We start from the raw sequence: 57,332 nt of genomic DNA, 5'->3' as shown, positions 1-57,332 counted from the left end.
GTTCCCGGCCGGAGACGCTGCCCCGGACCGCTGCCGGAACGTCGGGCAGGCTGTTCAACGCGGCCAGCGCCAGCGCCGCCTCGACGGAGAGCCCACCGGACACTGTGGAGAGGGCGTCGAGTACGGCCGCCGCGCCGAGCTGGTCCTCGACGCCGGGCCGGAGACTCTCGTCCGGCCAACGCTCCCCGGCCGCCACCACTCCGATCGGTGCGGTGGTCGAGCCGTACCCCTGGGCGAGGAGCCAGCGCCCGACGGCGCTGGCGTTGCGCAGGCAGGCCGCCACCACCGGCAGCCCGGTCGCGCTGGCGGCGGCACTGATCGCCGAACCGTTCGGGGACGGCAGTACCAGGTCCGGCACGACCGGTGCGGTGTACAGGGCCGCCGGGGAGAGCGACCAGGGATGGTCCGGGGTGACCGCGCGGCGACCGACGGCGGCCACCGCGCCGACCCGGGTGGCGTACTCCGCGGCCTGGGCGCCCCACGGGAACGGGTGCACCCGCATCCCCCGGGCGACGGCCACCTCCACCGAGGTGGTGAAGGAGAGCACGTCCACGATCACCAGTACCGCGCAGACCCGGCTCAGCTCGGCCGCACCGGCCAGTCCCCAGTCCAGCCTGGCGCCGCTACCGGGCTGGGCGTAGACAGACTCCGCCGAGCCGTCCGACGGTCCGGTCAGCTCCGTCACGACGCGGTTCCTCCGCCGCCGGATCGACCCGACCGCCGCGCAGCCGGGTCAATCCGTCCGGCGATCTCCGTCATCGGTCTGGTCCGCCGGCTGCTGCTCCGCCGACTCCTGGTCCGCCGACTCCTGGTCCGCCGACTCCTGGTCCCCGCCCGGGGTGGCCGGAGCGGTGGTGGTGGTCGGAGCGACGTCACCCGAAACCACCGCTTCGGGAGCGATGCCCTCGGCCGCGACGCCGTCGGCAGGGGCGCCCTCGGCCGCGACGCCGTCGGCTGCGACGCCTTCGGCAGGGGCGGCGTCGGCTGCCGCGTCCTCGGCAGGGGCGGTGTCCGGGCCGCCAGCGGTGGGATCGGCGGCGGACTCCGGCTGCGGCGCCGAGCCGGCAGCGGAGGCCACCGGCTCTGGCCGGTCGGCATCGTCCGACTCGGCCCGGTCGGTGCCGGTGATCGGCTGGGCGGTGCCGGTGACCGGCTGCTCAGTGCCGGTGACCGGCTGGGTCTCGGCCCGGTCATGACCGGTCGGCCCGGCCTCCGGCGTGCTCGTCCCGGTCGCGACCGACTCGGCCAGCGCCGCCGCACTCTCGCCGAACAGGCTCGGCAGGGTGGCGCTGAACGCCGCGCGCAGCTCGGGCAGGCCGACGGTGAACTGGCCCCGGATCTCCAGCTCGTCCGCGCTGGTGTCGGTGACCCCGATCAGGGTCCACGGCACCCCGCGCTCGACGCAGAGCGCGGTGAACGCCTTCTCGTGCCCGCGCGGCACCGCCACCATCGCCCGGCCGGCCGACTCGCTGAACAGGAAGACGAACGGCATCGAGCCGGCGGTGAAGCCCTCCGGGAGGGCGACCCGGGCCCCGACGCCGTGCCGGAGGGTCGACTCGACCAGCGCCTGGGCCAGCCCGCCGTCGGAGAGGTCGTGGGCGGAGCGCAGGTGCCCGACCCGGGCCGCCTCGGCGATCAACTCGGCGAGGCTACGCTCGGCCGCGAGGTCGACCTTGGGCGGTACCCCGCCGAGGTGCTCGTGGGTGACCCAGGCCCACTCGGAGCCGGAAAGCTCCACCCGGGTCTCACCGAGCAGGAAGATCAGGTCGTGGTCGGCCCCGGTGGTCCGGGCGAAGCCCATCGGCACCCGCTGGGCGACGTCGTCGAGCACGCCCAGCACCCCGACGACCGGGGTGGGATGGATCGCCGCCGCACCCGTCTGGTTGTAGAAGCTGACGTTGCCACCGGTGACCGGGATGCCCAGCTCGGCGCAGCCGTCGGCGAGCCCGCGTACGGCCTCGGCGAACTGCCACATCACGCCCGGGTCCTCCGGCGAGCCGAAGTTCAGGCAGTCGGTCACCGCGATCGGCTTCGCGCCGGTCACCGCCACGTTCCGGTACGCCTCGGCGAGCGCCAGCTTCGCCCCGTGGTACGGGTCGAGCCGGGCGTACCGGCCGTTGCCGTCGACGGAGAGGGCGACGCCCAGCCCGGACCGCTCGTCGATCCGGATCACCCCGGCGTCCTCCGGCTGCGCCAGCACGGTGTTGCCGAGCACGTACCGGTCGTACTGCTCGGTGATCCAGGTCTTGTCGCAGAGGTTCGGCGAGGCGATCATCCGGAGCAGGGTCTCCCGGAGCGCCTCGGCGGTGGCCGGCCGGGGCAGCGTCTCGGCCCGGTCCGCCTGGAGCAGGATCAGGTCGGCCGGCTCCCGCATCGGGCGGGCGTAGACCGGACCGTCGTCCACCAGCGACCCCGGCGGCACGTCGACCACGGTGTGCCCCTGCCAGGTGACCAGCAGCCGGCCCGGCCCGGAGCCCTCGGGGGCACCGGTCACCTCACCGATCGCGCTGGCCGGGATGCCCCACTTCTGGGCGATCCCGAGCACCGCGTCGAGCTTCTCCGGGGCGACGATCAGCAGCATCCGCTCCTGCGACTCGCTGGCCAGGATCTCGTGCGGCTGCATGGACGCCTCGCGCAGCGGTACCCGCTCCAGCCAGACCCGCATGCCGGTGCCGGCCGCGGCGGCGGTCTCGGTGAGCGCGCAGGTCAGCCCGGCGCCGCCGAGGTCCTGGATGCCGACGACGAGTCCGGCGTCGTACAGCTCCAGGCACGCCTCGATCAGCAGCTTCTCCATGAACGGGTCGCCGACCTGCACCGACGGGCGGCGCTGCTCGCTGCCGTCGTCGAAGGTGGCGCTGGCCAGCACGGAGACCCCGCCGATGCCGTCCCGCCCGGTCTTGGCGCCGAGCAGCACCACGACGTTGCCGGGGCCGGCGGCGGCCTTGTTCTGCAGGCGCTGCACCGGAAGCACACCGAGGCAGAGCGCGTTGACCAGCGGGTTGCCCTGGTAGCAGGCGTCGAAGACGACCTCGCCGCCGATGTTGGGCAGCCCGAGCGAGTTGCCGTAGGTGCCGATCCCGGCGACGACGCCGGGGAGTACCCGGGCGGTGTCGGGGTGGTCGGCGGCGCCGAACCGCAGCGGGTCCATCACCGCGACCGGCCGGGCACCCATCGCCAGGATGTCCCGGACGATGCCGCCGACACCGGTCGCCGCGCCCTGGTGCGGCTCGACGAAGCTCGGGTGGTTGTGCGACTCGACCTTGAAGGTCACCGCGAGCTGGTCGGAGATCTGGATCACGCCGGCGTTCTCGCCGATGCCGGCGAGCAGCCGGTCGCTCGGCGGGGCCTTCTCGCCGAACTGCCGCAGGTGCACCTTGCTCGACTTGTAGGAGCAGTGCTCGCTCCACATGATCGAGTACATCGCCAGCTCGGACTGGGTGGGACGGCGGCCGAGGATCTGCCGGATCCGGTCGTACTCGTCGTCGCGCAGGCCCAGCTCGGCGTAGGGCTGGAGGTCGCCGGGGGTGGCCGACGCGTTCGGCACGGTGTCCACGCCGCCCGGGTAGCCGTTCACCGGCAGTTCCGCGGCGCCGCCGACCGGCACCGGCTGGCCGGGTACGGGCGACTCGGCCGGAATCATCCTGGCCACCGCGTCGACGGCCGAGATGGGTACCGGGGCGGGATCGGGGGCCGAGGGGTGGCCGGCGAGGGCGGGCTCTGGCTGGCCCATGACCTCACTCCGTTCGATCATGCGGGTACTCCCGCGAGGTGCTTGAGGACCGACGTGAAGAAGCCGAGTCCGTCGAGGGACGGCCCGGTCAGCGCTTCCACGGCGTGCTCCGGGTGCGGCATCAGCCCGACCACGTTGCCGGCCTCGTTGCTGATCCCGGCGATGTCCCGCAGCGAGCCGTTCGGGTTGCCGCCCAGGTAGCGGGCCACCACCCGGCCGGTCGCCTCCAGCTCGTCGAGGGTGCGCTCGTCGGCGACGTAGCAGCCCTCGCCGTTCTTCACCGGGATCAGGATCTCCTGGCCGGGCTGGAACGCGTTGGTCCAGGCGGTGCCCGCCGACTCGACCCGCAGCACCTGGTCGCGGTTGCGGAAGTGCAGGTGCTGGTTGCGGGTCAGCGCGCCGGGCAGCAGGTGCGCCTCGCAGAGGATCTGGAACCCGTTGCAGATGCCGAGCACCGGCAGGCCGTCCCGGGCTCCGGCGGCGACGGACTCCATCACCGGGGCGAACCGGGCGATGGCGCCGCAGCGCAGGTAGTCACCGTAGGAGAAGCCGCCGGGCAGCACCACGGCGTCGACGCCGTGCAGGTCGGGGTCGTCGTGCCAGAGGGACACCACCTCGGCACCGGCGATCCGGGCGGCCCGGGCGGCGTCCCGGTCGTCCAGCGAGCCGGGGAACGTCACCACGCCGATCCGGGCGGTCATGGATTGCGCTCCTCGACGTCGCCGGCCTCGGCGACCCGGACCGAGAAGTCCTCGATCACCGGGTTGGCCAGCAGCTTGTCCGCGATCTCCCGGGCCCGGTCCAGGTCCGGCTGGCCGGTGAACTCGATCTCGATCCGCCGGCCGATGCGCACGGAGGACACGTCCGTGACTCCGAGCCTCGGCAGCGCATTCGCGACGGCCTGGCCCTGGGGATCGAGAATCTCCGGCTTGAGCATGACGTCGACGACGACGCGAGGCACTGGGCACTCCTGACTGTGTACGCAGTTGGGTGCCGGCCCACGAAAGGGGCGAGCGGAGCCAGCGTACCCGGCCGACCAGCCAGTTGATGCACGGGCCGGCGCGTCGATGCCCCGACCGACCCCGGGCGCCTCCGGTGGACCCGGTCACCCGCCGGAGAGGGTCGGAAACCGACCGCAGAGGTTCACCCTTGTGAATAGGTGACGAACGGCTTAGCGTGTGGCGTCAAACGTCCGGTTGGCTACACCGAACGTTGACTGTCCAGGTCCGTACGGCGGACATCCTCCCGCCTACGGCGGCTCAACCGACCCGGTGACCCCGGGTAAACCCCCCGGAAGGAGCCCCCTGTGCGTCTTCGCCGAACCCTGGTGATGCTCGCCACCGCCATGGCCGGCGCGCTCGTCGCGCCGTCCGTCGCCACCGCCGCCCCCGCCACCCCGTTCATCATCGGCGGCGGCACCGTCTCCTCGGCCCCGTGGGCCGCGGCCGTGCTCAGCAACGGCTCGTTCACCTGCTCCGGCACCATCATCGCGGCCCGCTGGGTGCTCACCGCCCGGCACTGCGTCAGCGGCACGATGTCGGTGCGGGTCGGCAGCGTCAACCGGTCCTCCGGCGGCGTCACCAGTGGCGTGACCGCCAGCTACTCCCGGTACGACCTCGCGCTGCTCAACCTGTCCACCTCGATCAACACCAGCTACATGCCCCTGTCCAGCGCCTACCCGCCGGTCAACTCCACCAACTCCATCTACGGGTGGGGGATGACCTGCTACAGCGGCTGCTCGGCGTCGACCACGCTGAAGACCGCGACGGTACGGGTGACCAGCACGAACGTCACCGACGCGTACGGCGGGCGGGCGATCCGCAGCACCCGGGTCAACGGCAACGCCTGGCGTGGTGACTCCGGTGGCCCGCAGGTCTACAACGGCGCCCAGGTGGGCGTCGCCTCCACCGCCGACGGGCAGAGCATCCAGAACTACGGCAGCGTCGCCTACAACCGTTCCTGGATCACCTCCGTCTCCGGCGTCTAGGCACCACCCACACCCTCCTCAGGGGTATGGCGCGGACGTTCCAGCTGCGATGGGACGTCCGCGCCGCGCCGTTTGGGCCGGCTGCGCGCCGTTTGGCGACGAGGCGGCCGGGAACGGGCTCCGGCGGCCGGTTCGCGGCAGCCGCGTCGTTTCGCAAACTGGAGCGATGTGAACAGCCCTCGCAAAACGCACGGGCCCGGCTCTGCCAGCATCAAGCTGTGCTGGTCGTGACGACGGATCACCTACCGGGGTACGAGATCCGCGCGGTACTCGGCGAGGTCGTATCTTCCCAGGCCCGAACCCGGAACCCGTACCGGGAAGGCGTGAAGAACCTCCGTGGTGGCGCCTATGACCCCAAGGCGCCCGAGAACCTCACCCGCTGGCGTACCGACGCCGTGCAGAAGCTGGGTGAGGAGGCGACCCGGCTCGGCGCGAACGCCGTGATCGGGATGCGCTTCGACCATCGCGAGGTCGGCGAGATGTGGATGGAACTCTGCGCGTACGGCACGGCGGTGGTCGCCGTCCGGCAGCCGCCGGAGAATCCGCCCAGCGACCAGCCGAAGGTGGCGGCCGAGACGGCGCACCTGGCGGAGCCGCTGGACTCCGGGGCGATCGCCGAGGCGCCGAGCGCACCGGACCTGGGCAGCGCGGCCGGCACCCCGACACCCCGGAGCTGACGCCGAACCCACCGGCGGTCGGGCTCTTCCCCGGCCCCGGCGGGTCGGCCGCTCAGAGGATCGGCGCCGGGTCGTACCCGGCGGCCTCGGGGTGCGCCGCGACCACCGCGGCGATCCGGTCGGCGACGGCCCGGACCTGCGCGGACGCCGCCCCGGTGAAGCCGGCGCGGTCGGCGACCAGCTCGTCGATCTCGGGCCGGGTCAGCCCGAGCCGGCCGTCGGCGGCGAGCCGGTCGAAGAGGTCGTTCTCGGTGGCGCCCTTCTCCCGCATCGCCAGTGCCACCGCGACCGCGTGCTCCTTGATCACCTCGTGCGCGGTCTCCCGACCGACCCCGCGCCGCACCGCCGCGACAAGGATCTTGGTGGTGGCCAGGAACGGCAGGTAGCGGTCGAGTTCCCGGGCGATCACCGCCGGGTACGCGCCGAACTCGTCCAGTACGGTCAGGAAGGTCTGGAAGAGCCCGTCGGCGGCGAAGAACGCGTCCGGCAGCGCGACCCGGCGCACCACCGAGCAGGAGACGTCGCCCTCGTTCCACTGGTCGCCGGCCAGCTCGCCGACCATCGACAGGTAACCCCGGATGATCACCGCGAAGCCGTTCACCCGCTCGCTGGACCGGGTGTTCATCTTGTGCGGCATCGCGCTGGAGCCGACCTGGCCGGGGCGGAAGCCCTCGGTCGCGAGTTCCTGGCCGACCATCAGCCGGATCGTGGTGGCCAGGCTGCTCGGCGCGGCGGCGGTCTGGGCCAACGCGGAGATCACGTCGAAGTCCAGCGAGCGCGGATAGACCTGACCGACGCTGTCCAGTACGCGGCGGAACCCGAGGTGCTCGGCGACCCGGCGCTCCAGCTCGGCCACCCTGGCCGGGTCCCCGTCGAAGAGATCGAGCTGGTCGGCGGCGGTACCGACCGGACCCTTGATCCCACGCAGCGGATAGCGCTCGATCAGGTCGGTCAGCCGCTCGTAGGAGATCAGCAGCTCCTCGGCGGCGCTGGCGAACCGCTTGCCCAGCGTGGTCGCCTGGGCGGCGACGTTGTGCGAGCGGCCGGTCATCACCAGGTCGGCGTGCTCGACGGCGAGCCGGGCCAGCCGGGCCAGGGCGGCGACCACCCGGTCCCGGACCAGTTCCAGCGAGGCGCGGACCTGGAGCTGCTCGACGTTCTCGGTCAGGTCCCGGGAGGTCATCCCCTTGTGCACCTGCTCGTGCCCGGCCAGCGCGCTGAACTCCTCGATCCGGGCCTTCACGTCGTGCCGGGTCACCCGCTCCCGGGCCGCGATCGAGGCGAGGTCGACCTGGTCCAGCACCCGCTCGTACGCCTCGACCGCGCCGTCCGGCACCGGCACGCCGAGGTCGCGCTGCGCCCGGAGTACGGCCAGCCAGAGGCGGCGCTCCATCCGGATCTTCTCCTCCGGGGACCAGAGGGCGGCCAGCTCGGCCGAGGCGTACCGGTTGGCGAGGACGTTGGGGATGCTGGTCACCCCGCCATTGTCTGCCATCCCGACGGTTCCGCTTCGGACGGGTGCCCGGGATCGGACGGGTGCCCGGGAAATGGCGTTGACCCTCCAGTCGCTGGAATCCATAGCTTCGCCGGCATGGCACCGCAGAAGAAGATCAACCGCCAGCTCACGCTGGAACTCGACGCCGGCAACGCGGCGATGGTCGACATCGGCAAGATGCTCGGCCCGACCGGCGTCAACACCCGGCAGCTCAAGCTCGACTACGACGCCGCCACCGCCGCCCAGCGCGGCGAGATCGTTCCGGTGGTCGTCACCGTCTTCGACGACCGGTCGTACGCGCTGCGGCTCAAGACGCCGCCGACGGCGTACCTGATCCGGAAGGCGCTCGGGCTGGCCGGCGGCTCCGGACGGCCCGGCTCGCAGACGGTGGCCAAGATCTCCCGTCAGCAGCTCCGGGAGATCGCCGAGCGGAAGTTGCCCGACCTGAACACCGAGGACGTGGCGGCGGCGATGCGGCAGGTCGCCGGCACGGCCCGCTCGATGGGGGTACTCGTCGCCGACGACTGAACAGCGTCGGCCGGGTCCGGCACCGGCGCGGTGGGGTACGGCGGCGCTAGCCGACCTTTCCCGCCGGAGCCGGCCCCGGTGCCGTCGACGGAGCAGCCGGCAGCACTGGTCCGGTGGGGTCGGCGTCCTCGGCACGGGCCGGAAGCTCGGTCGAGAGCCGGCGTACGCCCGGATCGGCCAGCATGCCGAGTACCGCCACGAAGACGACCCCGGCGGCGACCAACAGCGTCGACTCGTTGCCGATGGTCTCGGCCACCGGGCCGATCGTCATCTGGCCGAGCGGGATCGCCAGGAAGGAGCCGAGCGCGTCGTACGAGTAGACCCGGGCGAGCTTGTCGGCGGGGATGTTCCGCTGCATCGAGGTCTCCCAGGCGACCGAGAACTGCTCGACGGCCACCCCGGCCACGAACGCGGCGGCGATCAGCACGGCGACGGACGGTGTCCAGGCCAGCCCGAGCAGCAGCAGTACGTCGGCGAACATGCAGAGCACGCCGAGCCGGAGCAGCCGGCGTACCCGGATCCGGAGCGCGACCAGCGCCCCGGCCACCATGCCGGCGGTCTGGGCGGCGAGCACCACGCCCCAGGCGGGTCGGCCGATCGTCTCGTCCGCCACGGCGGGGCCGAGGACGTTGACCGAGCTGGCGTAGGCGAAGTTGATCAGCAGGAAGCCGAGTACCACCACCCAGACCCAGGAGCGCGCGACGAACTCGGTCCAGCCCTCGCGCAGTTCGCGGACCGGGTTGGCCCGCTCGGTGCGCGGGGCGGCGACGGCCTGGACGCGTACCCGGGAGAATGCCAGCCCGGCGAGCGCGAAGGTCGCGGCGTCCACCAGCAGCCCCCAGCCCGGTCCGACGCCGGCCACCAGCACACCGCCGAGCGACGCGCCGCCGATCATGGCGGCGTTGGTGCCGAGCCGGTTGAGCGCGTTGGCCGACTGGAGCAGCTCGGCCGGCACGGTCTGCGGGACCAGTGCGGCGGCGGCCGGCCAGGCGAAGGCGGCCACCACACCGTTCACGGCGGCGAGCGCGACCAGCGCCGGGATCGTCGCGGTACCGGTCAGCACCAGCGCCGCGACCGCGCCCTGGGTGAGCGCGGCGAGGGCGCAGGAGACCACCATCACCGTCTGCCGGGGCAGCCGGTCGGCGAGCACGCCGCCGAAGAGCAGGAACACCACGTGGGTCAGCGACCGCGCGCCGACGACCAGGCCGAGGTCGCGCACGCTGCCGGTGAGATCGAGTACGGCGAACGCCAGCGCGACCGGTGCGACCGCGTTGCCGAGCATCGTGGCGGACCGGCCGATCGCCAGGTAGCGGAAGGGCCGGTGCCGCAGCGGCGCGAGCGCGCCGTCCCGGGTACCCATGGTCAGTCCTCCATCCGGAAGAGCGCGACGGTGGCGCTCACCCGGTGAGTGCCGGGGGTGTGCGCGGGCCGGGCGGCGTGGTGCAGCCGGGCCGACGCCTCGGCGATGGTGTTCCGGATCTCGTCCCAGGTCTCGGGGTCGATCCAGAACTCGGCGTCGGTGAGGAAGTTGCCCGGGCCGGGCCGCAGGTGATGCGCTCGGCGGCGCAACTCGGCGGCGAGCGCGTCGTAGAGCAGCCGGTGCTCGGGGGTGGCCGGGCCGGCGGCCAGCCCCGACCCGGGCCGGTCGCGCTGGCTCGCCGGGTCGTAGCGGTAGCGCTTGGCGTCGCCGCCCCGGATGCGTTCCTCGCCGGCCACCTCGATCAGGCCGGCGGCCAGCAGGTGCCGCAGGTGGTAGCTGGCGTTGGCGTGCGTGAGGTCCAGTTCGCGGGCGATCTCGGCGGCGGTGAGCGCCGACGCGGTGAGCAGGGAGAGGATCCGCATCCGTACCGGATGGGCCAGCGCCCGCAGCCGGACGGTCGGATCCGGCGCGTCGGCGTCTGGATCGTCGTCAACCCCCAAAGACATGTTTGGGAGTGTAGGGGACGTCGGCGCGAGGCGGGGTGGCCATCCTCGCCGCAGAGACTGTCGAGCTGCCCCGCTTGTGCTCCCGCCGCCAGCACCCCCCGCCAGCACCCCGCTGACGACCGCCACCTGCCCATGCCGACGCCTCGACCTGGACACCGGAGGCGTTACGACGCAGGGTTAGCGCATCTGGTGTCCAGGTCACCGATTCGGCGGTCGGCTCTCCGGCGGGCTGTCGCCCGGCCGGCTGTCGCCCGGCCAGCTCAGCGTTCCAGGATCGCCACCACGCCCTGGCCGCCGGCCGCGCAGATCGAGATCAGCCCACGCCCGGAGCCGCGCTCGGCGAGCAGCTTGGCCAGGGTGGCCACGATCCGGCCGCCGGTCGCGGCGAACGGGTGGCCGGCGGCCAGCGACGAGCCGTTGACGTTCAGTTTGTCCGGGTCGATCGACCCCAGCGGGGCGTCCAGGCCGAGCCTCTCCTTGCAGAACTCCGGCGACTCCCAGGCCGCCAGGGTGGCCAGCACCTGCGAGGCGAACGCCTCGTGGATCTCGAAGTAGTCGAAGTCGGCCAGGGTCAGCCCGGTCCGGGCGAGCAGCCGGGGTACGGCGTACGCGGGAGCCATCAGCAGCCCCTCGTCGCCGTGTACGAAGTCCACGGCGGCGGTCGTCGACGCACCGAACCAGGCGAGTACCGGCAGGTTGTGTGCCCTGGCCCACTCCTCGGAGGCGAGCAGCACCGTCGACGCCCCGTCGGTGAGCGGTGACGAGTTGCCGGCGGTCATGCTGGCGTGCTCCGCGTCCGGCCCCCGGGTGCCGAAGACCGGCTTGAGCCGGCCGAGCTTCTCCACGCTGGTGTCGGGGCGGAGGTTCGCGTCCCGGGTCAGCCCGAGGTACGGGGTGACCAGGTCGTCGAAGAACCCCCGGTCGTACGCGGCGGCGAGCCGCTGGTGCGACCGGACCGCGAGTTCGTCCTGGGCCTGCCGGTCGACGTGCCACCGCCGGGCGGTGACCGCAGCGTGCTCGCCCATCGACAGTCCGGTACGCGGCTCCGCGTTGCGCGGGATCTCCGGCCGGAACGGCTGGGCCGGCCGGAGCCGGCTGGCGGCCCTCAGGCGCCCGCCGAGGGTACGGGCGGCGTTGATCTCCAGCAGGGTGCGCCGCAGTTCCTCGTTGACGGCCAGCGGCGCGTCCGAGGTGGTGTCCACGCCACCGGCCACCCCGACGTCGATCTGACCGAGCGCGATCTTGTTGGCGACCAGGATCGCCGCCTCCAGGCCGGTGCCGCAGGCCTGCTGGAGGTCGTACGCCGGGGTGCGCGGGTCGAGCCGGGAGCCGAGTACCACCTCCCGGGTGAGGTTGAAGTCCTTCGAGTGCTTGAGCACCGCCCCGGCGGCCACCTCGCCGAGCCGCTCGCCGGCCAGGCCGAACCGGGCGATCAGCCCGTCCAGGGCGGCGGTCAGCATGTCCTGGTTGGACGCCTTGGCGTACCGACCGTTGGAGCGGGCGAACGGGATCCGGTTGCCTCCGAGGATCGCGACGCGACGTACGGCTTCCATGGTGACGCCTCCAGAACGCAGGGTTGTTCCTACCTTACCCGCGAGTAGGCTTCTCTCATGAGTGACAGGTACGCCAGCTTCGCCCACACCGGTCCCGGCCGGGCGCTGGTCAAGCGCCTCGGCCTGCCCGACCCGCCCAAACTGCGCCGGTACCGCCCCGGTGACCCGCTGACGCACGGCCCGGTACGCCTCGACGCCGCCTCCGGCGGCCGCCTGGTCGAGCCGCTCGGCAAGCTGCTCACCGCCGCCGGGGTGGAGATCTCCGACCCGGCCACCACCCGGCCCGCCGAGGACGACGGTCGGGTACCCCCGCAGGCCGCCCTCCTCTACGACGCCACCGGCATCACCGACTCGGCCGGGCTGCGCGCGCTCTACGACTTCTTCCACCCGCTGGCCCGGGCGCTGCACCCGTCCGGCCGGGTGGTCGTCTTCGGCACCCCACCGGAGTCCTGCGCCACCCCACGGGAGGCGACCGCCCAGCGCGCCCTGGAGGGGCTGACCCGGAGCATCGGCAAGGAGTTCGGCCGGGGTACGACGGCGCAGCTCGTCTACGTCGCGCCGGGTGCCGAGCGGGCGGTCGAGTCGACCCTGCGCTTCCTGCTCTCCGGCCGTTCGGCGTACGTCTCCGGACAGGTGATCCGGATCGGCCCGGCCGAGGTGCCGGAGGTCGACTGGGACCGCCCGCTGGACGGCCGGATCGCCCTGGTCACCGGCGCCGCCCGGGGGATCGGGGCGAAGGTCGCCGAGGTGCTGGCGGCGGACGGCGCCCAGGTGGTGGCCCTGGACGTACCGGCCGCCGGTGACGCGCTCGCCGAGGTCGCCAACGCCGTCGGTGGTACGGCGGTACAGCTCGACCTGACCACGCCGGACGCGCCGCTGCGGCTCGCCGACCACCTCGCCGACCGGCACGGCCGGGTCGACGTGCTGGTGCACAACGCCGGGATCACCCGGGACAAGACGCTCGGCCGGATGCGGCCGGACTGGTGGGACTCGGTGCTGGAGGTCAACCTCACCAGCCAGGAACGGATCAACGACGTACTGCTGGACCGGGGGCTGATCCCGGCCGGCGGGCGACTCATCGGGGTCTCCTCGATCGCCGGGATCGCCGGCAACCGGGGCCAGACCAACTACGCCACCTCCAAGGCCGGGGTGATCGGCCTGGTGCACTCGATGGCCCCGGTCCTCGCCGAGCGCGGGATCACCGTGAACGCGGTCGCGCCGGGCTTCATCGAGACCCGGTTGACCGCCCGGATCCCGCTGGTGCTCCGCGAGGCCGGCCGGCGGATGAACAGCATGGCGCAGGGCGGCCTGCCCGTCGACGTCGCCCAGACGATCGCCTGGTTCGCCTCGCCCGGCTCGGCCGGGGTCACCGGCAACGTGGTCCGGGTCTGCGGTCAGAGTCTGCTGGGGGCGTGATGTCCGAGATGCCGAACGAGACCGGGGGCGGCACCCCGGACGGGCCCGGGAGCGCGCCGGAGGGGTCCGGGGTCGAGTTGGCGGCGCTGCCGGCCGCCGGGCCGCTCTACCGGCAGGCGGCGATCGGGCTGGCCCCGAGGTTCGGGGCGGCCCGGCGTGCCGACCGGCTCCCCGGGACCGAACTGCTGGTCCGGGCGGTCACGGTCGACCGGGACCACCTGGCGGCGTACGACCGGGTGTGCGGGTTCCGGCTCGCCGACGCGCTGCCGCCGACCTATCCGCACGTACTCGCCTTTCCGCTGGCGCTGCGCCTGATGAGCGCGCCGGAGTTTCCGCTGCCGCTGGTCGGCCTGGTGCACGTGTCGAACCGGATCACCGCGTACCGCCGGATGGACGCGGCGGAGCCGCTGGACCTGGCGGTACGCGCCGTCGACCTGCGCCCGCACGACCGGGGGCGGCAGTTCGACGTGGTCTGCACCGCCTCGGCCGACGGGGAGGTGGTGTGGCGCGGGGTCTCGACGTACCTGCGGCGGGAGCATACGGCGACCGGCGGCCGGCGCGACTCGACGGAGCAGCCGGCGCCCCCGGCCCCGACCGCGCTGTGGCGGCTGGACTCCCGGGTGGGCCGGGACTACGCCCGGGTCTCCGGTGACCACAACCCGATCCACACCTCGCGGGTCGCCGCCCGGCTGTTCGGCTTCGCCGGGCCGATCGCGCACGGCATGTGGAGCAAGGCCCGGTGCCTGGCGGCGCTGGAGGGGCGGCTGCCCGACGCGTACACCGTGGAGGTGGCGTTCAAGCGGCCGGTGCCGCTGCCCGGTACGGTCGCGTTCTCCGCCGCCCCGGGCTGGAGTTTCGGGCTGCACGACCCGTCGCGCGGCCGTGCCCACCTGCTCGGCGAGGTGACCGCGACGGGGGCCTGATCCGGTGTGATCCGGACTGATCACGCTCTCGGGCGAAGCCCGACAGGACGGAACAAACATCGAGATTTGTCGTTGACACGACTGATGTGCATCGATAGTCTTCGCTTGATGCTGGAAAGCGCTTTCCAGCATCCCCGTCCCCCAACAAGTGCGCCCGGAACGGCCGGCCGCACCGTCCATCCTCGCTGGCGGCGCCCGCGTCCCACCCGCGACCCGGCCGCCGAGGTGGATCACTTCCGCTCGGAGGTATCTGTGTCCAGCACCGAAACCACCACGTCCCAGCGCGTACGACGGCTCACCCGGACGCCACTGCTCGCCGCAGCCACCGCCGCCGTACTCGTCACCACCTCGATGGTCGCGATGCCCACCGCGTCGGCCGCCTCGTTCAACATGCAGGGCTGGGCGACCCAGTGCGGCGGCACCACCGGCGGCGGCAACGCCTCCCCGGTGACGGTCACCAGCGGCAGCCAGCTGGTCAGCGAGATGCAGGCCAGCGGCGCGCGGGTGATCCGGGTCTCCGGCAGCCTGTCGATCAGCGGCATGCAGAAGGTCGCCGCCAACAAGACCATCATCGGGGTGGGCAGCAACGCCGCCATCACCGGTGGCGGGCTCAACGTCGCCAGCGTCAGCAACGTCATCATCCGGAACATCAACTTCCGGAACTGGAGCGACGACGCGATCAACGTGCAGTACTCGACCCGGGTCTGGATCGACCACAACAGCTTCAGCAACGGCTCCGACGGCGCGGTCGACATCAAGCGGGCCTCGGACTGCGCCACCGTCTCCTGGAACCGGGTCTTCGACCACGACAAGTCCTTCCTGCTCGGTCACTCCGACGACAACGCGAGCGAGGACAGCGGCAAGCTGCGGGTGACGTACCACCACAACTGGTTCGACGGCTCCGAGCAGCGGCACCCCCGGGTCCGGTTCGGCAACCCGGTGCACGTCTTCAACAACTACTACAACAACGTCGGCGGCTACGGCGTCGCCTCCACCGAGGGCGCCGGTGTGCTCGTCGAGGGCAACTACTTCGAGAACACCGACGACCCGTACCACCTCGGCGAGGCCAGCTCCGGCCCCGGCACCCTGGTCGCCCGGAACAACCACTTCGTGAACTCCGGCAGTGGCCAGGCCGGCGGCAGCGTACGGAGCCTCCCGTACAGCGTCAGCGTCGACCCGGCCGCCAACGTCAAGTCCATCGTCACCGGCGGCGCCGGCACCGGCCGGATCTGACCGTCGGCACGGCGTCGCCCGATCCGACCCGCGCCACCGGCGACGTGACGGGTGCTCCGGTCCCACCGGACCGGAGCACCCGTACCCCCGTTTCCGCCGACCGGCGGCCACACCCTCGCCCGGCGCGGCACCCGGACGGTCAGCCGACCACCTCGTAGCGCGGTCGGGCCCGCGGCACCGGCCGGCGACCGGCCAGGGCGACGGCGGCGACGCCGACCCGGGCCAGCGCCAGCAGTCCGGCCAGCACCGCCACCGCCACCATCGCGTCACCGACGTCCGGGGCGAAGAGCCGCACCTGCGCCAGGCCGGCACCGTCCCAGGCCGCCGGGATCGCCCGGGTCACCCCCACCGCCAGGCCGGCGCAGCCGACGACCCAGCCGGCCGCTCCGGCGAGGATCCGGCGGCGCGACCCGGCCCGCCCGGCCGGACGGCGGACGATCCGGAGGAGCGACCAGACCAGCAGGCCGAGCAGGAGCAGCGCGACCGCACCCAGCCCGGCGAGCAACCGGGTGAAGGTCGGATCCTTCGCCGCGCCGGCCTCCGCCTCGGCACCGCCCAGGATCCGGGCCACGTTGAAGGCCGCCGAGACGAGCGGACCGTCCATCATCAGGCCGTAGATGTTGGCCAGCACCACCACGGCCAGATCCGACCCGGGTACCAGCACGATGTGGCCGAACGAGTTCGCCGTCGCCCCGGCGTGCCAGACGATCCGCTCGGCCGGGTCGCCGAGCGTGCTGTCCCGCCACCCCATCGCGTACCGGCCGGCGCCGCCGGTCGGGACCTGGCCGGCGTGCAGCTGCGCGACGCCCTGCGGCGACAGGACCGGACGACCGGCGTACCGGCCGCCGCCGAGCTGTGCCATCGCGTAGTGGGTCACGTCGGTCAGGCTCGCCGCCAGGAAGCCGTACGTCACGCCGGAGCCGTCGAAGCCCGGGTCGAAGCGCTGCGGGCGGCCGAGGTAGTAACGGTGTCCGGGCGGCACCCCGACCGCCTCCGCCTCGGCGCCGGTGGCGGCGGAGCCGACCATCCCCAGTGGATCGAGTACCTGCCGGCGCAGGTAACCGCCGTAGCTCTCCCCGGTCACCTCCTCGACCAGTACGCCCAGGATCAGGTAGTTGGCGTCGCTGTACTGGTGGACCCCGCCCGGCTCGGTCGTCGGCCGGACCGCCGCGAGGTCCCGTACCGTCCGGGCCAGCGCGCCGGGCGTGCTGTCGTACCGGTCGGTGAGCCCCATCGACGCCACCTGTGGCAGCCCGCTGTTCTGGACGAGCAGCTGCCGTACGGTGATCCGGGCCGCGATCGACTCGTCGGCCAGCCGCAGCCAGCGGACGTACCGGCGGACCGGTGCGTCCAGCTCGACCCGGCCGGCCTCGACGAGCTGCATCACCGCCAGTGCGGTGAACGACTTCGTCACCGAGCCGAGCACGAACGGCGTACGCGGGGTGATCGGGTTGCCGTCGCCGTCGACCCCCCAGGCGCCCTGCCCGACGACCCGGTCGGCCCGGACCACCGCGTACGCCAGCCCGGGCGCGCGGACCTCGGCCATGTGCTGCCGCAGGTAGCTCTCCACCCGGGCCAGGTCGTCCGGGGGTGGCGCCCCGGCCGCCGGGCCGGCCCCGGCGGCGACCGCCGCCGGCAGCGCGAGCACCGCCGCCAGCACCGTCCGGACGGTGTGTCGCAGGCTGGATCCCATTCGCGTTTCCTCCCCGTGAAGTGCCGCCGGCCGACAGCTCAGCCGATCTGGCTGAGCAGCCGCTCCAACTCGGCCAGCCGCCGCTTGACCTCGGTCGTCTCGTCCCGGGTGCCGCGCAGCTCGGCACGGAGCCCGGCCAGTTGCTCGGCGGTCGCGGCGGTGGCCTCCGCCGTCCGGGTCTCCGCCTCGACGACCCGTTCGACCAGTGCGCGGTACGCCGCCTCGCCGGCCGTGCTCCGCCGGGCCCGGTAGAAGCCCAGGCCGACGAAGCCGACGACGGCGACCAGCGCCACCCCCAGTACGGCCGTGGCGATCGTGGCGGTCTGCGCGATGTCCAGCGCGGCCGACGCGACCGTGGCGGTCCGCGCGATCTCCGGCTCGGCTGCCAACAGTGTGGTCACCTGCTCGTGTCCTCTCCCGATCCGCCCGCTGCCGGGCCGTTCCCTCCGGTCGCGCCGGCTCCGGGCTCCGCCTCGGCCAGCGTCGGGACGGCTTCGGCGATCACCTGCGGGGTGAGTGCCAGCGCGAAGGGCACCACCTCGAAGTACTTCACCGAGCTGCCGTCCCGGGCCGTCTCCAGCTCGCCGACGACCAGGCCGGCCGCCTCCAGTCGCTGGAGGTGCATGTAGAGCAGTGGCCGGTTCATCCCCAGCCGGCGGGCCAGTTGGCTGACGTAGCTGCGGCCCTCGACGAGCGCCGCGACGATCCGCAGCCGGTGCGGGCTGGCCAGCGCGGTGAGCATCCGCAGCAACTGCTCCCCCGAGGGCGGGGCCTGGTCCATGCGTCCGGTTCCCTTCCCGGGTGTCAGTTTCGTCTGACACCCCCTGTCAGATGAGACTGACACCCCGGGCGGCCGGCGTCAAGGGCGAATCGGCGCCGGGCGAGGGCGCGAGCGACGGCGTGGGCGAGGGCGCGAGCGACGGCGTGCGCGACAGCGACAGGCGGTCGAGGCGGCAGGGGCGTCAGTCCGTCGGAGCGGCCGGGGGGCGCCACGAGCGGCCGGCGAGCAGATCGCCGGCGCCGGTCCAGACGAAGTCCATCATCCGGCCGGCCATCGCGTCCGGGTCGGCGTCGGGATGGTCGGCCAGCCAGTCGGCGACCGACTCCGAGGCGCCGACCAGGGCGTACGCCATGACCTCCAGCTCGGGGCCGCGGACCTCGCGGCCGTCGGCGGCCAGGCCCCGGGCGAGCATCCCGGCGACCACCTCGATGATCCGGCTCCGCATCACCGCCACCTCGCTGGCGAACGGCCGCTCGCCCCGGGCCTGCCGGTAGAGGACCGCCCAGCCGTCCCGGTGCGCCCCGACGAACCGGAAGAACGCCCGCAGGCCGCGCCAGAGCCGCTCCTCGAACGGCAGGTCCGGCACCACCGCGCCGACGATCGCCTCCACCAGCCGGGTCCCCTCCCGGTGCAGGCAGGCGGTGAAAAGCTCCTCCTTGGAGCCGAGATAGGCGTAGACCATGGGTTTGGAGATGCCGGCTCCGTCGGCGATCTCGTCCATGCTCGCCGCGTGGAAGCCGCGTCGGGAGAAGATCCTGACGGCGGCGTCGAGGATCTGCTGCTCCCGTACGGCCCGGGGCAACCGCCGGAAGGCGGGCGGAGTCGACACCCTTGCGAGCTTACCTACTCGTGCGTAAGGTTACGCGTGAGTAACCAATAAAGTTGACCGGAACAGCGACAACCACCAGCAGCCCGGAGGACTCTCGAATGACCGACTTCGACCCGGCGAACTTCGCCTCGCTCGAGCCCAAGCAGTTCGCCCAGATCGTCAAGTCCACCCCGGACGACAAGCTGGCCGAGGTGATGAGCGGCGACCTGCGCGGCAAGGTCCTCGACGCGGTGTTCGGCCGGATGCCGACGCTGTTCCGGGCCGACCGGGCCGGCAACACCAACACGGTCATCCACTGGACCATCACCGGCCGGGCCGACGGCGGCTCCGACACCTACGAGATCGTCATCGAGAACGGGACCTGCCAGGTCTCGGAGACCCCGCAGCGGGAGCCGAAGCTCACCCTCACGATGGGTCCGGTGGAGTTCCTCAAGATCGTTTCCGGTGGCGCCAACCCGGTGATGATGTTCATGACCGGCAAGCTGAAGGCAAAGGGCGACCTCGGGCTGGCGGCCAACATCGCCAACCTGTTCGACATCCCGAAGGCCTGACCACCCCGGCACCCGGGCCCGGCCGCCGAGCCGGCGCCCGGACCCGACGACCCACGAGGGGACGGCGTGACCGAGTTCTCGCTCGACCTGAACGAAGAGCAACGGGACCTGCGCGACTGGGTGCACGGCTTCGCCGCCGAGGTCGTGCGCCCGGCCGCCGCCGAGTGGGACGCCCGCGAGGAGACCCCCTGGCCGGTGATCCAGGAGGCGGCGAAGATCGGGCTGTACGGCTTCGAGTTCATCGCGAACTGCTGGGCCGACCCGACCGGCCTCTCCCTGCCGCTCGCCAACGAGGAACTCTTCTGGGGCGACGCCGGCATCGGGATGGCCCTCTTCGGCACCACCCTGGCGGTCGCCGCCATCTACGGCTCCGGCACCCCCGACCAACTGGTCGAATGGGTGCCGCAGTGCTACGGCGACACCGACCAGCCGGCCGTGGCGGCGTTCTGCACCACCGAGCCGGAGGCCGGATCCGACGTCTCCGCGATGCGCACCCGGGCCCGCTACGACGAGGCCACCGACGAGTGGGTGCTGACCGGGCAGAAGGCGTACGCCACCAACGGCGGGATCGCCGCCGTGCACGTGGTGACCGCCTCGGTGGAGCCCGAACTCGGCTCCCGTGGCCAGGCCGCCTTCGTGGTGCCGCCCGGCACCGAGGGGCTGACCGCGACGAAGAAGCTCAAGAAGCTCGGGCTGCGCGCCTCGCACACCGCCGACGTCTTCCTCGACGAGGTACGGGTGCCGGGCCGCTGCCTGCTCGGTGGGCCCGAGGCACTGCGCGAACGGCTCGACCGGGCCCGCTCCGGCCAGCGCGGCAAGAGCCAGGCGGCGATGCGTACCTTCGAACTCTCCCGGCCGACGGTCGGGGCCCAGGCGATCGGGGTGGCCCGGGCGGCGTACGAGTACGCCCTGGCGTACGCCCAGGAGCGGGTCCAGTTCGGACGGCCGATCATCGAGAACCAGGCGATCGCGTTCCAGCTCGCGGACATGCGGATGGAGATCGACGCCGCCCGGCTGCTGGTCTGGCGGGCCGCCTGGATGGGGCGGAACAACCGGCCGTTCAGCGCGGGCGAGGGCTCGATGTCCAAGCTCAAGGCCGGTGAGGTGGCCGTCTCGGTGACCGACCGGGCGGTGCAGATCCTCGGCGGCGCCGGCTTCCTGCGCGAGCACCCGGTCGAGCGCTGGTACCGGGACGCCAAGATCTACACCATCTTCGAGGGGACCTCGGAGATCCAGCGACTGGTCATCTCCCGGGCCATCTCCGGTCGCCAGATCCGCTGATCGGAGCACCCTTGCCGTCGGACCTCGCCTTCCTCGTCACCACGCTGACCCGGCGTGGACTGCTCAGGCCCGGCTCGCCCCGGCGGGTCGCGGCGCAACTCGGCGCGCTGCGGAACTGGGGTTTCAGCCTGGTCGGCGAGCTGCGCCAGGCGGCGGCCCGGGACCCGGACCGGATCGCGCTGATCGACGAGGAGCAGGGCGAGATCAGCTACCGGGAGCTGCTGGACCGGGCCGAACGACTGGCCCGGTCGCTGCGGGCCCGCTACGGCATCGCGGAGGGCGACCGGATCGGGGCGCTCTGCCGCAACCACTCCGCCCTGGTGGAGACGGCCCTCGCCGGCGGGCTGCTCGGCGCCGACATCGTGCTGGTGAACACCGGACTCTCCGGGGCACAGCTCGGCACCGTCGCCGAGGAGCAGCGGATCCGACTGCTGGTGCACGACACCGAGTTCCTCGACCGGGTGGTCGGGCTGCCGGCGGAGGTGGAGCGGGTCGACGAGCGCGAGTACCCGGAACTGGTCGCCGGGGCGCCCCTCGGCGAGCTGCACCCGCCGGGCCGGGACGGCCGGACCATCGTGCTCACCTCCGGCACCACCGGTACCCCGAAGGGCGCCCGCCGGCCCACCCCGAACGGACTCGGCCCGCTCGTCGCGATCATCGGCCGGATCCCGCTGCACAGCGGGGTCCGGATGATGATCGCCGCCCCGCTCTTCCACACCTGGGGGTACGCCGCGCTCCAGATGGCCTTCGCGCTGCGCGGCACCGTCGTCCTGCACCGCAGGTTCGAACCGTCGGCCGCGCTGGAGGCGGTGGAACGGCACGGCTGCACCGCGCTCTTCGCCGTACCGGTGATGGTGCAGCGGCTGCTGGAGGTGCCGCCACCGGCGACCCGGCCGCCGCTGGAGGTGGTGGCGGTGAGCGGATCCGCGCTGCCCGGCGGGCTGGCCACCCGGTTCATGGACCGCTACGGCGACGTGCTCTACAACCTGTACGGCTCCACCGAGGTCTCCTGGGCGGCCATCGCCACCCCGGCCGAGCTGCGCCGGGCGCCGGCCACCGCCGGCCGGCCCCCGCACGGCACCCGACTGGTGATCGTCGACCCGCGCGGCGAGCCGGTCCCACCCGGCCAGGTGGGCCGGATCCTGGTCGGCAACGAACTGCTCTTCGAGGGGTACACGACAGGCGGCCGGGAGACCGACGGCCGGGGCGACCCGGCCGGCGGGCGGCTGCTGGACACCGGCGACCTCGGCCACCTGGACGCCGACGGGCTGCTCTTCGTCGACGGCCGCGCCGACGACATGATCGTCTCCGGCGGCGAGAACGTCTACCCGGCCGAGGTGGAGAACCTCCTCGCCGAACTGCCGCAGGTACGCGAGGTGGCGGTGATCGGCGTACCGGACCGGACGTACGGGCAGCGGCTGGCGGCGTACCTGGTGCTGCACCCGGGCGAGACGCTCGACCCGGACGCGGTACGCGAGTACGTCCGCCGCTACCGCGCCCGGTTCTCGGTGCCCCGGGACGTGCTCTTCGTACCCGCCCTGCCGCGCAACGCGACCGGCAAGGTGCTGACCCGGGAACTACGCCGCTACCACCGGGCCTGACCGCCGGCCGCCGCTCGGCGGTCCACGGCCGGGCCCGGGGCAGGCCGACGGCTCAGCTGCCGACGGCTCAGGTGGTGACCCGGACGGTGACCGTGCCGATCAGGATCCGGTGGTCGGAGCAGGCGCCGCCGCAGGCGGTGGAGATGGAGAGCGAGTCGCCGGTGTACGCGCCGACGATCCGGTCCTCGCGTACGAAGATCATGTCGATCTTCTTGCCCTGGCCGTCCGGTCCGCTGGTGTCGCCGTCGGCGACGGTCGTCTCGCCGTAGCCGGGGCTGTCGGCGTGGGTGTCGTCCAGCTCCCGGTAGTCGCCCCGGTTGCCGCCGTTGAGCGGCACGTCCAGGTTGCGGGAGTACCAGGGGTTCATCCGGCCGTAGTCGGGCTGGGCATTGAAGTCACCGGCGATGATCACGGTGTCCCCGGCGGCGTGGTAGTTCTCCACCACGGTCAGCACCTCGCCGAGCTGCCGTTCGTTGATCTTGACGCCGCCGATCACGTCGTTCGACGGGGTTATGTGGGTGGTGCAGAACCGCAGGTGCGGACGGGCCTCCAGCGGCGCACAGAGCAGTTGGCGCCGCTCCGAGCTGCCGTCCGGCGCCAGCGGGAAACGGTCGGCCGGACCCATCGGCTGCCTGCTGAAGATGGCCAGCCCGAACGGCTCACCGTTGCAGTGCGTCGAGTTGTGCTCCTGGAACCGGGAGAAGTTCTCCACGGCCGCCGGCCAGCCCGAGGCCCGCAGGTTGGACTGCACCGCCTTGTACTGGCTCCAGCACAGCTCGTTGAGGGCGGCGAAGTCGGCCTTGCGGTTGCGGATCGAGTTCGCCAGTACGGTGATCAGCCCGTTGCCGGTGGCACCCCGGTGCATCTTCCAACCGGCCACGTTCCAGGTCCAGACGTTGTAGCTGGCGTTGACCTCGTCAGCCGTGGCCGGCGTGGCAGCCGACAGCACCACCGCCGGCACCATGGCCAGTACCGCCGCCGCGAACGTCGCGAGCCCCCGTCGAAACCGCATCGCCCCTCCTGATGATCATCGAATCGATGTCGGCGAGGATAACGGATCACGGGGGTTCGCGTCACCGGCCGTACACAGGGGACGTCCGAAGAGGACGGTGCGGGCCGGACGGCCGGCTCAGACCTGGGGAATCTCGTGCACCAGGGCCGAGGCGGTCACCGTCTTGGAGCGCACCTCGCCGCCGCCGACGGTACGCAGCTGGTAGGTGTGCTGCACGTACCCGCCCGGCTGCCCGTCGCCGCAGGGGAAGTTGATCGTCGCGGTGCCGACGGCCGGGTAGCTGTCGTAGACCCCGGGCCCGTCGACGGAGATGGTCACCCGGTCGGCGCCGGTCACCTTCCACTCCAGGATCACCGGAAGGCCGGGCACCCGGTTCACGTTGGTGCCCTGGTCGCACTGCGGCTTCTGCTTGATCCGGTAGTAGACGATGGTCGGGCCCGCCGGCTTCTTCTCCTTCGTACCGCCGGGGTTGCCGCCGCCGCTGCTCCCGCCGCCGGGATTGCCGGCACCGGGGTTGCCGCCGCCGGGCTGCCCGGCCTGGCCGGCCGGGCTGCCGGTCGGGCCCGGCTGCGCGGTGGAGCCGGCCGGCGGCGCGCTGCCCAGGCCCGCGCTCCCGTCGGCGGCCGGGGCCGAGGTGGCCGGGGTGGGACCACGGTTCCCGGGCGTCCCGCAGCCGGTCGTCGCGACGGCGATCGCGCCGCCGAGGGCGACCACGGCCGCCCGAGTCAGGTACCTGTGCATGGTCGCTCCTCCGTCGCTGGTCCCCGGGACGACCGCCGGGGTCGGTCCCACGGTAGGGAACCACGGGCGACCGGTGAATCACGGTTTCGTGCCAGCCGAGCCGGAACGGACGCCCGTCGCCCAATTCCCCGACCGGCCCGGGCGGGCGGGCGGGCGGCGCGCGGGCGGGACCCGGTCGACCCGGTCAGCCGGTCGGCGACCCGACCCGGTCCGGTGCGGCGAGCCGGCCCGTCGCGGCCAGCGCCGCGATGTCGGTCCGGTGGTGCCCGCCCGGCAGGTCGATCCCGGCGACCAGCTCGTAGGCGGCGGCCCGGGCCGTGTCGAGGTCGGCGCCGAGGCCGGTAGCGGCGAGGACCCGACCCCCGGCGGAGACCAGCGCGCCGTCGGAGTCCCGGCGTGCGGTGCCGGCGTGCACGATCCCGGCCCGCTCGGCGCCGGTGATCACGTCACCGGTCCTCGGCGTACCCGGATAGCCCGCCGAGGCGACCACGACGGTGACCGCCGCACCGGACCGCCAGCGCAGCGGCGGATGCGCGGCCAGCGTGCCGGTGGCCGCCGCGTGCAGCAGGCCGGCGAGCGGCGTCTCCAGCAGCGGGAGTACGACCTGCGTCTCCGGGTCGCCGAACCGCGCGTTGAACTCGATCACCCGTGGCCCGTGCCGGGTGATGGCCAGCCCGACGTAGAGCAGCCCGTTGAACGGCGTGCCCCGACGCCGCATCTCGGCCAGGGTCGGCCCGACCACCGTGGCCATCACCTCGTCGACGGTGCCCGGCGGCAGCCACGGCAGCGGCGCGTACGCCCCCATGCCGCCGGTGTTCGGGCCGGTGTCGCCGTCGCCGACCCGCTTGAAGTCCTGGGCCGGCAGCAGCGGCAGCGCGGTCTCGCCGTCGGTGACCACGAAGAGCGACACCTCGGGCCCGGCAAGGTACTCCTCGACCACGACCCGGCCACACCCGGCGGCGTGGTCGAGTGCCGCCGACCGGTCCTCGGTGACCAGTACGCCCTTGCCGGCGGCGAGCCCGTCGTCCTTGACCACGTACGGCGGGCCGAACTCGTCGAGCGCCTGCCCCACCAGGGCCGACCCGATCCCGGTGCCGGGGTTGTCGACCGTCCGGGCCCGGGCCGTCGGCACCCCGGCCGCCGCCATCACGTCCTTGGCGAACGTCTTGGAGCCCTCGATCCGGGCCGCCGCGCCGGACGGGCCGAAGCAGGCGATGCCCTTGGCGCGTACCGCGTCGGCGACCCCGGCGACCAGCGGCGCCTCCGGACCGACGACGACCAGGTCGGCCTGGACCTCGACGGCGAGCGCCGCGACCGACGCCGGATCGGTGCCCTGCACCGGACGCAGCTCCGCCAGCGCCGCGATGCCCGGATTGCCCGGTGCGGCGATCAACTGGTCGACGGCCGGGTCTGCGGCGAGGCCGAGCGCCAGAGCATGCTCCCGCCCGCCGCCACCGAGAAGTAGTACGCGCACGGCCACCGATCCTACGGCCCCCGGCCGGACCCGCTAGCTCCTGGCCGAGATCAACTCGTGCCGGACGACGTTCTCGTCCCGGCCGGGGCCGACGCCGACCACGCTGACCCGGGCCCGGCACAGCTCCTCGATCCGGGCCACGTAGCGGCGGGCGTTCTCCGGCAGCTCCGCCTCCGACCGCGCCTTGGAGATGTCCTCCCACCAGCCGTCCAGCTCTTCGTAGATCGGCTTGGCGTGGTGGATCGCGGTCTGCGTCATCGGCATGTCGTCGTACCGCTCGCCGTCGATCTCGTAGCCGACGCAGATCGGCACCTTCTCCAGCCCGGAGAGGACGTCGAGCTTGGTGACGACCAGGTCGGTGATGCCGTTGAGCCGGACGGCGTACCGGGCGATCACCGCGTCGAACCAGCCGCACCGGCGCTCCCGGCCGGTGGTGGTGCCGTACTCGGCGCCGACCTTGCGCAGGTGTGCGCCGTTGTCGTCGAAGAGTTCGGTCGGGAACGGCCCCGACCCGACCCGGGTGGTGTACGCCTTCGTCACCCCGATCACCTGGTTGATCGCCATCGGCGGGATGCCGGAGCCGACACAGGCGCCGCCGACCGTCGGGTTGGACGAGGTGACGAAGGGGTACGTGCCGTGGTCCATGTCGAGCATGGTGGCCTGGGCACCCTCCAGCAGCACCGTCTCGCCCCGGTCCAGCGCGTCCCAGAGGATCACCCGGGTCTCCGCGATGTACGGCCGCAGCCGCTCCGCGTAGCCGAGGTATTCCTCGGTCACCGCGTCGACGTCCAGCGCCTTGCGGTTGTAGACCTTGAAGAGGATCTGGTTCTTCTCCCGCAGCGCGAGTTCGAGCTTCTTGCGCAGGATGCCCGGGTCGAGCAGGTCCTGCACCCGGATGCCCATCCGGGCCACCTTGTCGCCGTACGCCGGGCCGATGCCCCGGCCGGTGGTGCCGATCCGGGAGGAGCCGAGGTAGCGCTCGACGACCCGGTCCAGCGCCCGGTGGTGCGGCATGATCAGGTGCGCGTCGCCGGAGATCCGCAGCCGGGAGACGTCGACGCCCCGCTCGGCCAGGCCGTCGATCTCGGAGATCAGCACCTTCGGGTCGACCACCACACCGTTGCCGATCACGATCACCGCGCTCGGCGAGAGCGCGCCCGACGGCATCAGGTGCAGCGCGTACTTCTGCCCGTCCGGGGTCACCACAGTGTGCCCGGCGTTGTTGCCGCCGGAGTAACGGACGACGTAGTCGACCCGGTCACCCAGCAGGTCGGTAACCTTGCCCTTGCCCTCGTCGCCCCACTGCGCCCCGATGAGCACGATCGCCGGCATCTCTAAACCCGCCTCCAGGGGGCTCGGGTGCCAGGTGGCGACCGCGTGGCGAGCCCGAGGTGTCAGGCTAACAAAAAGTGACGACCCGGCCGGCAGAGGCCGGCTGGCGGCAGGAGGCGACTCCCGGTGTACGACGTGGTACTGCTCACCCTCGCCCGGGGTGAGGACACCTCGACGGGCTGCGGCGCGGGCGGCGACTGCTGTTCGTCCGCCGCGGCCCCCGACCGGGCGAGCTGCGCGGAGACCCCACGGGTACCGGTACTGGCCTGCGCCGACGCGCTCACCGAGCGGGGCGCCCGGGTGGAGACGGTGACCGCCCGGTCGGATCGGGAGATCGACGCGGTACTGGCCCGGTTGGACGGTCCGCCCCGGCCGGACGGGCTCGACTGGCCCGACCCGGACGACAAGACCCGGCTCGTCGTCGCTACAGCGAGTGACGCACAGTTACGCGCCGTCATGCGTCGGCTGGTCCGCCGGTACGCCCCGCCGCCCAGCCGCCGCCCGGCCGACCTCGCCGGCAACCGGACCGTGCCCGACCTGCCGGCGATCGGCGTACTGCCACTGGAGCCGAGCCGGTCGGCGGCGTCCGGTCCGCCCCGGGACCTCGCCGGGCAGCTCGGCCTGCCCCGGGAACCGGCGGCGGTCGCCGCGGCCGTGCTCGACGGTCGGGTACGCCGCCTCGACCTGCTCCGCAACGACGGCGGTTCGGTGACCCTGGACGGCGTGCTGCTCGGTGCCGCCAACGACGCGGGTACCCCGTTGGCCTGGCACGGCCGGGTGGAGGTGGACGACATTGTGCTGTCGGCCGGCGACGACCCGCTCTTCGCCTGCGCGATCGGCAACGCGGGCGGCTACGCCGAACTGGGCGGGGTGCGCCTGCTGTCCACGGCGGACCCGGCCGACGGCACGGTCGAGGTGGCGGTGGCCGTACCGGTGACCGAACGGTCCCGCTGGGGCCGCCGGAAGGTACGCCTCGAGGTACGGCGGGCCCGTGGTCGTGCGGTCGCGGTCGCGCCTAGGGATCCGGAGGTTCCGTTCCTGGACGACGGGGTAACGGGGACCCTCGACCGGAAGCGATCGTGGTGGATCGAGCCGGGGGCATGGGCGGTGTACGACCACTGATCTGTTGTGGAAGGCTGTAGGTGGGACCTTCGTGCCCGGCCCGAGGCCGATCGGCGGGCATATCCTCGGGTGTGGGAGGGAGGTAGGTAGGTCGTGGTGAACAATCATGGAGACCGGGTGTACGTGCCGGGCCAGGTGCCGCCAGCGCCGCAGGAGGCCGAGCCGCTGTGGCCGCCGGACGAGATCGTCGCCGAGCCGCGCGACGAGTCCAATCCGATCAGTTGGGCGCCGACTCCACCGCCGCCACCGGACGCGACCCCGCCGGGCCCGATGGCCGGGGTTCCGCAGCCCGTCGCGCACCAGCCCTACCAGTCCACCCCACCACCCGCTCCGCCGCCCGCGGTCCCGGTGCCGCCGGTCCCGCCCTCGTTCGGCCCCGTGCCGATCCCGCCCGCGCCACCCGTTCCACCGCCCGTTCCGCCGATGACGGCCGTTCCGCCGCCGGTCCCGCCGGTGACCGCCGTACCGATGCACCCGCCGGTTCCGCCGGTGCCGGCGCCGCCACCGGGTCCGGCGCCGCACGGCGGCGCGGCCGAGACGCCGGTGCACTCGCCGACCCGGGTCTGGCCGACGGTCGCCCCGAGCAACCAGGGGCGGGCCTCGGTCGGTACCGGTGACATCCGTCGCCCGGACGCGGCCGGCCGGCCGGAGCAGGCCGGTGGCCCGGACGCGGTCGGCCGGGCCCGGCCGGAGTCCCCGGACCGGCCGGCGACGACCGGCGAGGAGCGCACCGGCGGCACCGGTACGGCCGAGCCGCGAGCCGCCGGCAAGGCCAGCGTCAGCCCCACCGCCGGCAAGGCGAGCGTGAACCCCGCCGCCGGCAAGGCAGCGGTCAACCCGGTGAGCCCGTCCGCCGGGAAGGCGTCCGTCGCTCCGGCCGCCGGCAAGGCGACGGTGAACCCGGTGAGCGGAGCGGCCCCGGTGAGCGGAGCGGCCCCGGTGAGCGGAGCGGCCCCGGTGAGCGGAGCGGCCCCGGTCGTCCCGGCCGGCGGCACCGAGCCGGTCAGCGGGACGAACCCGACCGGCGGGACCCACCCGGCCAGCGGCGCTACTCCGACGAACGGCTCCGCCCCGACCAGCGGACCGATCCCGACCAGCGGCCCGACCCCGACCAGCGGGCCGACCTCCACCGGCGGGGCGATTCCGGTCGGCGGCGCGGCGAGCGGCGGCGGGCAGGGTGCCGGGGGCGCCGAGTCCGGCGCGCCGCAGAGCGGCCCGGCGGCGCCGTCGGGAGCGGTCGAGGCGGGCGGGGGCCAGCCGGAGGCCGAGCCGACCGAGCAGCGGGAAGGTGCCCGGGCCGGCGAAGCGGCCGAGCAGGCAGAAGGCGTCCGTGCCGCCGAACCGGCCCGTGGCCGGGCGACGCTGCCGGCCACCAGCCGGAGCCAGCCGGACGGCGGGCCGGCCCGGCCGCCGGCCGAGTCACCGTGGGCACAGCCGCCGCAGCGACCGGTCGGCCCGCAGCACGGCGTCCCGACACCGCTGGCAGCACCGGTGCCACCACCGCCGGTACCGGCAGCACAGCCGGTACCGCCGCAGCCCGTCTCCGGTCCCGGCCCCGGTCCGGTCAGCGGCGCCGCGCCGCCGGTCGGCCCGTACCCGCCCACGATGGCGCCCGGCCCGTACTCGGCGGCGGTGCGTCCGGTGTCGGCCTACCCGCCGCCGCCGTCGCCCCAGCAGCCGGTACCGCCGCAGCCGCCGCTACCGCCTCCGGTGCCGGCGCACCCGGCCTACCCGCCGCAGCCACCGGACCAGCACGGTCCGCCGGGTTATCCGAGCCAACCCGGCTACCCGAGCTATCCGCCACCACCACCGGTACCCGGCCCGCAGTCCGGCTGGGCACCACCGCCGGTGCCGCCGGTACCGCCGCACCCCGGGGTGACCGAGGTGCCGCAGCAGCCGTACGCCGAGTCGGCCGGGGTGCAGGGGATGCCACCGCAACCCGTCAACGCCTACCCCGACCCGCTCTGGACACCGGACTCCGGTACCCCCACCGCCGAGGACTTCGCCCGGCGCCGGGCCGTACGCCCCGCCGACCCCGTGGCGCAGACCGGGCTGCGCGCCGCCGTCAACAAGACCACCCTGGGGCTGGTGAAGCTCGCACCGGGGCGGCACGAGCAGGAGATCAAGCAGGACATCGAGATGATCCGCCGGAACTTCGGCGGGCTGCGGCAGGTGACCGTCGTCAACCCCAAGGGCGGCGCCGGGAAGACCGTGGCGATCCTGCTGCTGGCGATGACCTTCGGGCAGAAGCGCGGCGGGTACGTGCTGGCCTGGGACAACAACGAGACCCAGGGCACCCTGGGCATGCGGGCCCAGCAGGACTTCCACTCCCGGACCGTGCGGGACATGCTGCGCGACCTCTACCAGTTCAAGGGCGCGCACGGCCGGGTCGGCGACCTGTCGCAGTACGTCCGGTCGCAGAGCGAGGGCATGTTCGACGTCCTCGCCTCCGACGAGTCGGCGACCGGCGGCGAGATGCTCACCGCCGCCGCCTTCGCGGAGATCCGCGAGGTGGTCAGCCGGTTCTACAAGCTGATCTTCGTGGACACCGGCAACAACGTCCGGGCGCAGAACTGGCAGGCGGCGATCGACGCCACCGACCAGCTCGTGGTGACCATGTCGGCCCGTAACGACTCCGCCGAGACGGCCGCCCGGATGCTCGACCACCTGGAGCAGAGCGGCCGGCAGCGGCTCGTCCGGCAGGCGGTGACGGTGGTCTCCATGCCGCCGTCCCGCAAGGAGATCGACCTGCCGGCGATCGAGCGGCACTTCGCCGCCCGCACCAGGGCGGTGCTGCTGGCACCGTACGAGCGGTTGATCGACACCGGCGAGCCGATCCGGTACGCCGGACTCTCGTCCGCGACCCGGGACGCCTGGCTCAAGATCGCCGCCTCGGTGGCCGAAGGGCTCTGACCCCGGTCACGACGACCGGTCGACGACGACTCTGGTCACGGCGGCTCGCCGACGGCCGGGAGCGGTCAGGTGGCCGCCCGGCCGCCGACGCCGGACCGCTGCCGGTCAGCTGCCGGAGAGGGCGTCACCGGCCGCCGGGTCGCAGTCGCGGAGGAACTGCGCGCAGCGGGCCGCCTCGTCGGACTCGCCGATCTCGCCGGCCGCCCGGGAGAGCACGTGCAGGCAGCGCAGGAAGCCCCGGTTCGGCGCGTGGCTCCACGGCACCGGCCCGTGCCCCTTCCAGCCGCTGCGGCGGAGCTGGTCCAGGCCCCGGTGGTAACCGGTGCGGGCGTACGCGTAGGCGGCGACGACCTGGCCGGAGTCGAGGGCCCGCGCGGCCAGGGCCGCCCACGCGGCGCTGAACGTCGGGTGCTGCGCGGCGGCCGAGGCGTACGCCTCGTCGGTGTCCGCCGCCCGCGCGGCGGCGAGCGCCGCCTCGGCCTCGTCGTCTCCGGGCAGGAGGGTGGCCGGCGGTTCGGGCAAGAGGTTCTGCATCGGACCATTCAACCCGGCCGCCAGCTGCGTCGGCGAGCGGGGTATGTCACGTTGGCTGGCTGAAAGGCTGAGTGATCTGTCACGCGTGCGGCCGGTGCGGTACGGGCGGGACTGGACTACAAATAGAGATCCGGAGCCTCCCCAGGACCCGGTAACAGAGAGCCCGGCGACCTGTGTCGTCGGGCTCTCGCCGGTCTGGGGCCGTCGGGCTCTCGCCGGTCCCGGGCCGCCCCGTCGTGCACGCCGCGCCCCGGCTCACCGGTCGACCCCGGCTGGGTCTCCGTGCCCTGCGACACCGGCCGCGACGGGTCCGAGGCGGGCCGGCTTGCCCGGCCGGGGCAAGATGGCAGGGTGCCCACCCCACCCCCCGCCGACGTGCTCGAACCGCACGACGACACCGCCGACGAGATCGAGTCACGCGAGGAACTGGATCTCCATCTCCGGGGCGGCAGCCTCGCCGGCCTGACCGTGCAGGGGCTCCGGCTGGATCTCGATCCGGTGCCGGACCTGACCGGGGTCGACCTGACCGGCACCCTCTTCGCCGGGTGCCGGTTCGCGTCCCGGGAGGTGGAGGCGGAGCTGGTCCGGCGCGGCGCGACCGTGGTACCGGCGTTCACGGAACTGCCGTACCCGACGCATCCGTCCCGGCTCTACACCGCCGACGAGCTGGCCGCCGGCTTCGACACCGGCGGCTTCGCCGGAATGTACGACACCGTGGTCTACGAGCACTTCCGGGCGCACGGCGGCGCGCTGCCGGAACTGCGGGAGGCGCTGGCCCAGCGGCTGCACGACCACGCCGTCGACAACGCGCTGACCGACGCCACCCGCTCCTGGCTGGCCCGGCACGGTCCGGGTTCGGTGGTCGGGGTGATGGGCGGGCACGCGGTACCGCGCGGCACCTCGGCGTACCGGCTGGCCGCGACGCTCGGCTGGGAGCTGGCCCGGGCCGGCCGGCTGGTGGTGACCGGCGGCGGTCCCGGGGTGATGGAGGCGGCCAACCTCGGCGCCTACCTCTCCGAGCGGTCGGCGGCCGACCTCGGCTCGGCGATCGACCTGCTGGCCACCGCGCCGGACTTCACCGACCACGATCCCTACACCGCGGTCGCGCTGCGGGTACGGGCCCGGTTCGGGCCGGCGATACCGCAGCCCCGCACCAGCAACGGCAACGGAACCGGGAACGGCAGCGGAAGCGGCGACGGGAACGGCAGCGGGAGCGGCAACGGGAAGCGGGACGTCGACCCGGACGGCTGGGCCCGACGCGGCGGGCTCGCCATCCCCACCTGGCTGTACGGGCACGAACCGGCGAACCTCTTCGCCGGCCGGATCGCCAAGTATTTCTCCAACGCGATCCGGGAGGACACCATCCTCCGGCTGGCCCGGGGCGGGATCGTCTTCGCCGCCGGTCGGGCCGGCACCGTGCAGGAGGTGTTCCAGGCGGCCACCAAGACGTTCTACGGCACCGACGGCGACAGCGGGCCGTACGTCTTCCTGGACAGCGCGTTCTGGACCCAGACCCTGCCGATCGAGGCGCTGCTGCGACCGCTGCTGGCGCTGGCCCCCGCCGGTGACCTGGCCCGCTCGGTCTACGTCACCGACGACGTGCACGAGGCCGTCCGGCTGCTCACCGCCGCCGGATAGCGGCGCAGGGCCGCAGCCCGGGGCGGGTGGGCTGGCCGGTTCACGGATCGCCGACCGTGGCCCACCCGTCGCCGGGATGGAGTGCCGGAAACTACTTGGCCAGCGTCGTACCGGTCGAGCGCAGGTGCTCGCACGCCTCGACGACCCGCTGCGCCATGCCCGCCTCGGCCGCCTTGCCCCAGACCCGCGGGTCGTACTGCTTCTTGTTGCCGACCTCGCCGTCGACCTTCAGTACGCCGTCGTAGTTGCGGAACATGTGGTCCGCCACCGGCCGGGTGAAGGTGTACTGCGTGTCGGTGTCGATGTTCATCTTCACCACGCCGTAGTCGAGCGCCTCGCGGATCTCCTCCAGCAGCGAGCCGGAGCCGCCGTGGAAGACCAGGCTGAGCGGCTTGTCGCCCTTGTTGTACTTGGCGCCGACCGCCTGCTGGATCTCGTTGAGGATTTCCGGGCGGAGCTTGACGTTGCCGGGCTTGTAGACGCCGTGCACGTTGCCGAAGGTCAGCGCCGCCATGTAGCGGCCCTTCTCGCCGAGGCCGAGCGCGTCGACCATGGCGATGCCGTCCTCGACGGTGGTGTAGAGCTTCTCGTTGATCGCGTTCTCGACGCCGTCCTCCTCGCCGCCGACCACGCCGACCTCGATCTCCAGCACGATGTGCCCGGCCGCCGCCTCGTCGAGCAGCTGCGACGCGATCTCCAGGTTCTCCGCGACCGGCACGGCGGAGCCGTCCCACATGTGCGACTGGAAGAGCGGCTCCTCGCCCCGGGCCACCCGCTCCTTGGAGATCGCCATCAGCGGCCGGACGAACTTGTCGAGCTTGTCCTTCGGGCAGTGGTCGGTGTGCAGCGCGATGTTGACCGGGTAGTTCTTCGCCACCTCCCGGGCGTACGCGGCGAACGCCACCGCCCCGGTCACCATGTTCTTGACGGTCGGGCCGGAGAGGTACTCCGCGCCGCCGGTGGAGACCTGGATGATGCCGTCGCTCTCCGCGTCGGCGAAGCCGCGCAGCGCCGCGTTCAGGGTCTGCGAGGACGTCACGTTGATCGCCGGGTACGCGTACCGGCCCGCCTTGGCGCGGTCCAGCATCTCGGCGTAGACCTCGGGGGAAGCGATGGGCATGTGAAACGCTCCTTACTAACCACTCTCGGCCTGCTCGGCCGCTGTCTGGATGAACCTCTTTCCCACCTCCCCTCGCGGCCCGTGGTTTGGTCCCCGGGTGAGGGTCGATGCGCGGGCGCCGCGCGGCTCAGGTGGGAAAAGACTCGCTGGGTGCGCCCGGACCGCGCTGTCCTCCGCCCCGAAGTATCCCGTAGTCCGCTCGCGCCAATTCAACCCACCCGGCCCCGGCTCAGCGTTCGGGCCGGCCCGGCCAGACCACGCCGAGCAACCAGCTCACCACCGCCATCACGATCGCCCCGTAGAAGGCCGGCCAGAAGCCGTCGATCTGGAACGGCAGGTCGAACACCTGCGCGATCCAGTCCGTGAGCAGGAAGAGCAGCGCGTTGACGACCAGCGCGAACAACCCCAGCGTGAGCACGTAGAAGACGCAGCCGACGACCCGGATGATCGGCTTGAGTACCGCGTTGACCACCCCGAAGATGAACGCGACGACGAGTACGGTCAGCGCGTCGTCCGCGGTGGTCCGCCCGGTCAGCTCGATACCGGGCACCACCAGGCTGGTGATCCAGAGCGCCAACGCGCTGATCACCAGCCGGATCAGGAAGCCCACCGCATCATCGTGGCACGCGACCCGGGGACGGACGGGCGGTTTAGCCCGCTTCGGGACCGGGCACGGTGCTCCGGGTACGGGTCGCCCGATCAACCCGTACGGTGAAAAACAGCGGCACCGACCGGCAGGAGTAGGACATGGGCCAGCCCGACGAGGACTTCGCTCCCGGCGACCACCTCACCCCGGACGAGCGCGATCCGGAGGCGCCGGCCGAGGACGCGCTGGAGCAGGCGACCGTCGCGGACCCGAACGTCGAGGACCAGCCGGCCGTCCAGCGCGGGCTGGAGGTCAACGAGTGGGACGCCGTGGAGCAGGCCCAGGTCGTCGGCTCCGACGACGACGACTACCGCTGAGCCGCCGGCACCGGTAACTCCGCCGCGCTCCCGGGCACCGTCGGCGACGGGCCGGAGGGCTCGGCCGGCTCCCGCGCCCCGGAGACCGGCTCCTGTGCCTCGGCGAGCAGCCGGCGGTAGATCCCGGTGAGGATCTCGGCCTGGGCCGCCCAGGTCCAGCCCGCCAGCAGCCCCGGCCGGTCGTACGCAGCCCGGTAGCGCCCCGGGTCCGCCAGCACCGCCCGGACCGCGCGGGCGTAGTCGGCGATGTCCCGGGCCCGGAACACCTCGCCCTGCCCGGTCGACCGGACGGTACCGGCCATCGTCCGTACGTCGCTGACCACCAGCGGCAGCCGGGCGTGCGCGTACTCGAAGAACTTGGTGATCAGCGCGATCTCGTGGTTGGGCCAGTGGTGGATCGGGATCGCCCCGACGTCCGCGCCGGAGAGGAACGGCACCACCTGCCAGTGCGCGACGTACGGCAGCACGTGCACCCGGTCGGCGACACCGAGCCGGTGGGCGTGCGCGACGAGCTTGCGCACGTACTGGAGGTCGGGGTTGACCACCAGCGCGGTGTGCACCCCGGGCAGCTCCGGCAGCGCGTCGACCATGGTCCGCAGGCCGCGCTGCTCGGCGGCGCTGCCGCTGTAGACCACCAGCGGCACGTCGGGTCCGATCCCGCAGCGCTGCCGCAGGTCCGGAACGGCTCCGTCCGCCCCGGTCGGGGCGTGCTCGGCGGCGGGCGCGTTCAGCACCACCGCCGGCTGCTCGGCGAGCCGGTGCTCGGCGCGGAGCAGGTCGGCGAGCGCGTCGGAGACGGTGACCACGGCGTCGGCGTACCGGGCGTACTCGCGCTCGTGCGCCCGCATCGCGGGCAGCCAGCGGATGTTCGGCTGCCACGGCCGGATGCCCGGCAGGAACTCGTGGGCGTCCCAGACCAGCCTGACCGGCCGGCCGGCGGCCTGTGCCCTGATCTTGGCCCGGGCGCCCACCCCGAGCATCCGGAAGTCGTTGGCGTGGATCAGGTCCGGCGCCAGCTCGTCGACGACCGGCCCGTACGCCAGCTCGTAGTCCCAGAGTCCCGGTTCGAGCCGCCGCCAGGCACCGTCGCCCATCGTCAACTGCCAGCAGAGCGTGTACGCCCGGTCCCACGGGTTGCGGTAGCGGCGGGCGTGGAGGCCGCGGTTGTGCATCTTCGTCCGGACCCAGACCCAGCGGCCGGCCAGGGCGACCAGCAGCAGCCGGAGCCGGAGCCAGAGTTCCGCCGCCCGGTCCCGCCGACCGGCCCGGGCGGCGAGTGCGAGCTGCGCCCCCCGGAACCGCAGGTCCGCCCGCCAGGCGTCGACCTGCCGGGCCCGGTATTCGGCGATCCCGTTCGGCGGATAGCCGAGCGGCCAGCGCAGCCAGGCACGCCGGTACTGGTGCCGCTTGCGGAACAGCGGCTCGGGCATCGGCAGCAGCCGGACCTCGGCCCCGCCGAGCTGCCAGCCCTGCGGTGCCCCGGTCGGCGACCGGCCGAGCAGGATCACCTCCCAGCCGGCGTCCGCCGCCGAGCGGGCCTGCTTCTGCACCCGGGAGTCCCCGTTGACGCCGTTGTCGACCAGCATGACGATCCGGCCCCGCACCTGGCGGTCCGCCCCGGCATCGTCCGGCGTCATCGTTCGGCTCCGTCCCACGCACCGCCCCACGGACCCGGCGAGTGTACGGGCCGACCCCGGTGACCAGGGCGGGAACGAGATGACGCGGAGGTGAACAGCGCGCGACGGAACCGGTCGGGCCGGTCAGCGGGTGACCCGATCCGGGTGCCTGCCGACCCACTCGGCCAGGGTGTCCCGGGCGAACGCGTCGAAGAGGCTGCGGCTCTGGGCCGGGTCCAGGCTCTCGACCTCGCCGACCGGCCCCCGGTCCGGGTGGTACGTCCAGCCGATCCCGACCGCGTCCGCCGCGGCGACCGTACGCAGCGCGCCGAACAGCTCCTGCGGGGTCGTCCCGGCCAGGTCGAGGGTCAGGTGCCGGCCGAGCACCCGGACGATCTCGGCGATCCGGACCGGATTGAGCCCGTTGGCCGGATCGGTGACCTCGTGCAGCAGCGCCTCGGCGAACCGCTGCCCGTTGCGGTCCCGGTCGTGCGCCCCCTGCGCCAGGCCGTACCGCTGGCGGAGCAGGTCCTGCGCGGCGGCGCCGTCGAGCCGCTGGCAGCCGGCCGGGAAGACCCGGGTGGTGTGGTGGGACCGCACCTGCTGCGGCAGGCAGATTCGGACCCCGCCGACGGCGTCGGTGAGCTGCCGCAGCCCGGCGTAGGTCAGCGTCGCGGTCGCGTCGAACCGGATCCCGGTCAGCGCGGTGACGGTCCCTTCGGTCAGCGCGGCGCCGGCGGCCAGGTCCGGCCGGCTCCCCGGCCGGTGGCTGCCGAGGTAGAAGGCGCCGCTCAGCTTCCCGAAGCCGTGCCCGGGCACCTCGACGCCGAGGTCCCGGGGGACCGAGACGAGATAGAGCCGGCTCCGGTCCGCCGGTACGTGCACCAGCAGCACGGTGTCCGCGCGGTGGCCGTTGCTCCGGCCGTCCCCGCCGTCGACGCCGAGGACGAGGAAGTTCAGCGGCTCGGCCGGGTCGGTCGACCGGGCCGTGAGCGGGGGCGCGGCGACCTCGGAGACCGGCGGCACCCCGACGGTACGGCCGAACGTCGGCACCGCGAGCACGCCGAGCATGGCGAGGGCGGCCCCGGCGACCCGGGCGGCCCGCCGCCGGCGACGTCGGCGGGAGGCCCGGCGGTCGATCGCCGCCCGCACCGGCCCGGCGTCCGGGGTCAGCGACTCGTACCGGGCGAACGCCGCCCGCAACTCCTGCTCGACCGGCCGTGGGTCCGGGCCGGCACCCGACCCGTCCGACCCGGCCGAGTCGTCGAACACCCGGATGTCGTCGCTCATTGACAGGCCTCCACGAATTCGGCACGAAGGGTGGCGAGGGCGCGCGAGATGGCGGACCGGACGGTGCCGACGGCGCAGCCGAGCACCTCGGCGATCTCGGCGTCCGGCAGGTCCTCGTAGTAGCGGAGCACCAGCGCGGCCCGCTGCCGGCGCGGCAGCCGGGCCAGCCAGCTCCACACCTGGTCCCGCTCCACGGTGGACTCCGCGTGGTCGACGCGTACCGCCACCGCCTCGTCGGGCTCCGCGCGCAGCAGTACCCGGCGTACCCAGGAGCCGCGCTGCCAGTCGAGGTACTGGTTGGTCAGCATCCGGCGTACGTACCGTTCGGGCGCGTCGGCCCGGGTCACCCGGCGCCAGTTGAGCTGGACCCGCACCATCGTCTCCTGCACGAGATCCTGGGCGAGATGGGGATCGCCGGTCAGCATCACCGCGTAGCGCAGCAGCGCGGTGAGCCTGGAGTCGGCGAACTCCTCGTACGTCACTGGCACCTCCGGGCCTCTCCTCCCTATAGACGGAAGTGTGGGACAGGAAGATTGCGGTTAATCGAGGCGACGGGTCGGCGGTGAGCTGTCAGCATTGTCGACGTGTTGATCACCGTGACCACCACCCACCAGCCGGCCACCGACCTGGGCTACCTGCTCGTGAAGCATCCCGACCGGGTGCACACGTTCGGGATGCCCACCGGTACGGCGTACGTGGTGTATCCGGAGGCCGGCACCGAACGCTGCACCGCCGCCCTGCTGCTCGACGTCGACCCGCTGGCGCTCTCCGGCGCTGGCCGGGGACGCCGGGGCCGGTCCGGCCGGGGCGGGAACCCGACGCCGGACGGCTTCACCCTCGGCCAGTACGTCAACGACCGCGGGTACGCCGCCTCCAGCCTGCTCTCGTCCGCACTCTCCAGCGTGTTCCGCTCGGCGCTGCGCGGCAACTCGAAGGACCGGCCCGAGCTGGCGGCCACCCCGATCCCGCTGGAGCTGCGGGTGCCGGCGCTGCGCTGCCGGGGCGGGGCCGAGCTGGCCGGGAAGCTCTTCGCCCCGCTGGGCTGGACGGTCACCGCCGAGCCGATCCCGCTGGACCCGGACCGCCCCGACTGGGGCGACAGCCGGTACGTCGACCTCACCCTGACCGGCACGGTCCGGCTGGCAGACGCCCTCAACCACCTCTACGTGCTGCTGCCGGTGCTGGACGACGCCAAGCACTACTGGGTCGCGCCGGACGAGATCGACAAGCTGCTCCGGGCCGGTGCCGGCTGGCTGGCCGAACACCCGGAACGGGGTCTGATCACCCGTCGCTACCTGGCCCACCGGCGGGCGCTGGCCGGCGTCGCCCTGGCCCGCCTCGCGGAGCAGCGGCTGGTCGACGAGCCGGCCGACCCGGACTCCATCGTGGAGAGTTTGGACTGCGGTGCGGACGAGGAGGCCGGGCTGCCGGCGGCGGTGGACCGGCAGCCGCTCGCGGCGCTGCGCCGGGCCGCCGTACTCGACGCGCTCGACTCCTGCGGCGCCACCCGGGTCCTCGACCTGGGCTGCGGCGGCGGCGCGCTGCTGACCGAGCTGGTCAAGAATCGCCGGTACACCGAGATCGTCGGCACCGACGTCTCGTCCCGGACCCTGGCGGTCGCGGAGCGCCGGCTGCGGCTGGACCGGCTGCCGCCCCGGCAGCGCGAGCGGATCAAGCTGTGGCAGTCCGCGCTGACCTACCGGGACGACCGGCTGCGCGGGTACGACGCCGCCGTGCTGATGGAGGTGGTCGAGCATCTCGACCCGCCGCGCCTGCCGGCGCTGGAGGCGGCCGTCTTCGGGCACGCCCGGCCGGGGACGGTGGTCGTGACCACCCCGAACGTCGAATACAACGTGCGGTATCCGGGGCTGGCGGCCGGGGGTTTCCGGCACGCCGACCACCGGTTCGAGTGGAGCCGGGCCGAGTTCGCCGACTGGGCCGGCTCGGTCGGCGCCGGTTACGGCTACGCGGTCACGATCAGCGGGGTCGGCGCCGACGACCCCGAGGTCGGCGCCCCGACCCAGCTCGCGGTATTCACCCGCACCGCACCCGGCGGCACCGGGAACGGAACCGAGAACGGAGGAGGCGCCCGATGAGCAGCCTGGACATTCCCGAACTGGCCCTGGTGGCCCTGGTCGGCGTCTCCGGCTCGGGCAAGTCGACCTTCGCCCGCCGGCACTTCGCCCCGACCCAGGTGCTCTCCTCGGACACCTTCCGGGCGATGGTGGCCGACGACGAGAACGACCAGTCCGCCTCGGCCGACGCCTTCGAGGTGCTGCACCACGTCGCGGGGAAGCGGCTGCGCGCCGGCCGGCTGACCGTGGTGGACGCCACCAACCTCCAGCAGCACGCCCGGGCCGGGCTGGTCACCGTCGCCCGGGAACACGACGTACTCCCGGTGGCGATCGTGCTGGACGTGCCCGAGCCGCTCTGCTGGGAGCGGACCCAGGCCCGGCCGGACCGGACCTTCGGCCGGCAGGTCCTCGGCCGGATGCAGCGGGACCTGCGGCGCAGCGTCGGGCGGCTGGAGCGGGAGGGCTTCCGCAAGGTGCACGTGCTGCGCGGCGTCGAGGAGATCGAGGCCGCCGAGATCCGCTACGAGAAGCTCTTCAACGACCGCAAGGAGCTGACCGGGCCGTTCGACATCGTCGGCGACGTGCACGGCTGCCGGGCCGAGTTGGAGGCGCTGCTGCTCCGGCTCGGCTGGACGCTGCACCGCGACGAGCAGGGTCGGCCGGTGAACGCCACGAACCCGGAGGGGCGTACCGCGATCTTCGTCGGTGACCTGGTCGACCGGGGGCCGGACTCGCCCGGCGTACTCCGGCTGGTGATGGGGATGGTCGGCGCCGGCACCGCGCTCTGCGTGCCCGGCAACCACGAGCAGAAGCTGCTGCGCAAGCTGCGCGGCCGCAACGTCACGGTGTCGCACGGCCTGGCCGAGACGCTGGCCCAGCTCGACGCCGAGGAACCGGGCTTCGTCGCCGAGATCTCCGCGTTCGTCGACGGCCTGGTCAGTCACTACGTGCTGGACGGCGGCCGGCTGGTGGTCGCGCACGCCGGGCTCAAGGCCGAATACCAGGGTCGGGCGTCCGGCCGGGTCCGGGCGTTCGCGCTCTTCGGCGAGACGACCGGGGAAACCGACGAGTACGGCCTGCCGGTGCGCTACCCGTGGGCCCGGGACTACCGGGGCTCGGCCATGGTCGTCTACGGTCACACCCCCACCCCGACCCCCGAGTGGGTCAACAACACCATCTGCATCGACACCGGCTGTGTCTTCGGCGGCACGCTGACCGCGCTGCGCTACCCGAGCCGGGAACTCGTCTCGGTTCCCGCGGCGAAGGAGTACTACCCGCCGGCCCGGCCGCTGACCGCCGCACCGGCCGCGTCGCCGTCCGGGTCAGCCGGCCGGCCGGCCACCGGTGAGCGGGACGATCTCGGGCTGGACCTGCGGGACGTCACCGGGCGGCGGCACCTCGACTACGGCTACGGCACGGTGACCGTACCGGCCGAGAACGCCGCCGCCGCGCTGGAGGTGATGAGCCGGTTCGCCGTCGACCCGCGCTGGCTGCCCTGGCTGCCGCCGACCATGGCACCCTGCTCCACCTCGACCGTCGACGGTTTCCTGGAGCATCCCGCGCAGGCGTTCGAGGACTACCGGCGGGCCGGGGTCGACCGGGTGGTCTGCGAGGAGAAGCACATGGGCTCCCGGGCGGTGGTGCTGGTCTGCCGGGACGAGACCGACCCGACGGGTGCCGGCCGGTTCGGTCCGGGCGACGGGGTGGTCTACACCCGGACCGGCCGGCCGTTCTTCGGCGGTGCGCTCGACCGGGCACTGCTTTCCCGAGTACGTGCCGCCGTCGGCAGCGCCGGGCTCTGGGCCGAACTCGACACCGCCTGGCTGCTGCTCGACTGCGAACTGCTGCCCTGGTCGGCCAAGGCCGGCGCGCTGATCCGGGAGCAGTACGCCCCGGTCGGTGCGGCGGGCCGGGCCGCGCTGCCGGCCGTACTCGACGCGCTGGACCGGGCGGCCGGGCGGGAGCTGCCGGTCGCCGACCTGCGGGCCCGGATGGCCCGCCGGGCGACCGACCTGGACCGCTACACCGAGGCGTACCGGAGCTACGTCCGGCCGACCGACGGCCTCGCCGGGGTGACCCTGGCGCCGTTCGCGGTGCTCGCCAGCGAGGGCGCCTCGCACGCCGGCCGGGACCACGGCTGGCACCTGGCCCTGGCCGACCGGCTGCACGGCGCCGACCCGGAGCTGTTCACCCCGACCCGGCGTCGGGTGGTGGACCTCGCCGACGAGGCGGCGGTGTCGGCGACGACGGAGTGGTGGCTGGAGCTGACCGGGGCCGGCGGCGAGGGGATGGTGGTGAAGCCGTACGCCGGGCTCGGCGCCCGGGACGCCGACGGCCGGCTGCTCCAGCCGGGCCTGAAGTGTCGGGGCCGGGACTACCTGCGGATCATCTACGGCCCGGAGTACGCCGAACCGGACCAGTTGGCCGCGCTCCGGCACCGGTCGCTGGGCCGTAAGCGCGGGCTGGCGCTGCGCGAGCACGGGCTCGGCCTGGCCGCGCTGGACCGGCTGGCCGAGGGCGCCCCGCTGTGGCGGCGGCACGAGTTGGTCTTCGCGATCCTCGCGTGCGAGTCGGAACCGGTCGATCCCCGGCTCTAGGGCGACGTCCGCCCTGGTCGGCGACGGGTTCGACCCGCCGCCGACCGGCGCGGGGCGGCCCGATCCGTTCCCGGTACGCCCCGGCGGCGGCATCGCGCGGCGACTGTCGGGAAGGTCCGCCTAGACTGCTGTGGTACCCGCCACCATGCTGGCGGACCCTTCACCGGCCATGCCGAGAGTTCCGGAGGTCTCCTCGTGCCGACGCCCACCACCACGCTGGCCCTGGGTCCGGATTGGCTGGATCCGGAGTGGTTGATCTCGACTTTCGGGCTGCTCGGCATCCTGGCCATCGTCTTCGCCGAGTCCGGGCTGTTGATCGGCTTCTTCCTGCCCGGTGACTCGTTGCTCTTCACGGCCGGCCTGCTGACCGCCGACGGGGAATACATCACCTACCCGCTCTGGCTGGTCTGCCTGCTGATCACGATCGCGGCGATCGCCGGTGACCAGGTCGGGTACGCGTTCGGCAAGAAGGTCGGTCCCGCGCTGTTCCGGCGCCCCAACTCCCGGCTGTTCAAGCAGGAGAACCTGCTCAAGGCGCACGAGTTCTTCGAGAAGTACGGCGCCCGATCGGTGGTGCTGGCCCGGTTCGTACCGATCGTCCGTACCTTCACCCCGATCGTCGCCGGGGTCAGCGGGATGCGCTACCGCACCTTCGTCATCTACAACGTGATCGGCGGCATCCTCTGGGGCACCGGGGTCACCGTGCTCGGCTACTTCCTCGGCCAGATCCCGTTCGTCAAGGCGAACATCGAGCTGATCCTGATCGCCATCGTCTTCGTCTCGGTGATCCCGATCATCATCGAGCTGCTCCGGGCCCGGATGGCCGCCCGCCGGGGCACCACCCCGGCCGAGCGGGCCGAGCTGGAGCACGCCGCCCAGGAGGCGCAGCGACACCGCCGCACCGGCTACTGAGCGCAGCGCCATCCGGCGGGCCGGCAGCGGCCCCTCGCCGGTGACCGCGCGACAGCGGCGCGGCCGGTCACACGCTGGTCGTGCCGCCGTCGATCCGGGAAAGGAACTCGGCGGGCAGCTCCGGCAGTTCGGCCAGCCGCCCGACGGCGAGGGCCCGGTACGTCAGCCGGGCCGCTTCCTCAAGATTCGCGGCACGCTTGTGCGCCAGCTCCACACTGTCGGCCAGTACCGAGCAGCCGTGCCGGCTCAACACCAGACAGTTGGTGCCGTCCCGGGTCGCGTCGGCGGCCAACTCGGCCAGCTCGGTGGTGCCGGGCAGCCGGAACGGCACCCGGGCGACCCGGCGCAGATAGAAGCCGTGGTCGGTGGTGACCAGCCGGACCTGTTCACCGAGCGCGTCGAGCAGCAGCACGGTCTGCGGGTGCAGGTGCACGATCGCGTTCACGTCCGGCCGGGCCCGATAGGTGGCGAGGTGCAGTTCGACCTCGCTGGTCGGCATGATCTGCCGGCGCTGCGGCCCCGTCGGCGAGCCCGCCTCCCGGGCGTGCGGAAGCGCGGAGTGTCGCCACGGCGCGTCACCAGCGGCACCGGGCACCCCGACGGACGCGGCGGCACCACCGGCGGCCGGTGCGTCCGGCACCCGTGGCGCAGGCAGCGCCGTACCGTCCGGGACGGCGGCGCCGTCCCGGAGAGACTCTCCGGCCGGCTGTGCCGGGCCACCGTCGGCGGCCTGGCCCCCGGGGCGGCGCGGATCGTCCGGGTAGCCCGGAGGGTCCGTGCGGACGGAACCATCCGAGATGCGCACCCGGACGAAGGACGAACGGTCAAGCCGGTCCAGCCAGGTGCCGCCAGCGGTCACCCAGCAGGAATCGCCGTCGGGCAACCGGGCGGACAGGTTGCCGCCGGAACCGACCACAAGACCGGTCCGGACGACGTCCTGTCCGACGTACGCGAGCTGATCCCGCAGGTCTCCCCGGAGATAGTTCACGCCGGAAGCCCACCCCGTCCCACCGCGTCAGCAGCGGTTGGACCGTCTGGCGCCGTCCTGTGAAGGGCGGCCACCAGACGGGCCGTACGCTGATTCAGCGGGCCTTCTTGGTGGCCCGCTTACGCGGCGGGGTCAGCAGGTCGGCGATCGTGGCGATCGCCGTCGGCACCAGCCGGTAGTAAGCCCACACGCCCCGCTTCTCCCGCTCCAGCAAGCCGGCTTCGGTGAGGATACGGAGGTGGTGGCTGACCGTCGGCTGAGAGAGGCCGAGCGGCGCGGTGAGGTCACACACGCACGCTTCGCCCTCCGGTGCCGACTGGATCAGGCTGAGCAGCCGAAGCCGAGCGGGGTCGGCAAGGGCCTTGAGGACCCCCGCCAGCCGCTCAGCGTCGGCGCGCTCGATCGGCTCGCCGGCAAGCGGCGAGATCTGAGGCATAGTCATTTCGGCCAACGCAGTTCCCACGTATTCCATCCTTCCACCAGCAGCATCGACCCGCCTGCATATCAGCAGATCCGAATCGGCAAACTTTTAGGCCACTAGGCCGAGGTCAGCCAACGTATAGGCTGCCCGGTATGGCAATCCGGCGGCTCGTACGGCGTCGCCCGCCCCACGATCAACAATAACCGCCACGCCCACGACCTCGGCTCCGGCCTCCCGTAACGCCTCCACCGCGGTCAGCACACTGCTTCCCGTGGTGGAGGTGTCCTCCACCGCCAACACCCGGCGGCCACTCAGCTCCGGACCCTCGATCCGGCGCTGCAACCCGTGCGTCTTGCCGGCCTTGCGCACCACGAAAGCGTCGAGTCGACGCGACGTCGCCGAGGCGGCGTGCAGCATCGAAACGGCGATCGGGTCCGCACCCAACGTCAGGCCGCCAACCGCGTCGTAGTCCCAGTCCCTCGTGAGGTCGAGCATGACCCGGCCGACCAACGGTGCCGCCGCGTGATGCAGGGTCACGCGCCGCAGATCGACGTACCAGTCCGCCTCACGACCAGAGGACAGCACCACCCGACCATGCACGACGGCGAGGTCAGTGATGAATTTACGCAGGTCGTCGTGGTCGCCCATGGCCGGTAAGGGTACTGCGCCAAGGTGAGAGCCGAATGGCCGACCCGGTGACGGGGCCGTTCGAGTCGGTCTGACGGTGGCCGATGGGACCGAAAATCGGCTACTCTCCGCACTGAATCTTGCCCACGGGCGGGCGTCTCAGCGCAGCCCTGGGAAGCGCCGGATCCGTGTCGTGCAGCCGGATCACAACTCTGCGCGACCGGTCCGCCCCCGGGCGTCCTTGGCCACCGCCCGCCAGAGCCGGCCCGGTGCGTGCCGCAGGCCGAAGACCGCCACCTTGTAGCGCCAGTCCGGGACGCTGACCATGCGGTTCCGATCCAGGTCACGAAGGGCGTCCCGCACCACGTCGTCGGCGCGCAGCCACATCCAGTCCGGAGTCTTCGACATGTTGATGCCGGCCCGGTCGTGGAACTCCGTACGCGTGTAGCCGGGGCAGAGCGCCATCACCCGTACGCCCATCGGCCGTACCGACTGGGCCACCGACTCGCTGAAGTTGGTCACCCACGCCTTGCTCGCCGGGTACGTCGAGCCGGGCATCACCGGCCCGAAGCCTGAGACGGAAGAGACATTTATCACTGCGCCGTACCGCCGCTCGACCATCCTGGGCAGGGCGGCGAGGGTCAGCCGGAGCACGGCGTGCACGTTCAGCCGGAGCAGTCGCGACTCGTCGGCGACGGTCGAGCGCAGGAACGACCGGTTGAGACTGATCCCGGCACTGTTGACGAGCATGTCGACCGGTGCCGACGCGTCGGAGAGCCGTTCCTCGACCGACCCGCACCCCTGGTCGGTGGCGAGGTCGGCCGGGAGGACCTCGACCGTGGTGCCGTGCCGGGCGGTCAGTTCGGCGGCGGAGTCCGCGAGCCGCTGCGCGTCCCGGGCCACCAGCAGCAGGTCGTAGCCGTCGGCGGCGAGCCGCCGGGCGAACGCGGCGCCGATCCCGGCGGTGGCGCCGGTGATCAGGGCACGCCGGGCTCCGCTCCGGCCCGGCCCGGAGGGCCCGCCGGCGTCGGGTCCGGTGCCCGACGGTGGAACGGCTGCTGCCACTGACTTCCCTCACCTCGACGACCACGGGGGGGTACCGCTCCCACAAGGTAGCGGAGCGCCCGGCGATCGGAAAAGGACCTCCTCCGGCGGGGAGCGGCTCCGGCGGCGGGCCCGGCGGGCGAGCGCCGCACCCGGCGCCGGTCCGATTCGACCACCCCGGCAGCGCCACCGCGCGGCCCGACCGCCGGACGTGCCGGATCCCCCGGCGGCCGGTGCCGACCGGGGGATCCGTGGTGCGGTGGTTCAGCTGGCCGGCGGATTGCCGGGCGGGTTCGACGGCGGGTTCGACGGCGGGTTGCCGGGCGGGTCGGAGGGCGGCCCGGCCGGCGGGTACTGCGGGTACCCGGGGTCGGTGCCGGTGGTCGACGCCTGGCCCGGGTAGGGCGGCTGGCCCGGGTACGTCGCACCCGGCACCGGCGGCTCCCAACCGGCCGGCTGCTTGCGGAAGAACTCGTTCGACGCGGGCAGCGCGAGCAGGATGATCGCGGCGATCAGCGCCAGCAGCGCGACGATCGAGCAGATCAGCGTCAGCGGCTCGCTCCAGGAGGGCAGCTCCGCCTCAAGCCGCCGCTGGATCTCGGCGTTGTCCGGGCCGTCCGCTGTGGAGCCTCCACCGGTGCCCACCCCGGAGAGCGCCTGGCCGGCGGCACCGAACCCGGTGCAGCAGACTCCGATCCCGGCGACCACCCAGGTGGCGATCCGGGCACCGTTGCGGCCCTGGTTGTTCAGCAGGGCCAGCACCACCAGGCCGATGGCGATCAGCAGTTGCAGTACGGCGCTGAACACGGTGATGCCGACGGCGAAGCCCTCGGCACCCTCGACGGAGGTGCCCGCGTACTCCTCACGGAAGATGGTCGAGACGGTGCCGAGGGTGGCGAGGCTGACCGCCGTCGACACGGCGATCAGGGCGGCCGCCAGATAGAGCAGATAGCTGGCATTGGTGACGGTGCTCGGGCGCGGCCTCGCGGTCGGCGCGGAATTGGCTGGTTCCGACACGGCTCTCCTTTCCTGGCTCGGGTCCCCCGGCTCGGAGGCCCCGGGATCGGCTTGTGCGGATCGAACGTTCCCAGATCAGAATTCCCAGATTCCGGACCACCGTATCGGTACCGGTCCCGCCGCCCGGGGGTGAACCGCCGCCGGCAGTACGGCCCGGAGTGGCCCGGAGTGGCGTCAGTCCCGGCCGAGCCGGCCGGCGGCGTACTCGCCGAGGGTGGTCTGGTCCATCAGGCAGCCGCTGAAGGTGGTCAGTTCGGCCGGATCGCCGAGCAGCCCCCGCCAGGCGTCCCGGGCCGCCGCCGGGTCCAGCCGGTCGAGCAGCGTCGCCGCGTACGCCCTGCCGGCCGCCGAGCCGTTCGCCAGCAACCACGCCAGCCGGGGACGCAGCTCCTCGGCGTGCTCGGGCAGGGCCGCCTCGACGGTCCGGTACGCCTCGGTCGGCGGCAGCACCTGGCCGGCGAGGCCCACCCCGCCGAACGCGACGACGTCGGCGCCGGCCAGCTCGCGTACTGCCGTCGCCAGTTCGTCGTCCCGTCCCGGAAAATCGGTCATGCCACCAATGGTCACCCGATCCGGCCCGGAGCGCTCGCCGGCGGGGCGCCGGACGGCCGGGGAGTCGGCGACCGACGACGGGCCGGCCCGATCGTGCGATCGGACCGGCCCCGGTGCGTCCGCTCAGACCCGGACGACGCTCAGCGACTCCTTGTTGTCGGCCAGGTCGACCCGGACGGTGTCGCCGTCGCGCACCTCGCCGGCCAGCAGCGCCCTGGCGAGCCGGTCGCCGATCGCCGACTGCACCAGCCGGCGCAGCGGCCGGGCGCCGTAGATCGGGTCGTACCCGTGCTCGGCGAGCCAGCTCCGGGCCGCGTCGGTGACCTCCAGGCCGAGCCGCCGGTCGGCGAGCCGCCGCCGCAGCCGGTCGAGCTGGATGTCGACGATCCCGCGCAGTTCCTGCCCGGTCAGCGAGGCGAAGACCACGATGTCGTCGAGCCGGTTCAGGAACTCCGGCTTGAAGTGCGACCGGACCACCGCCAGCACCGCCTCCCGGCGCTCCTCCTCGCTCAGCGTCAGGTCGGAGACGACCGCCGTGCCGAGGTTGGAGGTGAGGATCAGGATCGCGTTGCGGAAGTCGACCGTACGCCCCTGGCCGTCGGTGAGCCGGCCGTCGTCGAGCACCTGGAGCAGTACGTCGAAGACGTCCGGGTGCGCCTTCTCCACCTCGTCGAGCAGGATCACCGAGTACGGGCGGCGGCGCACCGCCTCGGTGAGCTGCCCGCCCTCCTCGTACCCGACGTAGCCGGGCGGGGCGCCGACGAGCCGGGCCACCGAGTGCTTCTCGGCGTACTCGCTCATGTCGATCCGCACCATCGCCCGCTCGTCGTCGAAGAGGAACTCGGCGAGCGCCTTGCCCAGCTCGGTCTTGCCGACGCCGGTCGGGCCGAGGAAGAGGAAGCTGCCGGTGGGGCGGTCCGGGTCGGCGACCCCGGCCCGGGCCCGGCGTACCGCGTCGGAGACCGCGGCCACCGCCTCGGCCTGACCGACCACCCGGGCGCCGAGCGACGACTCCATCCGGAGCAGCTTCGCGGTCTCGCCCTCCATCAGCCGGCCGGCCGGGATACCGGTCCAGGCGGCGACCACCGCGGCGATGTCGTCGGCGCCGACCTCCTCCTTGAGCATCGCCCCGTCGGCCTGCAACCCGGCGAGTTCGCCCTCGGCCCGGGTCAGCGCGGCCTTCAGCTCGGGGATCCGGCCGTAGCGCAGCTCGGCGGCGCGTTCCAGCTCGCCGTCCCGCTCGGCCCGCTCCGCCTCGCCGCCGAGCCGTTCCAGCTCCTCCTTGGCGGTGGAGATCCGGGTGATGTGCTCCTTCTCCAGCCGCCACCGCTCGCTGAGCGCGGTGAGCTGCTCGCGCTTGTCGGCCAGCTCCTTGCGGAGCCGTTCGAGCCGCTCGGCCGAGGCCGGGTCGGGCTCCTTGGCCAGCGCCATCTCCTCGATCTCCAGCCGGCGTACCGCGCGCTCGATCTCGTCGACCTCGGTCGGCCGGGAGTCGATCTCCATCCGGAGCCGGGAGGCGGACTCGTCGACCAGGTCGATCGCCTTGTCCGGCAGGAACCGGTCGGTGATGTACCGGTCGGAGAGGCTGGCGGCGGCGACCAGGGCGGCGTCGGTGATGCGTACCCCGTGGTGCACCTCGTAGCGCTCCTTGAGCCCGCGCAGGATGCCGATGGTGTCCTCGATGGTCGGCTCGCCGACCAGCACCGGCTGGAAGCGCCGCTCCAGCGCCGGGTCCTTCTCGATGTGTTCGCGGTATTCGTCGAGGGTGGTGGCGCCGACCATCCGCAGCTCGCCCCGGGCCAGCATCGGCTTGAGCATGTTGCCGGCGTCCATCGAGCCCTCGCCCTTGCCGGCGCCGACCACGGTGTGCAGCTCGTCGAGGAAGGTGATGACCTGGCCGTCGGAGTTCTTGATCTCCTCCAGCACCGACTTGAGCCGCTCCTCGAACTGCCCCCGGTACTGCGCACCGGCGACCATCGCGCCGAGGTCGAGCGAGACCAGCTTCTTGTCCCGGAGCGACTCGGGGACGTCACCGGCGACGATCCGCTGGGCCAGCCCCTCGACGATCGCGGTCTTGCCGACGCCGGGCTCGCCGATCAGCACCGGATTGTTCTTGGTACGCCGGGAGAGCACCTGGATCACCCGGCGGATCTCGGCGTCCCGGCCGATCACCGGGTCAATCTTGCCGTCCCGGGCGCTGGCGGTGAGGTCGACGCCGTACTTCTCCAGCGCCTGGTAGGTCTGCTCGGGGTCCGCGGTGGTGACCCGGCGGTCGCCGCCGCGTACCGCCGGGAAGGCTGCGACCAGGTTCTCCTCGGTCGCGCCGGCCTGCTTGAGGGTGCTGGCGACCGCGCCGCCGACCCGGGCCAGCCCGGCCAGCAGGTGCTCGGTTGAGGTGTACTCGTCGCCGAGCGGCCGGGCGATCTGTTCGGCCGCGCCGATCGCGTTGACGAACTCCCGGGCCAGGCTCGGCTCGGCGACGCTCGACCCCCGGGCGGCCGGCTGGTTCTCCACGGCCCGGGCGGCGGCCCGCCGGATGTCGGCCGGATTCGCCCCGACCGCGCGCAGCAGTCCGGCCGCGGTGGACCCGCCGGTGTCCAGCAGGGACAGCAGCAGGTGCCACGGTTCGACGGTGGCGTGGCCGCGCTGGTTCGCCGTCGCGACGGCGCCGGTGATGACTTCGCGGCTCTTCGTGGTGAGGCGTTCGGCGTTCATGGGGCTCCCAATACGGTCCGCCGGCCGTGGTACGGGCCGGCATCGGCAGCGTGGCGGGCGGTGACGCCGCCGCCCGGCGACACCACCTCCAGTACGAACGACACAACCAGAGTTGAGTCTATTCCACTCAACTCTATCGCCGTGACATCAGTCACACTCACTCGCCGGTCGGTCGACGTCACCGCCGCCACCAGCGCACGGTCCGAGCACCCCCGACGCCGCTACCGGCCCTCGATCGACAACCGGTACGGTTGGTTACGTGCGAGTACGTGTTGAGCAGACGGCGTTGCCCGGGATCGGCGTACGTCACGACGTGGTCACCGCCTCCGGACGCCGGCTCGGTGTGGTCACACACCGCAACGGCCGACGCGATCTGGTGCTCTACGACCCGGACGATCCGGACTCCTGCACCGCCGACGTCCCGCTCACCGACGACGAGGCGGAGGCGCTGGCCGACATTCTCGGCGCCTCCCTGATGCTCGGCCAGCTCTCCGGGCTGCGCCAGCAGGCCGCCGGGCTGCTCACCGAGCAGATCGCCATCCCGGCCGGCTCGCGGTACGTCGGCCGGCGGCTGGGCGACACGCAGACCCGCACCCGTACCGGCGCATCCATCGTCGCGGTCCTGCGGGAGCGCGAGGTGATCGCCTCACCCGATCCGACCTTCCGGTTCGAGGCCGGCGATGTGGTGGTCGTGGTTGGCACCCGCCAGGGACTGGACGGTGTCACCGCGATCCTCGCCGAGACCGACCCGGACGGCTGAGGCGTATGCACCACACCACAGTCCTGCTCATCGAAACGGGCGCCCTGCTACTCGCCCTCGGACTGCTCAGCCGGCTCAGCCGGCGGATCGGGCTCTCGCCGATCCCGCTCTACCTGCTCGCCGGGCTCGCCTTCGGGCACGGCGGGCTGGTGCCACTCTCGGCCAGCGAGGAGTTCTTCGAGGTCGGCGCCGAGATCGGCGTGATCCTGCTGCTGGTCATGCTGGGCCTGGAGTACTCCGCCGACGAACTCGTCGGCAACCTGCGCGCCGCCGCCCCGGCCGGACTGATCGACGGCCTGCTCAACGCGCTGCCCGGTGCGGCCTTCGGGCTGCTGCTCGGCTGGGGCTGGATCGGCGCGATCGTGCTGGCCGGGGTCACCTGGGTCTCCTCGTCCGGCGTCATCGCCAAGGTACTGGCCGACCTCGGCCGGGTCGGTAACCGGGAAACCCCGGTCATCCTGTCGGTGCTGGTCATCGAGGACCTCGCGATGGCGCTCTACCTGCCGCTGGTCACCGCGATCCTCAGCGGCCAGAGCCTGCTCGGCGGCGGTATCGCACTGGCCGTCGCGGTCTTCACCGTGGTCGTCGTGCTGGTGGTGGCGATCCGGTACGGCCACTTCATCTCCCGGATGCTCTCCGCCCGGGACCCGGAGGCGCTGCTGCTCGGCGTACTCGGGCTGACCCTGCTGGTCGCCGGCATCGCGGCCGGGCTCCAGGTGTCGGCGGCGGTCGGCGCGTTCCTGGTCGGCATCGCCCTTTCCGGGCCGGTGGCACACAACGCGACCGAGCTGCTCTCGCCGCTGCGGGACCTCTTCGCCGCCGTCTTCTTCGTCTTCTTCGGGCTGAACACCGATCCCCGGGCGATCCCACCGGTGCTGCTGCCGGCCCTGGCCCTGGCCGTGGTCACCATGGCCACCAAGGTGCTGACCGGTTACGTGGCGGCGAAACGGGTCGGCATCGGGCTGCCGGGCCGGTGGCGGGCCGGGCTGGCCCTGGCGCCGCGCGGCGAGTTCTCCATCGTCATCGCCGGGCTGGCCGTCGCCACCAGCGTGGTCAATCCGCAACTCGGCCCGCTGGCCACCGCGTACGTGCTGATCACCGTGGTGACCGGCCCGATGTTGGCCCGGCTGCCCGACTTCGCCTGGTTCAAGCGGTGGCTGCGCCGCCGGGCCGCCCCCGGTGGCCCGGCACCGGCTCCGGCGACGGAGTGAGTCGGGGCGCGGCGGGTGTCGCGCCCCACATACCGGGATCACCGTTCGGCCGGTTCCACCAACGCGTAACGGGTTGATGAAATAGCACGTGGCGACCCTTTCGCAGGTTGGCAACAGCGCGTTACCGTGTCGCCGCAGTAGCCACAGGTACCCGCGGTGCCGGCGTGCCGGCAGCCGCGCGAGCGGAAAGGCGGCCCGTTGAGCGTGCAGGACTCAGCGTTCCGGGGCTTTGCCAACCCGGTGGACCCGTCCCCCGCCGAGCTTCGGGCCTGGGCCTACGAGCCGGACTCGGTGCCGTTGCACACGATGCCGAAGGACTGGGACCTGCTGGTCTCGGGAGACCGGCTGATCGGCACCCTCTTCGATCTGGCGATGGACCCGTCCTGTCCGGCCCGCCGCTTCGCGCTGCACTGCCTCTACATCTACGCCGCGGACGGCATCCGGACCAAGTTCCAGGCGCATCCGAAGCGGCGGTTGCGGAAGCTGGTCGAGCAGGCCGAGCGGGTCGGTGACGAGCCGATGGTCATCTGGGCGCACAACACCCGGATGCTCCAGGCGAGGCCGGAGCTGTTCGACTACCGCGACTGGTGCGAGGGCGGCCTGGTGCGGCAGGGGCGCCGGTTGAGCTGAGCCCGGGCGAGCGGTGGGCCGGGACCCCCCGTGGACCCCGGACCACCAGCTGGTGCCGGCGCGGAGCACGGGACCTGACCTGCGTACCGGAGGACCGCGACCGCGGAACTCGCGCCATCAGCCAGGTTACTGATCTCACCGGTCCGGCGGGCCGGAACCGGGCAGCGGGCCGGGCGGACCATCGGGGTCGCTGTGCCGGCCGGGACAGGAAGAGCTGGCGCTCGAAGCACCTCTCGACGAGCGCCAGCGGAGTTCTTCGCTTGAAGCGTCACGACGCCGGTCGGCGGTTGCCGTACCGGTGCGTGTGGATGTCGCCCTGCCTCGTGCCCACCGGGACCCGTTCCCGGCGAGGACTAGTCGCACCGCATCCAGTTGAAGTGGTACGTGGTGCTGACGCTGCTGTCGGTCGAGTCCATCATCATGAAGCTGGTGGTCTTCGGGTCCGACGTACCGCGGTTCACCCGCAGCTCGGTGTTGATGTTCAGCAGCCGGACCTCGCCGCACGGGGCGTAGACCAGTTCGGCCATGTCCGTGACGTCGGTGGTCTGCCAGTTGTCACTGAGCGGACCGGGGATGTTGTGCGTCTCGGTCGCCGTCGGCGACGTCCCCTGGATGTAGTAGCTCGCCCGTTGCATGCCGCTGGCGCCGCGTTCGAGGTGGGCGAAGCCGCGGTAGTCGGCCTGCCGGATCGCGTACGTGAAGCCGCCCGGGACGTTCACCTGGAGGACCAGTTGGCAGTTCTTCCGGAAGTCGGTCGGTGCGGCACCCGCGCCGGCCTGGGCGAGGTAGTCGCTGTAGGTCACCGTGAAGGCGGTGTTGTCCGGCGCCGCGGCGACCGCCGCCGTCCCGAGCCGGCAGCCCGACCCGTTGACCGTCTTGACCTCGATGGTGATGCGCTCGGCCGGCGGATTCGTGGTCGGCACGGGGTCGGCGAGTACCGGCAGGCCCATTAACGACGCCGCCAGGCTGCCGATGACTAATGTGTGCAACATTTCCGGGGCTCCCTTCGGTCACCGTCGCGCGAGCCGTTGCCCGCGCGATGTATCAAACGTCATCCATCGATCGGATGGCCCTCTTCGCCGGTGCCCGCTCGGCCCGGACAACGCCGACCGGGCGGGCCCCCGCCCCCAGGGCCGGGATGCCGGAGCAGATTCCCGCATCCCAACCCGGAGGCATCACGTCAGGACTCTTCGCACTTCTTCCATGCGAAGTGGTAGATGGTGTTGATGCCACCATCGGTCGAGTCCATCGCCATGAAGCTGGTGGTGGTCGCCGGGTTGGACGTCCCGACGTTCACCCGCAGTTCGGTGTTGATGTTGAGGAAGCGCATCTCCCCGCAGGGCGCGTAGCTCACCGAGGTGAGTTCCGAGGTGTCGGTGGTCTGCCAACTGTCGTCCAGCGGGCCGCTGAAGTTGTGGTTCTTGTACGTCGTCGGCGAGGAGCCCTGGAAGTAGTAGTTCGCCCGGGACACCGCGGTCGCACCGTTGGCCAGGTAGGCGTAGCCGCGGTAGTCGGCCTGGAGAATGGCGTAGGTGAAGCCCTCCGGGACGTGTACCTGCAGGGCCAGCTGGCAGTTCTTCCGGGCGTCGGTCGGCCGCGCCCCCACGCCGACCTGGGCGAGATAGTCGCTGTAGGTCACCGTGAAGGCGGTGTTGTCGGGGGCGACCGCGACGGCCGCGGTCCCGGCCGGGCAACCCGAACCATTGATGGTAATGACCTCGATGACAATCTGCTCTTCTGGAGGCTCCACAGGCGGATCCGTCGGGATGACAATCCCGCCGAGCATCGAGGCAACGAGACTGCCAATGGCCAGCACACTGATCATGGGTTCCCTCCCGATCGTGGCGATAATGACGCGCGCGCATGCATACTTTAACGCTATTTATTGATGTTCGTCAATGTCCTAAAGTTGAATGAGTAATGGCCGAAAAGGTGGTAGTACTGCGACTTGCGGCGGAAAACGCGGAGGGCCCCTGGGTCAGGCACGATGGACATTCAATTCCATCGGCCGACCCAGGGGCCCTAATTCGCGCTAACCCCACAGACCGCCGTAAGGGGACGCGTTTACGGCGTCGCGATCAGCACTCTTTCCAGCTGAGGTGGTAGACGCTGCGCACACTGCCCCGGCTCGAGTCCATCGCCATGAAGCTCGTGCCGTTGTCCGCGTTGCCACCGTCGACCCGCAACTCGGTGTTGACATTGAGGTTCCGCGCCTCGCCGCAGGGTGCGTAGACCAGGGCAGCCGCCCGGTCGGAGGTACGCCAGCCGCCGTTGTACGGCCCGGTGAACTCGTGGCTGGTCTGTGCGGTGGACGAGCTGCCCATCCAGTAGTAGTGCGAGTGCTGCGAGCCGCTGGCCCCCCGCTGGAGGTACGCGTAGCCCTGAAGGTCCACCTGGGCCACCGCGAAGGTGAGCCCCTGTGGGATGTTCACCCGCAGGTTGAGCTGGCAGTTCTTCCTGAACTCGGTCGGCTTCGCCCCGGCACCGGCCAGGACGAAGTAGTCGCTGTAGCTCACCGTGAAGGCCGTGTTGTCGGCTGCGGTGCTCACCTCGGCCGTCCCCGCCGGGCAGCCCGATCCGTTGACGGTCTCCACGCTGATGGTGATCCTCTCGGCAGGAGTCACCAAAGGCTCGGTAGCTACCGTCGAGGCAAACAATGCCGCGAGTACGCCGCCGACAGCCATCACGTTGGACATGGTAGTTCCCTTCCGGTCGTCGCGATGCGGTCGCGCCCGCAGCCCACCATAGTCATAACATTGATGGCCGTCAATAAAACAATCTTGTAACCCAGGACATTTCAAGAACTGCTGATCAATTGCGTCGGATCAGATCACAGGCATCCGCAGGACCGCGTCATAGCGCGGCACCGGGACACCACTGGGCGACCCACCGCCCGCACCCCCACTCGCCGGGGCGGACGGACAAGACGCTCCATGACCTTTGCCGGGCGTACGACGGAAAGATCCGGCGATCAACAGACCACCGGACTCCGACGTCACCGCTATGTACGGTGATGGCTGGCGGCGCGCTCGGGGTAATGGTTTCCGAGCCTTCTCGCTAATGGATTACGAGAATCGGGCGTAATGTTCCCGAAACACCCAGGGTAATGGTTTCGGACACCCCACGGGGGTATCCCGACGTCCCGTGATGCGGGAACGGCCACCCCCGGGTCGGTTCGGCGCCCCCGGCCGACCTCCGGATCAGGCCGAGGGGTCGGCGCTGCGGCGGGGGCGCCAGACGACCAGCGCGGTGGAGGGCCGGTTGGTCGGCACCAGGTCCCGGCGGGGCAGCCCGCCCAGCGCCTCCAGCTCGGCCACCCGGCGGTAGGCGGCCTCCAGCTCGGCCTGTAGGCCCGCGATCCGCTGCTGGAGCTCGTCGACCATCTGCTCCAGCACGATGATCCGCTTGATGCCGGCCAGGTTGACGCCGTCGTCCTGGCTGAGCCGCTGCACCTCACGGAGCAGCGCGACGTCGCGGACGCTGTACCGGCGCCCGCCGCCCGGGGCGCGGCCGGGCTGCACCAGCCCCATCCGGTCGTACTGCCGCAGCGTCTGCGGGTGCATGCCGGCCATCCGGGCCGCGACCGAGATCATCAGAACCTTGGCGTCGGACGCCTGCTCGATCGAGACGACGACGTACTCCTCGGCCACCTTGATCACCTCCGCGTTGCCAACAGCTCAGTTGAAACGACGCACCCGGGCGTCGAGATGTTCCCGTGCCGCCGCCGGGGTCTGCGCGGCGAACTCCTCCAGTGCCTTCCTCGCCTCCGGCGAGAGCTGCTCGGGGACCACGATCTCCACCGTCACCAGCAGGTCGCCGGCCTG

Annotated in this window: 52 protein-coding genes and 1 pseudogene (2 of these 53 running past the window's edge); 19 read left to right on the top strand and 34 right to left on the bottom strand. The window is 72.7% G+C overall.

Features of this window, described 5'->3' with window-relative positions:
* The 4 genes and pseudogenes from C6W10_RS31095 to purS form a co-directional block, all read right to left on the bottom strand.
* A protein-coding gene (locus C6W10_RS31095) for a 2-phosphosulfolactate phosphatase (protein WP_107264423.1) crosses the window boundary here: on the bottom strand, positions 1-676 show its 5' portion. The gene continues 101 nt to the left of window position 1, outside the view; 676 of the gene's 777 nt are visible here — the first part of the coding sequence; the start codon lies at positions 674-676; its stop codon lies beyond the left edge, outside the window.
* A gap of 584 nt (positions 677-1,260) precedes the next feature.
* Positions 1,261-3,640 (bottom strand): annotated as a pseudogene (gene purL / locus C6W10_RS31090) (phosphoribosylformylglycinamidine synthase subunit PurL); the annotation flags it as partial.
* 107 nt (positions 3,641-3,747) lie between these two features.
* Positions 3,748-4,431: a phosphoribosylformylglycinamidine synthase subunit PurQ gene (purQ, locus tag C6W10_RS31085; protein ID WP_107262650.1), complete on the bottom strand. Its 684-nt coding sequence runs from the start codon at positions 4,429-4,431 to the stop codon at positions 3,748-3,750.
* Positions 4,428-4,691 carry a phosphoribosylformylglycinamidine synthase subunit PurS gene (gene purS / locus C6W10_RS31080; RefSeq protein ID WP_107262649.1) on the bottom strand — a complete coding sequence of 88 codons (264 nt, stop codon included), beginning with the start codon at positions 4,689-4,691 and terminating at the stop codon, positions 4,428-4,430. Before purS ends, purQ begins: the two co-directional genes overlap by 4 nt.
* A gap of 369 nt (positions 4,692-5,060) precedes the next feature.
* On the opposite strand from purS, the gene C6W10_RS31075 reads away from it, so the two are divergent.
* Positions 5,061-5,717 (top strand): trypsin-like serine protease, encoded by a 657-nt coding sequence (locus tag C6W10_RS31075; RefSeq protein ID WP_369931464.1) that lies wholly within the window; start codon positions 5,061-5,063, stop codon positions 5,715-5,717.
* A 158-nt stretch (positions 5,718-5,875) separates the two neighbouring features.
* Positions 5,876-6,394, top strand: a complete 519-nt coding sequence (locus C6W10_RS31070) for a YbjQ family protein (protein ID WP_369931465.1) — start codon at positions 5,876-5,878, stop codon at positions 6,392-6,394.
* Between the two features lie 52 nt (positions 6,395-6,446).
* On the opposite strand, the gene purB is transcribed toward C6W10_RS31070, so the two are convergent.
* Positions 6,447-7,871 (bottom strand): adenylosuccinate lyase, encoded by a 1,425-nt coding sequence (gene purB / locus C6W10_RS31065; RefSeq protein WP_107262646.1) that lies wholly within the window; start codon positions 7,869-7,871, stop codon positions 6,447-6,449.
* 114 nt (positions 7,872-7,985) lie between these two features.
* On the opposite strand from purB, the gene C6W10_RS31060 reads away from it, so the two are divergent.
* Complete coding sequence (locus tag C6W10_RS31060; RefSeq protein ID WP_107262645.1) at positions 7,986-8,417, top strand: uL11 family ribosomal protein; 432 nt, start codon at positions 7,986-7,988, stop codon at positions 8,415-8,417.
* Positions 8,418-8,463: 46 nt separating this feature from the next.
* Here C6W10_RS31060 and C6W10_RS31055 read toward each other — a convergent pair whose 3' ends face one another.
* The 3 genes from C6W10_RS31055 to C6W10_RS31045 form a co-directional block, all read right to left on the bottom strand.
* Positions 8,464-9,777 carry an MFS transporter gene (locus tag C6W10_RS31055; protein WP_107262644.1) on the bottom strand — a complete coding sequence of 438 codons (1,314 nt, stop codon included), beginning with the start codon at positions 9,775-9,777 and terminating at the stop codon, positions 8,464-8,466.
* A gap of 2 nt (positions 9,778-9,779) precedes the next feature.
* Entirely contained in the window at positions 9,780-10,343 is a 564-nt protein-coding gene (locus tag C6W10_RS31050; RefSeq protein WP_107262643.1) for a transcriptional regulator, read from the bottom strand.
* A 260-nt stretch (positions 10,344-10,603) separates the two neighbouring features.
* Positions 10,604-11,896: an acetyl-CoA C-acetyltransferase gene (locus C6W10_RS31045; RefSeq protein ID WP_107262642.1), complete on the bottom strand. Its 1,293-nt coding sequence runs from the start codon at positions 11,894-11,896 to the stop codon at positions 10,604-10,606.
* Between the two features lie 57 nt (positions 11,897-11,953).
* Here C6W10_RS31045 and C6W10_RS31040 point away from each other — a divergent pair, with 57 nt between their 5' ends.
* From C6W10_RS31040 to C6W10_RS31030, 3 genes are all read left to right on the top strand, one after another.
* A complete protein-coding gene (locus C6W10_RS31040) occupies positions 11,954-13,312 on the top strand; it encodes a 3-oxoacyl-ACP reductase (RefSeq protein WP_107262641.1) in 1,359 nt (452 codons plus the stop codon).
* Positions 13,312-14,235 (top strand): MaoC/PaaZ C-terminal domain-containing protein, encoded by a 924-nt coding sequence (locus C6W10_RS31035; protein ID WP_369937248.1) that lies wholly within the window; start codon positions 13,312-13,314, stop codon positions 14,233-14,235. Before C6W10_RS31040 ends, C6W10_RS31035 begins: the two co-directional genes overlap by 1 nt.
* Positions 14,236-14,487: 252 nt before the next feature.
* Entirely contained in the window at positions 14,488-15,468 is a 981-nt protein-coding gene (locus tag C6W10_RS31030; protein ID WP_234359150.1) for a polysaccharide lyase family 1 protein, read from the top strand.
* Positions 15,469-15,607: 139 nt separating this feature from the next.
* Here the strand turns inward: C6W10_RS31030 and C6W10_RS39545 are convergent, their stop codons facing one another.
* From C6W10_RS39545 to C6W10_RS31010, 4 genes are all read right to left on the bottom strand, one after another.
* Positions 15,608-17,161, bottom strand: a complete 1,554-nt coding sequence (locus C6W10_RS39545) for a serine hydrolase (protein ID WP_107262639.1) — start codon at positions 17,159-17,161, stop codon at positions 15,608-15,610.
* 38 nt (positions 17,162-17,199) lie between these two features.
* Positions 17,200-17,562, bottom strand: coding sequence for a hypothetical protein (locus C6W10_RS31020; RefSeq protein WP_107262638.1), 363 nt, complete (start codon positions 17,560-17,562; stop codon positions 17,200-17,202).
* A complete protein-coding gene (locus C6W10_RS31015) occupies positions 17,559-17,942 on the bottom strand; it encodes a winged helix-turn-helix domain-containing protein (protein ID WP_107262637.1) in 384 nt (127 codons plus the stop codon). The genes C6W10_RS31020 and C6W10_RS31015 overlap by 4 nt, the downstream gene beginning before the upstream one ends.
* A 181-nt stretch (positions 17,943-18,123) precedes the next feature.
* On the bottom strand, positions 18,124-18,771 hold the full coding sequence (locus C6W10_RS31010; RefSeq protein WP_107262636.1) for a TetR/AcrR family transcriptional regulator: 648 nt from the start codon (positions 18,769-18,771) through the stop codon (positions 18,124-18,126).
* 98 nt (positions 18,772-18,869) lie between these two features.
* Here C6W10_RS31010 and C6W10_RS31005 point away from each other — a divergent pair, with 98 nt between their 5' ends.
* From C6W10_RS31005 to C6W10_RS30995, 3 genes are all read left to right on the top strand, one after another.
* Entirely contained in the window at positions 18,870-19,322 is a 453-nt protein-coding gene (locus tag C6W10_RS31005) for an SCP2 sterol-binding domain-containing protein (protein ID WP_107262635.1), read from the top strand.
* Between the two features lie 66 nt (positions 19,323-19,388).
* Complete coding sequence (locus C6W10_RS31000) at positions 19,389-20,603, top strand: acyl-CoA dehydrogenase family protein (RefSeq protein WP_107262634.1); 1,215 nt, start codon at positions 19,389-19,391, stop codon at positions 20,601-20,603.
* An 11-nt stretch (positions 20,604-20,614) separates the two neighbouring features.
* Complete coding sequence (locus C6W10_RS30995; protein ID WP_107262633.1) at positions 20,615-22,204, top strand: AMP-binding protein; 1,590 nt, start codon at positions 20,615-20,617, stop codon at positions 22,202-22,204.
* A gap of 67 nt (positions 22,205-22,271) precedes the next feature.
* Here C6W10_RS30995 and C6W10_RS30990 read toward each other — a convergent pair whose 3' ends face one another.
* The 4 genes from C6W10_RS30990 to C6W10_RS30975 form a co-directional block, all read right to left on the bottom strand.
* Positions 22,272-23,216 carry an endonuclease/exonuclease/phosphatase family protein gene (locus C6W10_RS30990; protein ID WP_234361490.1) on the bottom strand — a complete coding sequence of 315 codons (945 nt, stop codon included), beginning with the start codon at positions 23,214-23,216 and terminating at the stop codon, positions 22,272-22,274.
* Between the two features lie 117 nt (positions 23,217-23,333).
* Entirely contained in the window at positions 23,334-23,957 is a 624-nt protein-coding gene (locus tag C6W10_RS30985) for a hypothetical protein (protein ID WP_159104828.1), read from the bottom strand.
* Positions 23,958-24,141: 184 nt separating this feature from the next.
* Positions 24,142-25,431, bottom strand: coding sequence for a phosphoribosylamine--glycine ligase (gene purD / locus C6W10_RS30980; protein WP_107262631.1), 1,290 nt, complete (start codon positions 25,429-25,431; stop codon positions 24,142-24,144).
* A 33-nt stretch (positions 25,432-25,464) separates the two neighbouring features.
* Positions 25,465-26,763: an adenylosuccinate synthase gene (locus C6W10_RS30975; protein ID WP_107262630.1), complete on the bottom strand. Its 1,299-nt coding sequence runs from the start codon at positions 26,761-26,763 to the stop codon at positions 25,465-25,467.
* A gap of 126 nt (positions 26,764-26,889) precedes the next feature.
* On the opposite strand from C6W10_RS30975, the gene C6W10_RS30970 reads away from it, so the two are divergent.
* On the top strand, positions 26,890-27,885 hold the full coding sequence (locus tag C6W10_RS30970) for a hypothetical protein (protein ID WP_107262629.1): 996 nt from the start codon (positions 26,890-26,892) through the stop codon (positions 27,883-27,885).
* 894 nt (positions 27,886-28,779) lie between these two features.
* Positions 28,780-30,798, top strand: a complete 2,019-nt coding sequence (locus C6W10_RS38935; RefSeq protein ID WP_369938724.1) for a chromosome partitioning protein — start codon at positions 28,780-28,782, stop codon at positions 30,796-30,798.
* 105 nt (positions 30,799-30,903) lie between these two features.
* Here C6W10_RS38935 and C6W10_RS30955 read toward each other — a convergent pair whose 3' ends face one another.
* Complete coding sequence (locus tag C6W10_RS30955) at positions 30,904-31,332, bottom strand: DUF3151 domain-containing protein (protein ID WP_107262627.1); 429 nt, start codon at positions 31,330-31,332, stop codon at positions 30,904-30,906.
* 351 nt (positions 31,333-31,683) lie between these two features.
* Here C6W10_RS30955 and C6W10_RS30950 point away from each other — a divergent pair, with 351 nt between their 5' ends.
* Positions 31,684-32,970 carry an LOG family protein gene (locus C6W10_RS30950; protein WP_159104827.1) on the top strand — a complete coding sequence of 429 codons (1,287 nt, stop codon included), beginning with the start codon at positions 31,684-31,686 and terminating at the stop codon, positions 32,968-32,970.
* A gap of 91 nt (positions 32,971-33,061) precedes the next feature.
* Here the strand turns inward: C6W10_RS30950 and fbaA are convergent, their stop codons facing one another.
* Both fbaA and C6W10_RS30940 read right to left on the bottom strand, forming a co-directional pair.
* Positions 33,062-34,090: a class II fructose-bisphosphate aldolase gene (fbaA, locus tag C6W10_RS30945; RefSeq protein ID WP_107262625.1), complete on the bottom strand. Its 1,029-nt coding sequence runs from the start codon at positions 34,088-34,090 to the stop codon at positions 33,062-33,064.
* A gap of 229 nt (positions 34,091-34,319) precedes the next feature.
* Positions 34,320-34,700 carry a phage holin family protein gene (locus C6W10_RS30940; protein WP_107262624.1) on the bottom strand — a complete coding sequence of 127 codons (381 nt, stop codon included), beginning with the start codon at positions 34,698-34,700 and terminating at the stop codon, positions 34,320-34,322.
* A gap of 137 nt (positions 34,701-34,837) precedes the next feature.
* Here C6W10_RS30940 and C6W10_RS30935 point away from each other — a divergent pair, with 137 nt between their 5' ends.
* Positions 34,838-35,053, top strand: coding sequence for a hypothetical protein (locus tag C6W10_RS30935; protein ID WP_107262623.1), 216 nt, complete (start codon positions 34,838-34,840; stop codon positions 35,051-35,053).
* Here C6W10_RS30935 and C6W10_RS30930 read toward each other — a convergent pair.
* The 3 genes from C6W10_RS30930 to C6W10_RS30920 all read right to left on the bottom strand — a co-directional run bounded on the left by C6W10_RS30930 (position 35,044) and on the right by C6W10_RS30920 (position 38,441).
* On the bottom strand, positions 35,044-36,639 hold the full coding sequence (locus tag C6W10_RS30930; RefSeq protein ID WP_107264419.1) for a glycosyltransferase family 4 protein: 1,596 nt from the start codon (positions 36,637-36,639) through the stop codon (positions 35,044-35,046). The genes C6W10_RS30935 and C6W10_RS30930 overlap by 10 nt on opposite strands.
* 174 nt (positions 36,640-36,813) lie before the next feature.
* Positions 36,814-37,959, bottom strand: coding sequence for an LCP family protein (locus C6W10_RS30925; RefSeq protein ID WP_107262622.1), 1,146 nt, complete (start codon positions 37,957-37,959; stop codon positions 36,814-36,816).
* Positions 37,956-38,441, bottom strand: a complete 486-nt coding sequence (locus C6W10_RS30920; RefSeq protein ID WP_107262621.1) for a SigE family RNA polymerase sigma factor — start codon at positions 38,439-38,441, stop codon at positions 37,956-37,958. The genes C6W10_RS30925 and C6W10_RS30920 overlap by 4 nt, the downstream gene beginning before the upstream one ends.
* A 102-nt stretch (positions 38,442-38,543) precedes the next feature.
* Between C6W10_RS30920 and C6W10_RS30915 the strand changes: the two genes are divergently transcribed.
* The 3 genes from C6W10_RS30915 to C6W10_RS30905 all read left to right on the top strand — a co-directional run bounded on the left by C6W10_RS30915 (position 38,544) and on the right by C6W10_RS30905 (position 43,543).
* The gene (locus tag C6W10_RS30915; RefSeq protein ID WP_107262620.1) at positions 38,544-40,055 is read left to right on the top strand and encodes a 3' terminal RNA ribose 2'-O-methyltransferase Hen1; all 1,512 of its coding nucleotides are present in this window, start codon (positions 38,544-38,546) and stop codon (positions 40,053-40,055) included.
* The gene (locus C6W10_RS30910) at positions 40,052-42,631 is read left to right on the top strand and encodes a polynucleotide kinase-phosphatase (RefSeq protein ID WP_107262619.1); all 2,580 of its coding nucleotides are present in this window, start codon (positions 40,052-40,054) and stop codon (positions 42,629-42,631) included. Before C6W10_RS30915 ends, C6W10_RS30910 begins: the two co-directional genes overlap by 4 nt.
* Before the next feature lie 195 nt (positions 42,632-42,826).
* On the top strand, positions 42,827-43,543 hold the full coding sequence (locus C6W10_RS30905) for a DedA family protein (RefSeq protein ID WP_107262618.1): 717 nt from the start codon (positions 42,827-42,829) through the stop codon (positions 43,541-43,543).
* A gap of 67 nt (positions 43,544-43,610) precedes the next feature.
* Here the strand turns inward: C6W10_RS30905 and C6W10_RS30900 are convergent, their stop codons facing one another.
* The 7 genes from C6W10_RS30900 to clpB all read right to left on the bottom strand — a co-directional run bounded on the left by C6W10_RS30900 (position 43,611) and on the right by clpB (position 50,907).
* Positions 43,611-44,531, bottom strand: a complete 921-nt coding sequence (locus tag C6W10_RS30900; RefSeq protein WP_107262617.1) for a class II aldolase/adducin family protein — start codon at positions 44,529-44,531, stop codon at positions 43,611-43,613.
* 94 nt (positions 44,532-44,625) lie between these two features.
* Positions 44,626-45,003: a helix-turn-helix transcriptional regulator gene (locus C6W10_RS30895; protein ID WP_007073957.1), complete on the bottom strand. Its 378-nt coding sequence runs from the start codon at positions 45,001-45,003 to the stop codon at positions 44,626-44,628.
* A 57-nt stretch (positions 45,004-45,060) separates the two neighbouring features.
* Positions 45,061-45,600: an orotate phosphoribosyltransferase gene (gene pyrE / locus C6W10_RS30890; protein ID WP_107262616.1), complete on the bottom strand. Its 540-nt coding sequence runs from the start codon at positions 45,598-45,600 to the stop codon at positions 45,061-45,063.
* Between the two features lie 183 nt (positions 45,601-45,783).
* Positions 45,784-46,560: an SDR family oxidoreductase gene (locus C6W10_RS30885; protein ID WP_234361977.1), complete on the bottom strand. Its 777-nt coding sequence runs from the start codon at positions 46,558-46,560 to the stop codon at positions 45,784-45,786.
* A gap of 327 nt (positions 46,561-46,887) precedes the next feature.
* A complete protein-coding gene (locus C6W10_RS30880; RefSeq protein ID WP_107262614.1) occupies positions 46,888-47,640 on the bottom strand; it encodes a hypothetical protein in 753 nt (250 codons plus the stop codon).
* 174 nt (positions 47,641-47,814) lie between these two features.
* The gene (locus C6W10_RS30875) at positions 47,815-48,192 is read right to left on the bottom strand and encodes a hypothetical protein (protein ID WP_107262613.1); all 378 of its coding nucleotides are present in this window, start codon (positions 48,190-48,192) and stop codon (positions 47,815-47,817) included.
* A 123-nt stretch (positions 48,193-48,315) separates the two neighbouring features.
* Positions 48,316-50,907, bottom strand: coding sequence for an ATP-dependent chaperone ClpB (gene clpB / locus C6W10_RS30870; RefSeq protein WP_107262612.1), 2,592 nt, complete (start codon positions 50,905-50,907; stop codon positions 48,316-48,318).
* A 259-nt stretch (positions 50,908-51,166) separates the two neighbouring features.
* Here clpB and C6W10_RS30865 point away from each other — a divergent pair, with 259 nt between their 5' ends.
* From C6W10_RS30865 to C6W10_RS30855, 3 genes are all read left to right on the top strand, one after another.
* Positions 51,167-51,667, top strand: coding sequence for a cation:proton antiporter regulatory subunit (locus tag C6W10_RS30865; protein ID WP_107262611.1), 501 nt, complete (start codon positions 51,167-51,169; stop codon positions 51,665-51,667).
* A 5-nt stretch (positions 51,668-51,672) separates the two neighbouring features.
* Positions 51,673-52,878, top strand: coding sequence for a cation:proton antiporter (locus C6W10_RS30860; protein ID WP_107262610.1), 1,206 nt, complete (start codon positions 51,673-51,675; stop codon positions 52,876-52,878).
* Positions 52,879-53,076: 198 nt separating this feature from the next.
* On the top strand, positions 53,077-53,508 hold the full coding sequence (locus tag C6W10_RS30855; RefSeq protein ID WP_107262609.1) for a hypothetical protein: 432 nt from the start codon (positions 53,077-53,079) through the stop codon (positions 53,506-53,508).
* Positions 53,509-53,861: 353 nt separating this feature from the next.
* On the opposite strand, the gene C6W10_RS30850 is transcribed toward C6W10_RS30855, so the two are convergent.
* The 5 genes from C6W10_RS30850 to dnaJ all read right to left on the bottom strand — a co-directional run.
* On the bottom strand, positions 53,862-54,500 hold the full coding sequence (locus C6W10_RS30850; RefSeq protein ID WP_107262608.1) for a DUF4360 domain-containing protein: 639 nt from the start codon (positions 54,498-54,500) through the stop codon (positions 53,862-53,864).
* A gap of 188 nt (positions 54,501-54,688) precedes the next feature.
* Positions 54,689-55,333, bottom strand: coding sequence for a DUF4360 domain-containing protein (locus tag C6W10_RS30845; RefSeq protein WP_107262607.1), 645 nt, complete (start codon positions 55,331-55,333; stop codon positions 54,689-54,691).
* Between the two features lie 253 nt (positions 55,334-55,586).
* Complete coding sequence (locus tag C6W10_RS30840) at positions 55,587-56,132, bottom strand: DUF4360 domain-containing protein (RefSeq protein WP_234359153.1); 546 nt, start codon at positions 56,130-56,132, stop codon at positions 55,587-55,589.
* Positions 56,133-56,708: 576 nt separating this feature from the next.
* Entirely contained in the window at positions 56,709-57,101 is a 393-nt protein-coding gene (locus C6W10_RS30835) for a heat shock protein transcriptional repressor HspR (protein ID WP_107264418.1), read from the bottom strand.
* Positions 57,102-57,185: 84 nt separating this feature from the next.
* Positions 57,186-57,332 carry the 3' portion of a molecular chaperone DnaJ gene (dnaJ, locus tag C6W10_RS30830; protein WP_107262605.1) on the bottom strand. It continues 1,041 nt past the right edge of the window, so 147 of the gene's 1,188 nt are visible here — the last part of the coding sequence; its start codon lies off the right edge, out of view; the stop codon is at positions 57,186-57,188.

This window comes from Plantactinospora sp. BB1 (genome assembly GCF_003030385.1).
GTDB lineage: Bacteria > Actinomycetota > Actinomycetes > Mycobacteriales > Micromonosporaceae > Plantactinospora.
Note: the sequence above shows the minus strand (reverse complement) of the source record. Positions and strands in the feature narration are given on the sequence as shown.

Bases quoted from the DNA above. Each gene is read 5' to 3' on its own strand.
- purQ (WP_107262650.1), bottom strand. From the start codon at position 4,431: ATGACCGCCCGGATCGGCGTGGTGACGTTCCCCGGCTCGCTGGACGAC.
- C6W10_RS31075 (WP_369931464.1), top strand. From the start codon at position 5,061: ATGCTCGCCACCGCCATGGCCGGCGCGCTCGTCGCGCCGTCCGTCGCC.
- C6W10_RS31060 (WP_107262645.1), top strand. From the start codon at position 7,986: ATGGCACCGCAGAAGAAGATCAACCGCCAGCTCACGCTGGAACTCGAC.
- C6W10_RS31055 (WP_107262644.1), bottom strand. From the start codon at position 9,777: ATGGGTACCCGGGACGGCGCGCTCGCGCCGCTGCGGCACCGGCCCTTC.
- C6W10_RS31050 (WP_107262643.1), bottom strand. From the start codon at position 10,343: ATGTCTTTGGGGGTTGACGACGATCCAGACGCCGACGCGCCGGATCCG.
- C6W10_RS31045 (WP_107262642.1), bottom strand. From the start codon at position 11,896: ATGGAAGCCGTACGTCGCGTCGCGATCCTCGGAGGCAACCGGATCCCG.
- C6W10_RS31040 (WP_107262641.1), top strand. From the start codon at position 11,954: ATGAGTGACAGGTACGCCAGCTTCGCCCACACCGGTCCCGGCCGGGCG.
- C6W10_RS31035 (WP_369937248.1), top strand. From the start codon at position 13,312: ATGTCCGAGATGCCGAACGAGACCGGGGGCGGCACCCCGGACGGGCCC.
- C6W10_RS39545 (WP_107262639.1), bottom strand. From the start codon at position 17,161: ATGGGATCCAGCCTGCGACACACCGTCCGGACGGTGCTGGCGGCGGTG.
- C6W10_RS31015 (WP_107262637.1), bottom strand. From the start codon at position 17,942: ATGGACCAGGCCCCGCCCTCGGGGGAGCAGTTGCTGCGGATGCTCACC.
- C6W10_RS31005 (WP_107262635.1), top strand. From the start codon at position 18,870: ATGACCGACTTCGACCCGGCGAACTTCGCCTCGCTCGAGCCCAAGCAG.
- C6W10_RS30990 (WP_234361490.1), bottom strand. From the start codon at position 23,216: ATGCGGTTTCGACGGGGGCTCGCGACGTTCGCGGCGGCGGTACTGGCC.
- C6W10_RS30985 (WP_159104828.1), bottom strand. From the start codon at position 23,957: ATGCACAGGTACCTGACTCGGGCGGCCGTGGTCGCCCTCGGCGGCGCG.
- C6W10_RS30975 (WP_107262630.1), bottom strand. From the start codon at position 26,763: ATGCCGGCGATCGTGCTCATCGGGGCGCAGTGGGGCGACGAGGGCAAG.
- C6W10_RS30955 (WP_107262627.1), bottom strand. From the start codon at position 31,332: ATGCAGAACCTCTTGCCCGAACCGCCGGCCACCCTCCTGCCCGGAGAC.
- fbaA (WP_107262625.1), bottom strand. From the start codon at position 34,090: ATGCCCATCGCTTCCCCCGAGGTCTACGCCGAGATGCTGGACCGCGCC.
- C6W10_RS30935 (WP_107262623.1), top strand. From the start codon at position 34,838: ATGGGCCAGCCCGACGAGGACTTCGCTCCCGGCGACCACCTCACCCCG.
- C6W10_RS30930 (WP_107264419.1), bottom strand. From the start codon at position 36,639: ATGCTGGTCGACAACGGCGTCAACGGGGACTCCCGGGTGCAGAAGCAG.
- C6W10_RS30925 (WP_107262622.1), bottom strand. From the start codon at position 37,959: ATGAGCGACGACATCCGGGTGTTCGACGACTCGGCCGGGTCGGACGGG.
- C6W10_RS30910 (WP_107262619.1), top strand. From the start codon at position 40,052: ATGAGCAGCCTGGACATTCCCGAACTGGCCCTGGTGGCCCTGGTCGGC.
- C6W10_RS30895 (WP_007073957.1), bottom strand. From the start codon at position 45,003: ATGGAATACGTGGGAACTGCGTTGGCCGAAATGACTATGCCTCAGATC.
- pyrE (WP_107262616.1), bottom strand. From the start codon at position 45,600: ATGGGCGACCACGACGACCTGCGTAAATTCATCACTGACCTCGCCGTC.
- C6W10_RS30875 (WP_107262613.1), bottom strand. From the start codon at position 48,192: ATGACCGATTTTCCGGGACGGGACGACGAACTGGCGACGGCAGTACGC.
- clpB (WP_107262612.1), bottom strand. From the start codon at position 50,907: ATGAACGCCGAACGCCTCACCACGAAGAGCCGCGAAGTCATCACCGGC.
- C6W10_RS30860 (WP_107262610.1), top strand. From the start codon at position 51,673: ATGCACCACACCACAGTCCTGCTCATCGAAACGGGCGCCCTGCTACTC.
- C6W10_RS30850 (WP_107262608.1), bottom strand. From the start codon at position 54,500: ATGTTGCACACATTAGTCATCGGCAGCCTGGCGGCGTCGTTAATGGGC.
- C6W10_RS30845 (WP_107262607.1), bottom strand. From the start codon at position 55,333: ATGATCAGTGTGCTGGCCATTGGCAGTCTCGTTGCCTCGATGCTCGGC.
- C6W10_RS30835 (WP_107264418.1), bottom strand. From the start codon at position 57,101: ATGATCTCGGTCGCGGCCCGGATGGCCGGCATGCACCCGCAGACGCTG.